The organism is Rhodococcus huquni (genome assembly GCF_055231055.1).
In genome coordinates this window covers 1-56344 of sequence record NZ_JBUYWE010000012.1, presented here as the reverse complement: position 1 = coordinate 56344, position 56344 = coordinate 1, and the positions used below count along the sequence as shown (strand labels likewise).

Below are 56344 nucleotides of genomic sequence, written 5' to 3'. Positions count from 1 at the left end.
TAGGAGGTGAAGATGCCGGATTTCGCACGCGTGACCGTGGTGGTGGACGCAGCAAATTGTGTTGGGAGCGTCCCCGATGGCTGGTGGCGTGACCGAGTCGGGGCGACGAGAAGGCTGCGTGATGCCATCGTGCCGGACGAACTCCGCCAGGCTTTGCGCTTGGACGACACCCCGGCGGTGGTGCTCGTTGCCGAAGGGCGCGCTCGGGGTATCGAATCGTCGGAGACGGTGCGGGTTGTGGATGCACCCGGGAATGGCGACGACACGATCGTCCATGTCGTGGAAGAACTCGAGGGTCAGGGCCGAGAAATTGTTGTCGTGACGGCGGATCGGGGCCTGCGGTCCCGGGTGACCGAACTGGGCTCTCGCACCGTGGGCCCGCGCGTCGTGCGCCCGAACCGAGGCCAGTCCGAGTCGCGCTAGTCGGGCATCAATGCTCTGGAATACAGCAACAGTTCGGCGCGATGCCCGGACGGGGTTGTGTCCACGTCGCGACCGTGCAAGACGAAGCCTGCGGATTCGAGAACATGTTGTGAGGCAACGTTGTCCGGCAAAGTATTTGCGGTGAACGCCCGGATGCGGCTGCTGCGGGCGAACTCGACAGCGAGGTCGAGTGCCGCCGTAGTCATCCCCGAGCCCCGGGCATTCGGATGCAACCAGAAACCGACCTCGGCGCTTTCGTTGCCGATATCGAACAGTACGAGGCTGCCGACGAACTCGTCCGTCCTTACGTCCGCGATAGCGAGTACTGCGAGATCGCCTCGTTCCAGGCCGGGGCGAGCGTCGCGGTCGATCATCGTGCGGACGGACTCGGGCGTGTAGTCCGGTTCAGGAAGATGTCCGTACGCGCGCACTGCTGGGTCACGGCTGCCTTCGGCGAAGGCAGCCGAGTCGTCGTGGCAGAGGAGGCGAAGGCGCACGCGCTCGCCATCGAGAGGGAGGAGAGCAACGTCGAGCATGTCTAAAGCTAACATAGTTCGGATAGGATGGTCGAGTGAGCTACTGGGATCATCGCCGGCCTGTCCGCCGAACGCGCGCTGTAGATGTCGAGGACGTTGCCAGCACAGGTGTCGAGATCCTCGACGCAGGAGGCCTGCGAGCGCTGACCGTGCGCGCCGTGTCGGGAGCGTTGGGTGTGGCACCGGCGAGTCTGTACTCGCGCATCGAGTCGGTGGACGACCTGTACGACCTCGCCCTCGACTCCGCGCTGGGCAACGACCCCGAGATGATGCGGGCAGTCGTCGAAGACGGACTCGAAGAGTTGCTGCTCGCGTGGTACCGGCACTTGGTTCTGCACCGCTGGGGCAGTCAGGTGATCGCGATGCGCCCGCCTCGTGGACCGAATTACGTGGCGTTGTCCGAACGGGTGACCGTGTTGCTGGTCGACACAGGATCTGCCGACCCGCTGACGGCCGCATACGTGCTGTCCAATTTCGTCATCGGCAGTGCAACAACCGCGACGATCGTCGGACGCGAATTACGGACTCCCGTGGATCAGGAAACCGCACCGACCTACGCAGGACTCCACGAACAACAGCGAGAAGGAGACAGCGAGCGGACCGCAGTTGCGGGGATCGCAGCACTTCTGGAATCGGTCAATCGGAGCGACTGGGGCCGAACGCACTCGTCGTAGCGTGGGGTCGGCCGGCAGACGACGTGTTGCATCTCGCCATCGATGCGATGCTGACCGAGGATGCGAAAAGGCTTCCCCAGCGTGCCGACCGCGATCCGCGGGATGATGCCGTCACCGAGTCGGGCTGACAAGCAGTGTGGGACTCGTCATTCGCGACGTCGACTCGGCGCGGTCGTTCAGGCGTGATGTCGGCGCATATCGATATGATCCGCATCTACGGCGTAGTGATTGCGGTTCGCAACCGCCTGCAGAGGAGTCGTCATGTCCCGTACGCGAGTCCACAACCTATTCGTCTCCTCGGACGGGTACGCCGCTGGCGATCACGTGACCTTCGAGGCGCCGATAGGCGGAGCCGAGGCGCTGTTCGGCAAATTCGATGGACGTGTCATCCATGGTATTCACGGGATCGACGAGCCGGTGACCGTGGATCGCGCCATGTTCAGTATGTGGGGTCAGGGCGTCGGCGCGGAGATCATGGGGCGTCGCAAGTTCGGCCCACAGGCGGGCGAGTGGCCGGATGATGGCTGGAAGGGGTGGTGGGGAGATGCGCCGCCCTTCCTTACCCCGGTATTCGTTCTGACCCATTACCAGCACGAATCTCTCGAGTTCGACAACGGCACCAGTTTCCACTTCGTGGATGCCTCACCGCAGGAGGCGCTCGACTTGGCGAAGGAGGCGGCCGGCGGGTTGGATGTTCGGATCGGCGGCGGCCCGTCCACCGTGAGCGAGTTTCTCCGAGCGGATCTCATCGACTTTCTGCACGTGTCGATCATCCCTGTTTTGCTCGGCGGTGGTGTTCGGATCTGGGATCACCTCGCCGGCTTGGAGGAGCGATTCAGTGTCGAGTCCATCAGCACGTCCAGCGGCCTGACTCACCAGCTATGGAACAGGAACCGCAGCGAGTGAGAGTTCGTCGGCCGGATCGGCACACCTGCACGTCTCGGGGATCGTTCCGTTCGCAACTGGTCCTGGAGGCCATCACCTCGGCTGGCTGATGTCGAGCGCCGCAATCTCTTCGAGACTTCCGGTGACGACGAGGCGCAAGTCGCCCTGGCTGTCATCGATTCTCCAGTCCACGAATGAGCAGCAAATGCTCTCGGCCGCGACAAGATCGCGCAGACGCTGTATCGAGTCGTCACTCTTCTTGTAGTGCACCACCAGTCGGGTTTCGGTGCGATCGATATCGAGGATGTAGTTGTCGTCGAACGCTTTCCACCTGCCGATCTGATCCTTGCCGGCATCGGGCGTCAACGCGCAGGCGATCGGCAGGACATTCAGCGGCCCGGTGCCTTCTCGGGCGAGGGTCGTGACAGGGGGCGCGCAGCAGGCGTCGCCCTTCCATGCTTCGATGCCCTCTCGAACGGCGAAGGCGGCGATGGCAAGTGCGGCAACGGAGTCGGCCCACGCCCATCCGAGCAGACTGTTGAGCAGTAATCCAACCAGCAAAGCCGCACTCAGATACGTGCAGATGAGTGTCTGTTTGGAGTCCGCGACGGCAGATGTCGAGCCGAGTTCGCGGCCCGTGCGGCGTTCGAACCAACTGAGGAAGGGCATGACGGCGAGGCTCAGTGCGGCGATGGCGATTCCGACGGGGGAGTGCTCCGGCTCGCGCAAACCGCTCAGAGACAGGATTGCATCGACCGAGACGTAGGCGGCAAGGCCGAAGAACGACACCGCGATGAGCCGCAGCGCGACCTTCTCCCGCCGTTCGGGGTTTGGTGCGGCGAACTGCCAGGCCACTGCGGCCGCGGAGAGGACCTCGACGATGGAGTCCAGTCCGAAACCGATGAGGGCTGCCGACGAGGCCGCCCGTCCCGCGGTCAGGGCCACGATCGCCTCGACGACGTTCCAGGCGATCGTGATCGCGACCACTATCCGGATTCTTTTACGCAGCAGTATGATTCGTGCCGGAGTCGGGACTGGAGTCGTCACTGCGACTCCTCGCAGCAGCCCGGCACTGCGCAAGCCGGGTCCATGCACGGCACGCTCTCGTCGACGGCGAGCGTCACGTCCACCAGCGCCGTCAAAGCTGCGCCTAGGTGCGGGTCGGAGATTTCGTAGCGCGTCTGCCGTCCTTCGGGCTCGGCGACCACGATGCCGCAGCCGCGCAGGCAGGCCAGGTGGTTCGATACGTTCGTGCGGGTCAATTCGAGATCGCGCGCAAGCTGAGCTGGGTATCCGGGCCCGCCCAAGAGTGCAAGCAGAATCCGGGAGCGGGTCGGGTCCGCCATCGCACGGCCGAGCCGGTTCATGACATCCACCTGCGAAGCAATGGTCAGCATGTAATGACCATACAGCGTGTGATGACCTATTCGTCAACGGCGACGAGGACCTGGTCGAGTCGGCTGTGCGACAACTCGATCCCCAGGTCCTCGCCGACGCAGTGCGTCCTACGCCGGGACGACCTCCATGCCCACCATTGCGTTCCACGAATCGCAGCTTGCCCAGGACTGGTTCTGTCCGTACTGCGCCGGCCCGTACTTCCAGTAGGTGAACGGGACGGGCCAAGCCACACACGTGAGCTTCAGCTGATGCCAGGTCGGCAGTTCGCAATTGGCCATGCCGCCGGTATTGAAGATGTTGTACGTGTGGCAGTTGGCCTCCCACACCGGAACATCGGCCTGGGCCACGCCGGTGCCGGCAAGCACAGCACCCGTCGTCGCCGCGGCAACGACAGCACCGGTGGCGACTCGCTTCACAGAGAACATTTCGAACCTCCTGATTTGATGTTGTGTGGAACACATCGCTGGTGGTTCGGCTTTGTTACGCGAGGTCGTCGACGCGCGACCATTCAACCTTCGATTACCTGGCCGATTTCTCACGGCACGAAGAACGTGGCGAAGCCGGGGGTGACGACGCCTCCGCCCACCGTATTGAGCATCAGAGCCACCTGTCCGGAACCGGTCTGCATCGTCGTTTCGGGCGGATGTCCGTTCAGGCCGTCGGACAGTTGGGCAGATCCGTTGACGCCGGTCGACAGGTTGACCCACTGGATCATCGAGTGGATCGGGCAACCCCACCCTCCGGGGTCGCCGCCGGTGATCCGTGTGGTGCCTGGCTGGTCGCCCACGACGGCGGCACAGTGCATGGGAGGCACGTCGAGACTTCCGTTGGGGTTCCCGAACGATGCAGGATCGATCTGAAACGGAACGGTGACGGGTTCGGCGGATGCGACACCGGCGAGCGAGAGAGCAGATGCGGCGACAGCTGCCGCAACCAGGCCGAGCTTTCGAACTGTATTCACAACAGACCTCCCGGTTCGGACCCGACTAGGACGTCACGAGAGTATCGCTCGATGCTTTCTGTCGGTGGGAGACTGCGGATTTCGGCAGTGCCGAGAAGGCGGATCCCCGAATAGCTCTGCATTTGCGGACCGAAAGGTATTTTATTCGCTTAATGATCTTGTTATAGAAAACGGCTGGTAATCGCGTACTCCTGCATGTTTTGTATTGATACAAAAATGGCCCGTACGCGATGCGTACGGGCTATTCTCGTCAGGCCGCGAGGGCCTTGGTGAAGCTACTTATGCGATGCTCGCAGCAGCCTCGGTGCCCTCGGACAGGGCGTCTGCCGAGCCGGAGAAGAAGTCGAGTGCGCCGGCGAGATCAGCGGCGGCGGAAAGGAAGTCGGCGAAGAATGCGAGGTCCATGGTGTTGTTCTCCTTGCTCGGGTCGGATGTATTGGGGCGCTGAGCGGGCGCCGATACATTCCTACCGGCCGTCATGTCGAATGGCAATTCTCCGACCTGAACGATTTGTAAACAGGGCGTGAACTACGGTAACGGTTACGTTCATTCCGCTTCAATCACGTATTGATCACAGCGGAAACGCTTTCATCGAATCTGCTATCGACCAGCGTAATTCGTGGCGACCGGGTTGTGTCGCGGTCGATCTCGGCGATTGGACTCCAGGAGTGCCTCGTCCGCGCAAATGTGACCAACCGCACAGGACTGTTGCTGCATTGGCGCGTCGTATGCCTCGCCGGCACCCGGTAACGGGGCTGCCGCCCAGAGGGATGTTCTGGGTATATGTCCGTCTACCTGCGGAGTGAGACATGCGAAATGGATACTTGGCAGCGGTCGCTGCAGTCACGCTGGGAGCATCGATCGGACTGGCGTCACCCGTGGGTGCAGAGGAACCGCGCTACGCCTACCGCGACATTCCGCGGGCCCCCACGGTCGCGCACGGACTCATGTGTGCCGGTGACGTGCTGGCGCAGTTCGCCACGACGGAGAAGTTACCGGGACGGATAATGGCCTCCATGGCAGGCCGATTCATCGGGGTCTCGGCGCAACCTGGTGAGCATTGCTTCGTGACGTCGACCCTGTCGTGGCGCAACCGCACCACCGGCACGTCCGGCTCGTGGTCCGCGGTGGTATCCGGTTCGATTCCGCCGTTCTCGGACCGCACCGAGCGCCTACCTCGAGACTGGGGCGGGGCAGGTCGAGTTCTGGTTGGGAACCGACCTGCCCCACGTCGCGAGCACGGCCACGTACGACGTCTACTGAGCTACTGCGACCGTTTCCGCAGGCTTGCGTACGAAGCAGCACACCGCGATCAGTACGAACGACAGCACGCCGGCAACGAGGAACACCGTCCGTACGCCGTCGGTGATCGCCTCCGGTGATTCGGCCGGGCTGCTGGAGTTCGACGACACCACGGTCATCACGGTGATGAACAGCGCGGTGCCGGCTGCGCCGGCGACCTGCTGAAACGTTCCGACCACGGCCGATCCGTGCGAATACAGGTGAGCGTCGATCGAGCCCAGCCCCGAGGTCATCAACGGAGTGAAGGTGGCCGCGAGGCCGAGGCACAACGCCATGTTCGACAGCAGCAGCCACCAGATCGTGGTGGACGTGTTCACCGTCGTCAGCATCCACACCCCGATGCTGACCAGGATCGATCCCGGAATGCACAGCACGAGCGGGCCACGTTTGTCGTAGATTCGGCCGACGATCGGGCCGGCCACACCCATCAGGAGGCCGCCGGGCAGGGTGATGAGGCCCGTCTGGAAGGAGTCGAGCAGGATCACGGACTGCGCGAAGTAGGGGACCACGATGAACGTCCCCATCATGGTCGCCATTCCGAGGAGCATCGCCACGACGGAGATGCTGAACTGCCGCGAGCCGAACACCCGTAGATCCAGGAGGGCGCGGTCGTCCTGCTGTAGCTGGAGCTGCCGGACGACGAACCCGATCATCGCGGCGCCGCCGAGGACGAACGGAATCCACACGGGCACAGCCGTGCCTTCCTGAGCTGATTCACCGATTCCGACCAATCCGTAGACGAGACCACCGAAGCCGAGAACGGCGAGCGGAATGGACAGAAGGTCGATACTCGCCTTGGACGTCTCGGACACCGACTCCACGAATCGGGTGCCGATCACGAGTGCAGCCAGTGCGATCGGAGCCACGAAGCCGAAGATCCAGCGCCAACCGAAGTGATCGAGGATGAACCCCGAGACAGTGGGGCCGAGTGCGGGCGCAACCGCGATCACGATGGCGATGTTGCCCATCATCGCGCCGCGACGGGCCGCCGGGACCAACGTCATGATCGTCGTCATCAGCAGCGGCAGCATGATCGCGGTACCCGACGCTTGAACGATGCGGGCGATCAGCAGCACCCCGAACCCGGGTGCGACGAAGGCGAGCAGCGTTCCCGCCGTGAACAGGGACATCGCGAGAACGAACAGTGTGCGGGTGGGAATGCGCTGAATGAGGAACCCGGTAAGCGGGATGATCACGGCCATCGTGAGCATGAACGCCGTGGTCAACCATTGGCCGACGCTGGGCGCGACGCCCAGTTCCACTTGCAGGACCGGGATGGCGATGCTCATGACGGTTTCGTTGAGGATCACCACGAAGGTCGCGACGAGGAGGACGCCGATGACCTGCAGGTGTCTGCGTTCCAGTCGGTCGTCGGTGACGGCCTCGGCATTGTCGAGGCGGGTGGACTCGGTCACGATGGACCCTTCGAATAGGAGTGTGCGGGAGATTTGCCCGGCCGAACAACGGTCGGACCAGGGCAGATCTCGAATCTACTGATCGCTTCGCGCATCGGCCAACGAATTTCTGCGTGGCGCACCGCATACCCAGAAAGTCTCAACCTATGGTTGAGACCGAATTGTGAGCTATTGCAACATCACAGTCGTGATGTTGCCTGCGACCACCCCTGCTACCCTCCTTGAAGCAAATCGGTTAAGAGAAACCTGAGAACCGAGAAACCTGAGAACACTGAGGGGACATGGAAATGGCAGTGCGGCGTGGGCGAGGTTTGGTTCTCGCGATCGTGACAATGCTGACTGCCGCCTTCGCGGCGGTCTTCGTCGGTAACGGAGTGGCTCAAGCAGACTCCACTCTCATCTACGTCCACTCGGACTCGATGAACAAGGACATCCCGGTCAAGGTCCTGACGGCGGCCGGTGGTGGACCGGCGCCCACCCTGTATCTCCTCGACGGTCTGCGCGCCCCCAACGACAACAACGGGTGGCTCATCGAGACCGATGTCGAGCAGTTCTTCGCCGACAAGCACGTCAACGTCGCCATTCCGTTCGGCGGCGGCGGCTCGTTCTACTCCGACTGGGCAGCCGACGACCCGAATCTCGGTCACCAGCGCTGGGAGACCTTCCTGACCAAGGAGCTGCCGCCGGCCATGGCGCAGTTCGGCAGTGACGGCGTCAACAACGCCGTCGCGGGCCTGTCGATGAGCGGAACTTCCGCCCTCAACCTGGCAATCCACAACCCCGACTTCTACAAGGCAGTCGGCTCCTACAGTGGCTACCCCGTGGTGAGCGCGCCCGGCTTCGCCCAGGGCATCCAGGTTTCCGTCGCTCAGATGGGCGGCAACGCGACCAACATGTGGGGCCCGTGGCCCGCAGGCCAGTGGGGCGCCAACGACCCGATCCTCAACGCGGGTGCGCTTCGCGGCAAGGCCGTCTACATCTCCTCGGGCAGCGGCGCGCCGTCCAGCGATCCGTCGGTGAACCCGGTCAGCGGACAGTTCGACCCCGTGAAGTTCGCCCAGATGGTGCCGCTCGAGACCGCTGCGAGCATCGCCAGCCGCATGTTCGTCGGAGTTCTGCAGGCCAACGGCGTGAACCCCACGGTTCACATCACCTCGCAGGGCACTCACTGGTGGACCTACTGGCAGGAACGTCTCCACGAGTCCTGGTTCCAGACGTTCGCCCCGGCTCTCGGAGTCTGAGCAACCAGCTGATCAACCCGAGATGACACTCTCGAAATGACGCTCGATCTGCGCGAGGTCCCATTTGTGGGCCTCGCGCAGTCCGTTTGTCAGCATGTCCAGGTATGCCTTCGTGGGCCGGGTGTGCGGGACCGCATCGAATCCGTGGGGCGCCGTGAAGGTCAACATGGGTAGCCCTTCTCGCCGCCCCACCTCGATCAACGTTTCGTAGTGCCCCGGGCCGGCAGTGTGGCGGCCGTTCTCCAATCCGCCCATCACCACTCGCTCGAGCGGATCACCTTCTTCCGGGATCCGGTGCATCTCCTGGGCCGCGATGTCCACGAACTGCTGCGCCGTGATGCGGTAGGCCCGGGCAGGTGTGGGGCCGGGAACTTCGTGGTCGTAGAACGCCACACCGCCGCCCCAGATGGGTGATTCACCGGCGAAGTAGATCCGTCCGGGGAGTTGGACCGCGGCGTCCTCTCGGGGCATCCGCGGATCACGCGCCCCCACGTAGGTGACGGCAGCGCCCGGCGGGCGTCCGCCGTCGATGTAGCACGCCAGCCTCGTCAGGCTCATGTTCGAGCCGTAGCTGACGTACCAGACTTCGGTGTCGATCATTCGATCCATTATGCCGAGGCGATGGCGGACTAGGCGGCGAGAGGGGCCTCGGGCCGGCGGTAGGTCGCCTGCACCTGCATCCATTCCGCAAGAACCTGGCAGCCCGTTCGTCCACCGGAATCGAGCGGTTCGGTGGCGTATGAGATGTGCCGGCCACCGATCGGATTGCGCACGCGGACGTTGCGCCACCTCAGTTCGGGCGGCAGGTACCCGCGAATTTCGTGAAGCGCCGTGCGCAGTCGGCCGACGTCCTTGCGCCACTGTCTCGGGCTAAGTCGAGTCTTGGCAGAGTTCTGGAAACTGTTGCTACGGAGTAGTTTCCACAACTCGCGAAGCCAGGTACGCCGGGTTCGCAGCGACATCCATCTCGTGAGGTCCGCTATGTCGCGAACGTAGCTGTCGTCGCTGGCATTGCAGATCATGTCGCGCGGATCGGCGATCCAGTGCATCGGAACGGCGGACGGCACGGCAGGACCGATTCCCGCCACGCCGCGTCCGTGACATCCGCGCACGACATCCTCGGGCTGCTCGGGGTCGGAGATCAGACCGACGGCGATCAGATCGGGGAGTTGTATCCGAGACTCGGCCACGCGGCCCAGGACTTCGCGTATCACGGTGCAACCCTGGGAATAGCCGATCAGCATCAGAGGGCCGTCGGTGGCTTCGATCTCCGTGACGAGTCGGCGTACCCCCACTTCGGTGCTGTGCCGATAGCTGAGACCACCAGCCGCCACCGGCCCGTAGGACGCGGGATACCCGACCCAGCGGCATGTGAATCGCTCGTCCAGCGCCGCGGTCACGCCACGCAGTAGTCCCGTGACACGGGTTCGGTGGTCGTCGGGGTGGGACTCACCCGTTCCCCCGACGGCAAGCACGGTCACGGACTGCATGCTCTCGATGATGCCGGTCGAGAATGAGACGAACCTGAGAATCGCCGGGTGGAACGGAGCTCAGCCGAGACGTGCAGCGACGTCCGCGGGAAAACCGCCGGTTGCGATGGGTCCCCACCGGGTGATGGTGATACGTATCAAGGACTTGTCCTGGGTGCGCATCGCGTCACGATATTCGTCCCAATCGGAGTGTTCTCCGGAGATGCAGCGGAAGTAGTCGACGAGCGCATCCTCGGCCTCGGGCATGTGGAGCACCTCCGCGTCGCCGTCGATCTGGACCCAGGCGCCGTTGAAGTCGTCCGACAGTACGAGGACGGACGCGTGCGCGTCTCGCTCGGCATTGCGGATCTTGGCCCGCCGCGGGTAACTGGCAATCACGATCCTGCCCTCCTGGTCCACGCCTCCGGTGACGGGCGACATCTGCGGCCGGCCGTCGGATCGGGTGGTCGCAAGCAGCATGTGGTGGCGTGGGCGGACGAAATCGAGGAGTTCTTCCGTCGAGATCTTCGTGTTGGTGGCAATGGTGCGTGGCATACCTCGAAGCTACCCCGGGGGATGTGGTCGGTATCATTCTCGAACCGAACTTGCAGGTTCTGCTGCCGAAGGGAATCGAATTGAACACGCATGTAGGAGAACCGGGCGCCGGGCCGGAGCAGCGAGAGTTCCAAGCGGAAACTCGACAACTGCTCGACCTGATGGTCCACTCCATCTACTCCAACAAGGACTCGTTCTTGCGCGAGCTCGTGTCGAACGCGTCGGACGCGCTCGACAAGCTGCGCCTCGAGGCCTACCGCGACAAGGATCTGGAGGCCGACACGTCGGACCTTCACATCGAACTCGAGGTCGACAAGGACGCGCGCACTCTCACCGTCCGCGACAACGGCATCGGCATGACGCGAGACGAGGTCGTCGAGCTGATCGGAACGCTCGCCAAGTCCGGCACGGCGGAGGTACGCCGCAAGCTCGAGGAAGCGAAGGACTCGGCCGCGTCGGAGGAGCTGATCGGCCAGTTCGGTATCGGCTTCTATTCGACGTTCATGGTCGCCGACAAGGTGACGCTCACGACGCGCCGCGCGGGCGAGGATGACGCGACCCGGTGGGAGTCGAGCGGTGAGGGCACCTACACGATCGAGACGCTCGAAGGCGGGTCGGCCGGAACGTCCGTGCAGCTTCATCTCAAGCCGGCGGACACCGACGATCACCTGCACGACTACACGTCGGAGTCGAAGCTACGCCAGCTCGTGAAGCACTACTCGGACTTCATCGCGTGGCCGATCCGCATGGAGATCGAGAAGACGAAACCTGCCACCGAAGAGGGCGGCGAGGACGAGGTCACGGTGGAGACCGAGACCCTCAACTCCATGAAGGCGCTCTGGGCCAAGTCCAAGGACGAGGTGTCCGAGGACGAGTACAAGGAGTTCTACAAGCACGTCGCGCACGCATGGGACGATCCGCTGGAGATCATCCCGATGAAGGCAGAAGGCACGTTCGAGTATCAGGCGTTGCTGTTCGTTCCCAGCCAAGCGCCTTTCGACCTGTTCATGCGCGAGCGGCAGTCGGGTGTTCACCTGTACGTCAAGCGGGTGTTCATCATGGACGACTGCGATCAGCTGATGCCGGAGTACCTGCGGTTCGTCAAGGGTGTCGTCGATGCCCAGGACCTGTCGCTCAACGTGTCTCGCGAGATCTTGCAGCAGGATCGGCAGATCCGCGCGATTCGGCGTCGGTTGACGAAGAAGGTGCTCTCGACGATCAAGGACATGAAGTCGCAGCGTCCCGACGACTACCGCACCTTCTGGGGCGAGTTCGGCACGGCCATGAAGGAAGGTCTGTTGTCCGACTCGGACAACCGTGACACTCTGCTCGAGATCTCGTCGTTCCCCTCCACTCACAGTGACGACGAGCAGACGAGCCTCGCCGACTACGTAGAGCGGATGAAGGACGGTCAGGACCAGATCTACTACGCCACCGGTGAATCTCGGCAACTCGTCGAGAGTTCCCCGCACATGGAGGCGTTCAAGGCGAAGGGTATCGAGGTTCTCCTGCTCACCGACCCGGTGGACGAGATGTGGGTCGGTTCCATCCCCGAATTCGAGGGCAAGACCTTCCAGTCGATTTCCAAGGGTGAAGTCGACCTCGACTCGGAAGAGGAGAAGGCGGATGCCGACACCGAGAGGAGCGAAAAGGAGAAGGACTTCGAGGGTCTCCTGACCTGGATGTCGGAGTCGTTGCAGGAGGAGGTCAAGGAGGTTCGACTGTCGAGCCGTCTGACCACCTCGGCCGCCTGCCTCGTCGGTGATGCATTCAGCATGTCGCCCACTCTCGAACGGATGTACCGTGCTTCGGGCCAGCCGGTACCGAAGACGAAGCGAATTCTCGAGCTGAATCCCGATCACCCGATGGTCACGGCATTGCGGACGGCGCAGGGGGAGCGGGACGACGACCCACGCCTCGCCGAGACCGCCGAGATTCTCTACGACATCGCGCTTCTCGCTGAGGGTGGACATCTGGAGGATCCGGCACGATTCGCCGCACTCCTCGGCGATCGGCTCGCAGGAACCGTGTGACGGACTGCCCCCGATGACTTCCAAGCGACGGTTCGGTAGGGCCGAGTTGGAGTCGTATCGAGACACCGAAGTCCCGGACCTCATCGGTCCGGGACTTCGGTTGCTTTTCGTGGGCATCAATCCGGGACTGTGGACGGCGGCCACGGGCGCACACTTCGCGCGACCCGGAAACCGCTTCTTTCCGGCACTGGCTGCCGCTGGAATCATCGAGCGACCGATAGATCCCTCGTCGGGGCTCTCGACCCGAGACCGTGACCACCTGATCAGCCGTGGCGTCGGCATAACGAACCTCGTCGGCCGCGCCACCGCGAAGGCGGACGAACTGTCCGCGGACGAACTTGTCGCCGGCGCGCATCGGTTGCGGGAGACCGTTCGTGCGCATTCACCTCGAGTGGTGGCAATCGCCGGAATCACCGCTTATCGAACAGGTTTCGGAGTACGGAAAGCGAAACCTGGTCCTCAGCAAGGCGGGCTCGAAGGAGCGAAGTTGTGGGTGGTGCCGAATCCCAGCGGCCTGAATGCCCACGAGACCGTAGCGTCGCTGGCCGATTCCTATACGGCCGCCGCCGAGGCCGGTGGCATAGTCGTTCAACGCGGCCCCTGACGCAACCTGGACGGTCGTTCGGGTGGTGCGTGTCACCGCCGATTTGCGCGGTGGTGATTGTCACGGGTTTCAATTTCAGGGTTGGTGTAACGCCCGAATTATCCCATTGTGATCGTTTCCGGATCGAAACCTCATTGTGATCGAAGATTGTGTCTGCCAACGAATCACGAACGAAAACCGCAGGTAGATGGGGGCGAGAACACGTTTCGATTTCTTCGGGCAAAGAGGTTGAATATTCGAAATCGAGTCTCCCCCCGTTAACTTTGGATTGCTTACCTTTGCTCGCAGCGCATCGTGAACACAATTCACGGCGCACCACGAGAGAGGGAGTAATGACGGCAACGACCGAACTGCTGAACGCCGACGGAAACTTCGACACCGACATCATTCCGGCCGTCGGTTCGCGCCGTCCCGAAGGCGCCCGCTCTTCCAGCGGCTCCATCGACCCGTTCTGCGAATCGCTTGTGCGAGTGGCCGCCTCCGCTCTGGAAGCGCCCGTCGCCTATGTGGCGATCGTGGACTCCGGGTACGAGGTCTTGGCCGGCGCGGTGGACCGCGAGGGCACTCGACCCTTCTCCAGTGCCGAGATCCCCGGACTGATCTCGCGTGCCGAGCAGGAGATCCGTACCGAGGACGGCGTGCTCGTCGGAACCCTGTCCGTTGCGGATCGTTGCGAACGCAATTGGGCCCGAGAGGATTTCGCGCAGTTGGCCGAGCTCGTCGACCTTCTGGTTCCGCAGCTCGATCCGCGGACGGTGCGCGCTCCGGCGTCCCCGCTGCCGCGTGAGCTCGCCGCGCTGGCCGACTCCGTGTCGGCGCTGTTCGACCTGGCCGAGTTGCACGACGACCCGAAACTTCAGCGGCACGCCGCGACTTCGCGTCGGCGACTGGCCTCGGTGCTCGAGTCGGCCGAGACGGGGGCCGTCTCACGCGCGTCCGATTCGCCGACGTTCGACCTCCGTCAGGCAGTGAACCGTGCCCTACGCGAGTCGGTCTTCGTGACCGGTCGCGATCGTGTCGTATCGGATCTGGGCGCTCACTTCCTCTCGGTGGGCGGCGACCAGTTCGGCGTCGAGCGCGCCGTGACTCATCTCGTCTGCGCGGTGCTCGATCACGCCGGACACAGTGACGCCGGAGTGTCGCTCGAATCGGACACCGAGAACGCATTTCTCACCGTCTCGGCGCAGGACTGCGCACTGCCCACGGCGGAGGTGGCCCGCATTGCGGCGAACTTCGCGTCGACTACGGCCGAAGCCGGAACGTCGAGTATCCGTCTCGTCGCGGGCGAGGTCGTGGTGTCGAGTGCCGGGGTGCACGCAACCTCCGGCCCGTTCGGTACGACTTTCGTCGTCAGGTGGGCGCTCGCACGTGGATGAGGTTTCGTGGGTCGATCCCGCTGTTCGAGGACTGATTGCAAGCGTGGTTTTCGGTGTGGCCTTCGCCGCAGCGCGCCTCCGCTGGAAGCGAGGTGATCGTGATGAGCAAAGCCAAGCAGGTGACTCGGGGCTGGACTGACGTCCACACCGGCGTCGCATTGTGCTTCGTTCTCGCGGCAGTGGCAGGTTTACTCGGTGGTCTGGAATCCGGGCCGATTCGCCTCGTGGTCCTCGGGGTTGCCGTGGTGTGTGTCCTGGTCGGAATGTTCTTCGACGGCGTGACCGGCCTGGTGGTCGGACTCGTCGCAGCTACGGCAGCTGTGGTGGCGAAACGCTTCTTCGGTGTGTGGAATCGCGAGCAGTTCGTCTTGGCAGTGGCCATCGCGGTGTGCTTCCTGGTTCTCGGTTGGGCCGCCGGCCTCGTCGGTACGCGCATTCGCCAGAGTGCACGCACGGCAGAGCCCGCGGACACGGAGGTGCGGCCTGTCTACGGATCGTTGGGGCTGTTGTCCGAGGATCGTGCCCGTCCGAGGCTCGAAGACGAAATCAGCCGTGCGCACATGCATCGGCGTGCACTCGGGCTAGTGATCCTGCACGTTCGGATCACCGAACCGCACCTGGACGAGCCGGCGCGACAGGCGGTACGGCGGGCCGTAGCCCGGCTGGTCGAGAGCCTTCTTCGCGACACCGATGTGCCGTTCGCGCTGTCGCCCGACGAGTTCGGCGCGATCCTGCCGGAGACCGATTCGGTGGAGGGTTGGCGAGTGGTCGGCCCACTCGTGGACGCTGCCGGCCGGTCGACCTTCACCGACCGCGAGGGCGGTCGGCGCCGCAGCGTGGGGGAGTGCGCCGAGGTGTACGCGGGTCTGTCCTTCCTGACTCCCGACGTGGCCGATGCCGATTCGATGATCGAGCAGGCTCGGGTTGCGCACGGCGCCGAGGTGATGGCATGACACGCGCAGCCGTCGGACTGTTGGTATTGCTCGTGATCGGCGCGGCGCTCCTGTTCTACTGGCGGATCTCCATTCGGGGACATCAACGGCGCCTGCGCCAGTTGGATGTTCGTGTCCACGTCAACGGAATCCGCGGCAAGTCCACCGTTACGCGACTCGTCGGCGGGGTGCTCCGCGAGGGCGGCTATGTCACGGTCGCGAAGACGACCGGAAGTGCTGCCCGAGTGATCGGCCCACACGGCGAGGAGACGCCGATCTTTCGGCGTGGTGCCGCCAACATCAACGAGCAGATCGACATCGTCGCCGAGCACATCAAGCCCGACGTGGAAGCTCTCATCATCGAGTGCATGGCGGTTCGTCCTCTGTACCAACAGTATTCGCAGGACTACATGGTGCGGTCCGACATCACCGTGATCACCAACGTGCGTGAGGACCATCAGGAAGAGATGGGCGAGACTCTCGAGGAGATCGCGGACTCGATGTCCGTCACCATTCCTCGGGGCGGTGTGGTGATCACCGCCGAAGATCGCCCGCACCTGCGGCAGCGTCTGGCCATGCGGGCCGAGGAACGCGGCAGCACCCTCGTCTATGCAGACGCCGAGAGTGTCGACGACGAGGACATGCGCGGATTCGACTACCTGCAGTTCAAGGCCAACGTCGCCATCGGACTCGCAATTGCGCGGCTGTCCGGCGTCAGCAGGCAGGCCGCCCTCGAGGGGATGTGGAAGTCTGTTCCCGATGTCGGTGTGGTGCGTCTGCGTTCGTACGACATCCGCGGAAAATCCGTGCTGTGGGTCCCGATGTTCGCAGCCAACGACCGCGAGAGCGTGGCACTGACGTTCGCCACGTTGCAGGCACAGTTCCCGCCGGACGCCACGGTGATCGGAATTCTGAACAATCGCCGCGATCGCGGTCGACGGGCAGAGCTGTTCTCCCACATGGTTCCCGACGACCTCTCCGGCTACCTCGATCATGTGGTGACGTTCGGTGCATACGAGGACACCGTCACCAAGACGATGGTCGAGCGCGGGTACGGGCGTGAGCGGATCCACCAGATGGGGGAGACCGTACAGCCGACACTCGATCAGATCCTGGACAAGGTCGCCGACCTGATCGAAGGCCCGACCGGGGTTCTGGTGGGCATGATCAACATTCACACCGATCAGGCCGAGCTGTTGATCGACCACTTCCAGGAACTGCAGGGCGCGGACCACCGCAACGAGATGGACGAGTCGCGTGATCCGCGTCGGGCAGCGATCGGGGTGTCCCGCCTGCGCCGCGCGGGCGCGCACCACCCGAGGACTTCCACACAGGTAGAGGCTGGGCCTCTGCATGTTTGAGTACGACTTCGCGCCGGAGGTCGTTCGTGTTGCCCTGGTGATGGGCGTCGTTCTGAGCATGCTCTTCTACGAGCGCGTGCAGTTGACGACCGGTGGGGCAATCGTTCCGGCTTACCTGGCCTTGAGCGTGACACAACCGTTGGCCATCGCGGTGACCGTGGGCGTCGGCTATCTCACCTATGTGCTGGTGAGTGTGGTCCTCGCGAAGAAGCTGATCCTGTACGGGCGCAGGAAGTTCGAATGGGAGATGCTGGTCGGCCTCGCGCTGATCCTGATCTGCACGATCGCGGCCGGCGCCCTCGGCCACTTCGACCCGACGTTCTTCGCCCTCGCCGGTATCGGCTTCCTCGTACCGGGAATCATCGCGCACGACATGTCCCGGCAGAAGCCGCTGCGTACGGTCCTTGCCATCGGGGCGACGACGCTGATTCTCGTCGTCTTCCTCGTGCTCTTCTCGTCGCTGATGTCGATCGCCCCCGGAACTTCCAGCGACGACACGGTGCGACTGGCCGCCGTGCTCGGCTATCCACGCGAACTGTTGCTGCTCGCGGTGGCGATCAGCGTGGGCGTGGGCATGTTCGTGTTCGCGAAACTGGGCCTGCGTTCGGGTGGCTTCATCACCGGCGCATACCTCGCGCTCGTCAGCCCGCGCTGGGCGGACATCGTGTTCGCCGCGGTGGTTGCGCTGATCACCTGGTTCGTGGTGGTCAAGCTTCTGATGCCGCGTCTGCTGATATTCGGTCGCCGCAAGCTGTCCACGATGGTGCTGGTGGGCGCGATCGTCAGCTGGGGTGCCGAACTGTTGGTCACCCACTTCACCGGCGGCGACTACATCCCGTGGCGCGGCCTGACGGTGGCGACCCTGATGGTTCCGGCGCTGCTGGCCAACGATGCGCAGCGACAGGGCTGGGAACGCACGGTGTGGGGCTCCGTCCTGACCGCGGTCGGCGTCTACGCCGGAACGAATCTACTTGCCGCAGCGGGCATTGCCCTCGGCCTGCTGTGATGGCGAAGACAGGAAGGCTCTTGTGAAGACTCGAGAACAACCACGACGGGGTTGGCGTCGCTGGGCGTTGCCGACCCTTGCGACCGGAGTCGTTCTGGGCGTCGCAGTGACGGCCGCGGTCCAGATGCCGGACCACGTGATCGAGGTCGAGGCGGGTAATGCGAACGCGGTGCGCGGAACCGTGGTGGACGAGACCGGTGAGCCGGTGTCCGGCGCCTCGGTTCGTGTCGCCGGTGAACTGGTCCGCAGCGGAGACGACGGCGGCTTCGAGTTGCCGCTGGACTCGCCCGCACTTGCGGTATCCGAGTCGAGTGGGCATCTTCCGCGAACGCAGGCGGTGGCTCCGGGCGAGGAGGCACGCATCGAGTTGACCTCCCGCGCAGACTCGTCGACGGCGCTGCGCTTCGGCGGCGACGTCATGTTCGGTCGGCACTACTACGAGAAGACCGACGACGGACCGGCCCTCCTCGGAAAGAACGCGGATGCTGCTCAGCATGCCGACCTCCTTTCCGGAGTCGCTCCGTTGCTACAGGACGCAGACCTCTCTGTGGTGAACCTCGAGTCGCCGTTGACAGACGATCCGTACTTCCCGGAAGACGGGCCGCGTCCCCCGCAGATGCACCCCACCAAGAAAAGTGCGTATGCGTCGGCGACGGAGTCCGCGGAGGCTTTGCGGATGTCGGGTGTGGACGTGGTGTCGATGGCGAACGATCACGCTTTCGATGCCCTGGACGCGGGCGTGGACAGCACAGTCGGCGCCCTGGACAAGGCCGGTGTCGCCCACTTCGGGGCAGGTCGAAACGAGGACGAGGCGTGGGCGCCGGCGATCGTGCCGCGTGACAACGGCACCGTCGCGTTCGTGGGATGCACGACGGTGGACGGGGAGCAGAACCCGGTTCCGTACGTGGCCGACGACGATCGCGGCGGCGCCGCAGAGTGCTCGACCAAGAAGATCGAGCGCGCCGTGCGCGACGCGCAGAAGAAGGCGGACACCGTCGTCTTCATGATCCACGGTGGCACCCAGAACGAGCGCGAGCAGTCCCCGACGGTTCGGCGGATGTCCGATGCCGCCGCCAAGGCAGGTGCCGCGATCGTCGTCGGCGGACACCCGCACGTGAGCGGCGGAATACGTACGGTCGGCGATTCGGTGATCGCCGAGTCGACCGGAAACCTCCTGTACGACCAGTCGCTGTGGGCGTCGGCGCCTTCGCAACTGCTCAGGGTGGACGTGCGCGGGGGCAGGCCGGTGCACACGAGTGCCGATCCGATCGTGCTCGAAGAGTCTCGTCCGGTCCCCGTCGTCGGCGCCCTGGCCGACTCGGCCTCGCGCATCGTCGCCGGGTCCGTCCCAGGGCCGGCCCGACTCGGCGGTTCGGGTGCCGAGATCACGGCAGGCCCGTCGGCGCGGCCGGAGACGACAGACGTGTCGTTGCAGCCGGGTGTGCCACGGCGTCTGGCGCCCGGTCGGTTCGTCGGTGAAGCTGCGCCCGGGCAGCAACTCGGTAGCGACTTGTTGTGGGGTTCGGGAAGATTCGAGGATCAGGACACGGACCCCGCGTCGAAGGGCGTCAACCTGTGGGACCTCGGTCAGGCTGCCCGCACGACGACGTCGGCCGCGTGTGCAGACTCCCGAGACCGTGACCCGGAAGACGACGGAACTTCGAACGGCAAGGGACTCGAGCTGGTTCGCAGCCCGAAGAGCACCGAGGATGTGTACGCCACTCCGGGACGCCGCGTGAGTGTGACGGAGGGGCAGCACGTCTCACTGCTCGCGGACGTACGGTCGGCGTCGCCCGGGTCACAGCTCGAGCTGCGTTGGTACAACGGCCTCAGCGGCAAGAGCGTCGGTGCGGACGAGATCGTCGTCCCGGAAGGCGACCGGTCCAGTGGTGACTGCACTCAGGTTCGAGTGGATGCGGTGGTCCCGCCCGGTGCAGTCGCGGCCCAGCCGTTCGTGCGGCTCAGCCCGCCGGACGATTCGCTCAGCGGACCACGCCTCGCAGTGGACGACGTCCGCCTCGTCGCGTGGGCGCCGGAGGGCGCGGCCGGCCGCGAGTTCGATACCGTGGAGACGACCCGACCGGGATCCATCCGTGTGAGCAGTGACAGGGCGGACGGTTCCGGTCCCCTCGTCGGAAACGGAGCCGGTACCGAATGACACGCGTCCCCCGAATCGTTCGATACGGAGGCGCAGCGGTTCTCGCGGGAGTGGTGATGATGTCGACAGCTACGGCGTGTTCGAACGATCCGGTTCCCGAGCCGCCTGAGAAGCTGTCCTCGTTGGTGTCTCGAGTGGTGAAGGTCTCGCCCAATCGTGAATCGACCGCGTACGCCCCGCCGTCGCGCGGTACTGCCCAGTCGGTGGCGGCCGGTGTGTCGGAGTTGCTGAGCACGGGGGACACCCAGCTCGACTCGTACGACTTGGAGCCGGTGTCGGTCGAACGATCAGGGAAGGACGACGAGGGTACTCGGCAGCCGGCGATCTCTGCGCTCGTCGAGCGTGGCGACCCCACGGCGGGGAACGGCCTGTACGTCGTTCGCGACAATCCCGAGGTGACGTCGCCGCTCGTCGTTCAGATTCCGCATCCGGTGGCGGACAAGTACTCGGAGCACATGGGTACCCAGCTCTTCTCCGAGTCGAACGCACGGCTGTTCATGATGGCCGGTGCGCATCGAAAGGCCGGTGACGACAGCGCCGACGTGGCGCACCGTAGCGACACCACGTTCGCTGCGGTGAACGATGCCGTGGTGCAGAAGGGAACGACGGTGGTCCAGATCCACGGGTTCTCCTCCGACAACCACGACGACTTCGGCGACGTCGTGCTCTCGAGCACCGTCGACGAGCCCAGTCCGGCGGTTCGGCAGCTCGAGGACGACCTCGACGACAACGGCTTCGACACGTGCACCTACGACGGCAAGAAGTGCAAGGCACTTGCGGCGACCACCAACGTGCAGGCGATCGCCGCTCGTGAACGGGGTGCCGAGTTCATCCACATCGAGGTGAACCAGGATGTCCGCCGCGACAAGTCCGAGCGCAGAGAACTCGTGCGGGTGATCACCGAATCGCTCCGTTCGTCGGGAATCGGATAGGGCGGCGCACGATCGTGCAACGGATGAATCCGCGGGACGCCCTCATGTACTGGATCTCCGAGAAGATCCCGAACGACCAGTTCCTCTTGTACGCGTTCGACACGGACGAGGTGGACGCGGACGTCCTTCGCTCGTGGGTGAAAGAGCGAGCCGAGTGTGTGGCCGACCTCGGTCTGGTGGTGCGCGACGTTCCGAGGACCGTGGACTATCCGGTGTGGGAGCCGCGCGCGGTCGGTGACGATCAGATCGTCGTGCATCCCCTGCCCGACTCGACATGGGCGGAGTGCACCGACGCCGTCGCAGATCTGCTCGGCACCGGCGTGGACGCTCGCGTGAGCCCGTGGACCCTGCATCTGTTCCCCGGTGTTCGTGGGGTTCCGGAAAGCAGGTCGTCCACGGCCCTGGTCGCGGTGTTGCAGCTCTCGCATGCTCTCGCAGACGGGCAGCGGGCTGCCGGAATCGCACGGGAACTCTTCGGTCCGGACGTGCCACCGCGCACCCACGCCTCGTCTGCGCCACCACCGACCCCACTGTTGGTCGCCTGGGGGCTGGCCCGCATGCCGCTGCAGATCGGACGGATGGTCGTGGCGAGCGTTCGCTCCTACCGGGCGTATCGGGAATCGGAGGCGTTGACGGCCGACGGCACGTTGCCACCGAAGCTCGACGGCCGCGAACTGACGGCGCTGAATGCAGACCCGCACGGCTGCCACGGCATTCGGCTGATCACCCTGCCGCTGGCAGCGTTGCGCGGTGGGTCGGCGACGGTCACCGTGGTCGTCCTGGCCGCGATCTCCGTGGCAGTCGCGGAGTATCTCGAGAGTCGGGGGAGTGCGGCGCCGGACCGTCTCGGAGCAGAAGTGACGGTCGCTCTTCCTGGTGAGGCGAAGTCACGCAATCACTTTCGAAACGTAGGTGTCGACCTGTATCCGAGCGAAACGGATCTGGCGGTACGAGCCGAAAAGATCGGTCGCGCGTTGGACCAGCGGAAGGCGCGCTCTCTGCATCCCTCGGTCGCGTCACAGGGGGACCCGATGGCGGTCACCCCGGCACCGATGATTCGGGCGGGGGTGCGCAGCTATTCGCCGGACGAGCTGCCCGACAGCGTATCCGGCAACACGGTTCTGACCAGTGTGAACCGCGGCCCGGCCGACCTCTCGTTCTGCGGGGGTCCGGTGTTGTTCACGGCCGGATTCCCTGCGCTCTCTCCGGTCATGGGTGTCACGCACGGCGTGTACAGCATCGGTGAGACCGTCACTGTGAGTGTCCATTTCGGTCCCGGCGTGATGGCCGACCCGGACGCGTACGAAGAACTACTGCGGCGCGCTCTCGACGACGTTCGGGTCGCTACCGGCTGAGAACCATTCCAGCAGCTTCTCGTACACACCTTCGTGATTGAGCAGTGTGAAGTGGTTTGCGCGTGGCACGTGCAGACCGTCTTCCTCGCGAAAACCGATTCGCCGGGTGCGATTCACGCCGCTTGCGCTCGGACGCAACACCATGCCGTCGCCGATCACTCGGCCGGCCGGATGATTCGGGCTCGTGGTGATCACCGCGGACACGAAATAGTGTGCTGCGTCCGGGAGGAGCGGGATCTCACTGTAGATCGCGGCTCGCAGTGCGTCGCGATCGCGTCCGCGCCAGTCCTCGTCCACGAGCGAACCTTGATGCAGGTCACGGATACCCGAACTTCGTCGGCGAAGAAGACGGCCGAACGCCCGGGTTTCGGGCACCGCCACCAACGCGGCGCTGGCGCGGTGAACGAATTGTTCGAGTGGCGCGCCGAGGTGCGGCGTACCGAGCGACACGGTGTGGCGGACCGAACGCACCCATTCGGAATTCTCGATCGTCGCCAGGTGGCACGCGCTGCGAGCGACAAGACCGCCCATCGAATGCCCGACGAGCGTGATCTCTTCCACCGGAACCGGCCAGGAAGCACTCAACTTCTCGAGCAATTCGTGCAGTGAGCGTCCGTTGTCGGAGATGTGGCGTCCGGTGTTGAACCGGATCTGTACCTCCGTGCAGCCCAAGTCCGTCTCGAGTCGTTCGCCGTAGGTGGGCCTACCGCCGAGCCGCCAGGCGTTCTCGGTCTCGACCAGCCCGTGCAGAAAGACGACGATCCGGGAGGACGCGGCAGGGAAGGCCGCCGCGAGTGCTTCGGGTTCCGTGGGGATCGGTCTGCCCTCGCGCCGCACCGACATGTCCGTGGCCAAGGGGGAGTGGTCGTTCTCCAGCACGTCCCCGATGAAGCCCTGGAGAACACCTATCAGCACCGCGCCGCGCACGGTCTCGGATGGAGGAGTGCTCTCCTGCGTCGGCAGGTCGAGCGTCTTGCCCGCCACGTATCCGCCGGCTCGCGCCGATTCGGTGATCGTCGAGTACACGATGTCCGTGATCGTGTCGTGGATCGTTTTCGCCGGTCGAACGGTGGAACCGAGCCCCAACCGGAGGCCGGCGAAAACGCGATCCGACACTGCTCGGTGCACCCCGCCTATCCCTTGGGCTGCGGTCCCGATCTCGTCGAGGGCGAGATGCGCCAGGGCACGCACCTCGGCACGCCTCTGGGTATTGGTGGTCGCCACGTCATTGAGTGTACACGTGTGCACTCAATGTTTGTGGCTATGTGATCAGGAGACTGTTTCCGGGCGCTTCCCGATCGTCAACGTCACCTCACCGGTGTGGGCGAAGAAGTCGTTGCCCTTGTCGTCCACCACGATGAAGGCGGGGAAGTCCTCGACGTCGATTTTCCAGACGGCTTCCATGCCCAGTTCCTCGTACTCGACGACCTCGACGTTCTTGATGCAGTCGAGCGCCAGCCGCGCGGCCGGGCCGCCGATCGAACCGAGGTAGAAGCCGCCGTGCGTGTCGCACGCGTCGGTGACCTGCTTGGATCGGTTGCCCTTCGCGAGCATCACCATCGAACCGCCCGCGGCCTGGAACTGCTCCACGTAAGAGTCCATCCGGCCCGCGGTGGTGGGGCCGAACGATCCCGAGGCCATGCCGTCCGGGGTCTTCGCCGGTCCGGCGTAGTAGACGGGGTGATCCTTGAGGTACTGGGGCATTTCCTCGCCCGCGTCGAGGCGTTCCTTGATCTTGGAATGCGCGATGTCGCGGGCAACCACGAGGGGTCCCGTCAGCGACAGTCTGGTCTTGACAGGGTGCTTCGAGAGTTCCTCGAGGATCTCCGGCATCGGCTTGGTGAGGTCGATCTTGACCGCGGCGCCCTTGCCGGTGCCCGAGACGCCCGACGTCTCGGCGTCGAGTTGCTTGTCGGTGACCTCGGGCAGGAAGCGGCCCGGTTCGAACTCGAGCTTTTCGAGGAACACACCTTCGGGGGTGATCTTCGCCTTGGCCTGGCGGTCCGCCGAGCACGACACCGCGATGGCGACGGGCAGCGAAGCGCCGTGCCGGGGGAGACGGACCACGCGAACGTCGTGGCAGAAGTACTTGCCGCCGAACTGTGCGCCGATGCCGATCTTCTGGGTGAGCTCGAAGACCTTCTGCTCGAGGTCCAGGTCGCGGAATCCGCGGCCGGTGATGGCACCTTCGGTGGGCAGTTCGTCGAGGTAGTGCGCCGAGGCGTACTTGGCCGTCTTGAGTGCGAACTCCGCCGAGGTGCCGCCCACGACGATCGCCAGGTGGTACGGCGGGCAGGCCGCCGTACCGATGCCACGGATCTTGGCCTCGAGGAACTGCATCATCGAGTCCGGGTTCAGGATCGCCTTGGTTTCCTGGAAGAGGTAGGACTTGTTGGCGCTGCCACCACCCTTGGCCATGAACAGGAACTTGTAGGAATTCTCGTGCCCGGCGGCGGTGTCGGCGTACAGCTCGATCTGCGCAGGCAGGTTGCTGCCGGTGTTCTTCTCGTCCCACATCGTGAGGGGCGCGTTCTGCGAGTAGCGCAGGTTCAGTCGGGTGTACGCGTCGTACACGCCGCGAGCGATGGCCTCTTCGTCGGCGCCGGGGGTGAGGACCTGCTGACCGCGCTTGCCCATGACGATCGCGGTGCCGGTGTCCTGGCACATGGGCAGTACTCCGGCCGCTGCGATGTTCGCGTTCTTCAGGAGGTCGAGTGCCACGAACTTGTCGTTGTTCGAGGCTTCGGGATCGTCCTGGATGCTCGCGAGCTGGGTGAGGTGATCGGTGCGGAGGTAATGAGAGATGTCGTGCAGTGCCGTCTCGGTGAGGAGCCGCATCGCTTCCGGCTCCACCTGGAGAAACGTGCGTCCGCCCGGACCTTCGACCGTGGAAACCCCTTCTGTGGTCAACAGCCGATACTCGGTGGGATCTTCACCTGTCGGCAGCAGGTCCTCGTAGAGGAAGTCGGCCATTGTATCTCCTGAACAGAAGGGATTGGGGGCTACGTTCTCCAGGCTATCGGGGCCGGAACCGTCGTTTTACGTGGGGTTGGACGCTCAGGTGAGGCGGTGTGGCCTACGTAACACGGGCCTGTCGACTCGGGTGCCCGATCCGTACACTGGTATGGATGTCTTCGCCCAGCATGACTGCCGTTGCCCGACCCGTCGCTGGTGTTCGCCCGGCGTTCCACGCCTGGTTCGACGTCGCACTCGTGGTCGCGGTCCTCGTCGGCACCAATCTGATCGCCCACTTCACGACGGCGTGGGCGAGTATCGCCACCGTGCCCATCGCGGCGGTGATCCTGCTCGTGCTGTCGCGTCGACGTGGCCTCGGCTGGGGCGAGCTCGGGCTGTCTCCGCGTCACTGGCGCAAAGGTGCGTTGTACTCGCTCGGGGCCGTAGGGCTCGTTCTCGCGGTCGTCGCCATCGGGGCGGCCCTCCCGCTCACGCGGCCCTTCTTTCTCTCGGACCGTTACGCCACGGTGTCCGGTGCGCTGATCGCGTCCATGATCGTCATTCCGCTGCAGACCGTGATTCCCGAGGAACTGGCATTCCGTGGCGTACTCCACGGCACCCTCGAACGCGTCTACGGTGCGCGCGGGGTGTTCGCTGCCGGCTCGCTGATGTTCGGGCTGTGGCACATCGCGTCCTCACTCGGACTCACGACGGGCAATGCCGGCCTGACCGGCTTCCTCGGCGGTGGGACGGCGGGCAAGATCGTCGGCATCCTCGGCGCGGTCGTCGCGACGGCTGCGGCCGGCGTGGTCTTCACGTGGTTGCGTCGCAGGAGTGGGAGCCTCCTTGCGCCGATCGCGCTGCACTGGTCATTGAACGGCCTCGGCGCACTCGCTGCTGCCCTCGTGTGGCACATGACCCTCGCCTGAAAGTTCTCTCCCGAGAACGCTGCCTGGCCCTCGGCCGCGAACGCGGCTCGGCAATACTGTCCACGAACTTTCGTCGACAGAGGAGAACCGTGCGCGTACTGGTGACTGGTGGGACCGGATTCGTCGGGGCGTGGAGTGCTGCCGCCGCCGTCCAGGCAGGACACGAGGTGAGGTTCCTCGTCCGAGATCCCGCGCGGCTACCGGGCAGCGCAGGTGCGCTGGGACTCGACACCTCCGATTTCGCGGTAGGGGACATCACCGATCTGGACTCGGTGCGTGCGGCACTCGAAGGTTGCGACGCGGTGATTCATGCGGCGGCCGTCGTCGCGACGGATCCGAGACGCACCGACGAGATGCTGCAGACCAACCTTCGTGGTGCCGAGAACGTTCTCGGCACTGCCGCCGAAATGGGGCTCGACCCGATCGTGCACGTCTCGAGCATCGCGGCGCTGTTCGAACCCGGCCGCGACCTGTTGACCGCGGAGCTTCCCGTGCACGGCGCCGCCGATGCATACGGGCAGTCCAAGGCTCGTGTCGAGATCTTCGCGCGCGGACTGCAGGCGGCAGGCGCTCCCGTGGTCATCACCTACCCGGGAATGGTGCTCGGCCCGCCCGCGGGGAACCAGTTCGGTGAGGCGGCCCAGGCCGTCGAGGTCGCGGCGAGGATCAGGGGCCTTCCCGGCCGCGGCGCGGCGTGGACTCTGGTGGACGTTCGCGACCTCGCCGCGCTGCACGCCGCGCTTCTCGAACCGGGCAAGGGTCCGCGCAGGTTCACCGCAGGCGGACACACGTTGTCCGTCGGCGAGACGGTGGCGATGCTGGGCCGCATTACCGGCGACCGCATGTCGACCTATCCGATCCCGGACGTCGCACTTCGACTGACCGGCAGAGTGCTCGACGTCCTCGTCGGCGTGGTCCCGTTCCGGACGCCGATCTCGGAAGCCGCCATGGAGTACTACACACGTATGCCCCGAACCGACGACACCCCCAGCGAGAGCCAGCTGGGGGTGTCGTATCGAGATCCACGAGAGACGTTGTCCGACACAGTGGTCGGATTGCGCAACGTCGGACGCATCGGCAGGACGTGACCTGCCGACAGGTGGAAGGTCAGTAGAGAACTTCGCGGTGCTCGTTGGCGTAGGCGATCTGCTTGTCCGTGTCACCCGAACGCAGCTTGTTCACCCATTCCGGGTCCGCTAGCAGTGCGCGCCCGACCGCGACCAGATCGAACTCGCCGTCCTCGTACTGCTGAAGCAAGCGATCGACGCCGGTGCTCTCGGCGGCTCCTTCGGCGGTGAACGCCGTGGTGAACACCTTGTTCAGTCCGACGGAGCCCACCGTGATCGTCGGAACGCCGGTGAGCCGCTTCGTCCAGCCCGCAAGTCCCAGCTGTCCGTCGTTGCCCTCGAGTTCGGGGAACGCTGCGTCCCAGTGCCGACGCGTGGACACGTGGAGGACGTCCACGCCGGCATCGACGAGCGGTGACAGCATCTCTTCGAGTTCGGTGGGGGTCTGCGCGAGACGGGCGTCGTAGTGGTTGGACTTCCACTGCGAGTACCGGTAGACGATTGCGAAATCCTCGCCGACTGCCTCCCTGATCGACGCGACGATCTCGGCAGGGAAGCGGGTGCGGGCTCGCAACGAACCGCCGTATCCGTCGGTCCGCAGGTTGGTCTTCTCCCACAGGAACTGGTCGAGAAGGTAGCCGTGCGCGCCGTGGAGTTCGATGCCGTCGAATCCGGTCTCCTTTGCGCTCACCGCTGCGGCGACCCAGGCGTTGCGAAGATCGTCGAGGTCCGCGGTGCTGAACTCGCGACCGAGTGGCACTCCGTCGAGCGTGAGACCGGACGGGCTCGTCGACTCCACCTCCGGGTTGAGCCGCGGCTTCGCACCGCGCTCGACGCCGAGATGCCACAGCTGCGGAATGATCGAACCGCCGGCTTCGTGCACCGAATCGACGACACGCTTCCAGCCTGCGAGGCTGTCGTCGCCGTAGAAGCGCGGAACTGTCGTGAAGGGCCCAGACGAGGGGTCTGGAACGTAGGTGCCTTCGGTGATGATCAGACCCGTTCCGCCGGCGACGCGGCGGGTGTAGTAGTCGGCGACATCCTGACCGGGTATGCCGTCCGGTGAGAAGGCCCGCGTCATCGGGGCCATCGCGAAGCGATTCTTCAGCTCGAGGGATTTGACGGTGAAAGGCTCGAACAATCCGTCCACGGGAAGCGGAGTCTGTTCGGTGGCTTCGGAGATCTCGGTCATGGTGTTGTGCAACCCCTTCGCCCATGCTGCTTATTCCGAGATATGGCACTTGCGGGGTCTGTAATCTGAGACACAGCATCGGGAGGTGCCCCGCATGAGTCGAGTCGGTCAGGATCGAATCGGTGTCGATCGGATCGGGGGATGGGTCCGAAACCTCGGTTACGTTCGCAAATGGCTCGTGCTCGGAGTGGTCATCGGGATCGTGGCGGGTCTCGGCGCCGTCGTGTTCTATGCCGCCCTCACAGAGGCCACTCATCTCCTTCTCGGCAGCATCGGCGGGTACACCCCGCCCTCGGCGGCCGGTGACGGTGGCGGCAGCGGGAGCGGATCGTTCAGTCGGGCGTGGGCCGTGCCCGTAGTGGTGTGTCTCGGCGGACTCGTCTCCGGAATCCTCGTGTTCACACTTGCCCCGGAGGCAGAAGGGCACGGAACCGACGCGGCCATCGAGGCGTTCCACGAAGACCCCAAGATGATTCGGATTCGTGCGGTGCTGGTGAAGCTCGTAGCGTCCGCGATCACCATCGGGTCGGGTGGGTCGGGCGGTCGAGAGGGACCCACCGCGCAGATCTCTGCCGGTTTCGGTTCGCTGCTCGCCCGACTGGTGGATCTCTCGCCTCGCGATGGGCGCATCGCAGTCGCCGTGGGAATCGGATCCGGAATCGGTGCGATCTTCGGTGCACCCCTCGGTGGTGCCTTGCTGTGTGGGGCGATCGTCTTTCGGGACGACTTCGAGTTCGACGTGCTCGTGCCCGGACTGATCACCTCGATCGTGAGCTACTGCGTTTTCGGATCCTTCATGGGATTCGGCCCCCTGTTCGGTTACGCCGCAGCGGATTACCGTTTCGACAACCCGGTCCAGCTGGTGTGGTTCGCCGTCATCGGAGTGCTGGCCGGTGTGATCGGACTGGCCTACGCGCGCTGGTTCTACCTTGCGGTCGACCTGTTCGGACGCCTGCACGTCGCGCGGGTTCTGAAGCCGGCCATCGGAGGACTGGCGGTAGGCCTGATCGCGTTGGCGATTCCGCAGGTTCTCGGTAGCGGTTACGGCTGGGTCCAGGAAGCGCTCGATCGTGACGCGCTCACGGCCCTCCCGCTGTGGGTCGTGCTGATTCTTCCGGTGGCCAAGATCGTTGCAACCTCCCTCTCGATCGGATCGGGCGGCTCCGGCGGCATCTTCGGACCGGGAATGGTGATCGGCGCGTTCACGGGGGCCGCCGTGTGGCGGTTGCTCGAACCGATCGCTCCTGCCGTACCGGACAGCCCGGCGCCCTTCGTGATCGCCGGGATGATGGCGTGCTTCGGGAGTATCGCGCGGGCGCCGCTCGCAGTGATGGTGATGGTTGCCGAAATGACCGGCAGCATCACACTTCTGGCGCCGGCGATGGTGTCCGTCGGTCTCGGGTATCTGGTGGTGCGGACCTCGGGCGAGACCATCTACCGTGCACAGCTGTCCAATCGTGACGAAGGACGACTGCGGCGGAGCCTCGCCGCGACTTCGGTCACGGAAGTGTCGGACGATTCCGTGCGGCCGGCCGCCGGCGGAGCGCAAGTGGGCGAATCGGCTTCCGTCGCGGATGCGGTGGCGCTGTTGGGGCCCGCCGGTGCAGGTGTGAGCGTCGTCGATTCGGAGGGTGTGACGCGCGGAATCGTCACTCGCGACGGTGTCGAGCAGTGGTGCCGAGGTGTGGTGGGATCGGCGTCTTCGGACACGGTGGAGCGCGTACTCGGGACCGTGTGAGTACGGGGGAGGCGCATTCCGGCATGCTGTTCGGCATGACTGCTCTCGTTCCCCGCTACATCGATCTGCTCTGGCCCGCTCTTCAGGCGGCTATCGCCCTCGGTGGATCGGCGTCGAACGAGGAGCTCGACGGGGCGGTCGTCGAACGAGAGAGCCTGTCCACCGAGGTGCAGGGAGTCCTGCACGGCGACGGGCCGAGCACCGAGATCGAATACCGACTCGCGTGGGCACGGACGTACCTCAAGGGGATGGGACTGCTCACCAACAGCCGTCGCGGAGTCTGGAGCGTCACCGCGAAGGGACGTGAGGTCACCGAAGACGACATCCGTCCGCTGCACACCGAGTTCTCCGCCGAGAACCGCAAGAAGAATGCCGCCCGCAAGTCGGCACAGGCAGCTTCGCGCCGAGCGGACGAACCCGATACGAACATTGCGGAGGCCGAGAACCGGACCGATTGGAAGGACGCGCTGCTCGACACCCTGCTGGGTATCTCGCCCGACGCGTTCGAACGCTTGACCCAACGACTGCTGCGCGAGGCCGGGTTCTCCAGCGCCTCCATCACCAGGCGAACTCCCGGGGGCGACATGGAAGGATTGGGCGTCTACCAACTGTCGCTGCTGAGCTTCCCGGTGTTCTTCCAGTGCACGCGATACAGCGGCAGCGTCGGCGCCGGTGCGGTACGCGACTTTCGTGGCGCGATGTCCGGGCGGGGAGAGAAGGGTCTTCTCGTCACGACCGGCACCTTCACCGGCGATGCGCGTGCCGAGTCCAAGCGTGACGGTGCGCCGCCCATCGATCTGGTGGACGGGGACCGTTTGTGCGAACTGCTCAAGGAACACGGGCTCGGCGTGCAGACGACCACCCGGGTCGTCGAGGACGTCGAGATTCGGCCGGACTACTTCCAGTCGCTCGAGCCGGCCAGGTCCCGGGCATCGGCGTAGCACCTGCTCCCCACATTGCGGATCGGCTACGAACGAACGCTGATCGACCGAAAGCTCCGCGGCCGAACTCGGAATGTGTGTAAAGAGAGAAGTAGCCCTGTGTGAGAGGAGTGTTCGAATGTCGATCCCGTCCGCGCTGCCGCCCCCCGCATCTTCCGACGGTTCGACCGACGAAATGTCCGTCGATTCCGACTTCTCACCTCTTGCCGATCAGTTCTTCGCCATGTTCCGCTCTCGCGCGAGCGGAGGAGGTGCGCTCACCGTCTATCACCGGGGCCAGAAGGTCGTGGACGTGTGGGCGGGATGGGAGAACCGACATCAGCGCTGGCAGCACGACACCGTTGCGCTTTCCTTCTCCACCGGAAAAGGTGTGGCCAGTACGGTCGTCCACCGGCTCGCCGAACGCGGCGTACTCGACTACGACGCTCGTGTCGCCGACTATTGGCCGGAGTTCGGTGCCGCCGGTAAAGAGGCCATAACCGTACGAGAGCTGTTGTCCCACAGAGCCGGACTCCACCGGATTCGCGGCCTGGTTCCCCAGGGGGGCCAACTCATGGATCATGCCCTCGTCACGTCGCGGCTGGCAGCTTCTCCCGCGTCTCCGAAGCGGCTTTTCGGCCCGGGTTACCACGCGATCACTTACGGGGCACTGGTCGCGGAGTTGACGTCCCGCGCGTCGGGACGGGGCTTCACGGAACTCGTGCGCACCGAAGTCGCAGAGCCACTGGGGGTGGACGAGTTGTGGTTCGAGGTTCCGCGTGCTGAGCGATACCGGATCGCCAGTACATTTCCGAGGATCACTCCGCTCATGTTGCCGTGGGGGCCGACCGCATCGGCATTGTCCGTGGTGCCGGGCATCAAGAACTTGGCGGACGCCGGCATGCCCGCCGGATTCGATGCGCTGGTTCGCAACCCGGAACTGCACGACACCGCGATGCCCGGATGGAACGGCGTGTTCGGTTCGCGTGCCCTCGCCAAGATGTATGCGGCACTCGCCGGGCAGGGCAGCGTGGACGGTCGTACGTTGCTCCGCGCCGATACCGTGGCACAGCTGTCCGAGGTTCAGACGACGGCTCGCGATTACGTTCTCGGCATTCCGATGAACTGGCGGTTGGGATATCACGCAGGCATGGTTTCCGCCAGACGTCAGCCGCAGCATTCGTTCGGTCATTACGGGCTCGGTGGATCGGGAGCATTCGCCGATCCGGAGTCGGAACTGGCCGTCGCGTTCGTATCGAACCGTCTGGGCAACAGGGCGAATCCCATCGCCGACCTCAGACTCCCGCGTCTGGGGGCCACGGCCCAGGCGCTCGCGCGCTCCTGACAACAGCTACCCGTCAGCCACCTGGCACACTCGAGGCCTGTGTTTGCCGAGTGGCTAGCGTGACTCGTGTGAGTGTGGTGAAATCAAACGACCGAACTTACCGAAGTAGCTGTCGTCGGTGTTGCAGACACGCCGCAGCGTGACCAATGAGGTATGGGGGCTTTCCGTGCAGGTGAATCGACGACAGCTGTTCAAATACGCGGCAGCAGGCACCGCTGCGGTCGGGTTGGCGGGCCTGGCATCCACCACCCGGATCGCCGCCGCCGACGATCTGGGCATTCTCATCGACTACTCGGCCGGAGTTCCGTCCGCAGACTCGATCGCGGGAGCTGGTTACGCGGGAGCGATTCGGTACGTCTCCGATCGACGGCCGGGTGCCGAGTGGATGGAAGGCAAGCCGATGGCGGCCTCCGAGGCAGAAGCGCTCGTCGCGGCAGGGCTGTCGGTCGTCTCCTGCTACCAGTACGGCAAGTCCGACACGGCGGACTGGCGCGGCGGCCTCGAAGCCGGCAAGCGTCATGCCGAGCGCGGCCTCGAACTACACCTCGCCGCGGGCGGCCCCGAGAACAAGCCGATCTATGCCTCGATCGACGACAACCCCTCACCCGTCGAGTTCGCGACGATGATCGCTCCGTACCTGCTCGGATGGCAGTCGGTGGTGGGTAACGCGAACCTCGGGGTGTACGCCAACTCCGGGACCATCGAGCTCGCGTCGGTCGCCGGTCTGGGAACGTGGTTCTGGCAGCACGACTGGGGCACACCCGAGGGGTACGTCCACCCCGCCGCGCACCTGCATCAGTACGAGATCGACGCGCGAGATCTCGACGGCATCGGAATCGACCTCAACGCCATTTTGAAGCCCGACTACGGGCAGTGGTGACCGGCGCTCACTTCACGCCGGTTTTCGTCATCCACTCCCGCGCGACCTCGGGCAGGGTCCCGGCGGCTTCGGCTGCGCGACACCAGTTCTTGGCGGTCTTGAAGAAGTTCATCGGGTTGTACGCGTCCTCTTCGTACTTCCAGAGGTTGTCGCCCGCGTAGTGGAGGATCGTGATGTTGGCGGCCTCGTGAACGCTGCCGTCGCCGGGGTCGTTCATGGGGTTGTTGATCTCGCAGACGACCCAGCCGCGTTCCTCGTCCACGATGTACCAGGTGGGCGGAAACTTGGTCATGTGGCTGCCGGGAAAGCTGGTCATCGTGCGAACGACCCAGCGGCGAACCTCTTCGCGTCCGTGCAGGGTGCCGAACGCGTGCTCGACGTAATGAACGTCTTCCGTGAACATGTCGGCGAAGCCGGACCAGTCTCCCGTCGCAACGCACTCGGACACGGTCTTCTGAAAGTTCGCGAAAGCTTCTTCGAGCTCGTTACGGCTCCACGGCACGCTGTTCTCCCTCTGTAGTGGCTTGCGATCGCCGCGTGGCGACGCCGACCACAATGAGAACACGTTTCAGTTTTGCCGGGAAGGGTTCACCGGGAACTGTGAACCTCGAATCCTGCCGGCGCCAGGTAGTCTCGTCGGAAATCTAGTCTCGTCGGAAATCGGTATCGGATCTGGAGGATCGAATGGATATTCTCGTAGAGGTCGTCTACGCAGTCGTCGGGTTCGTCTATCAGACGTTCATCGTCGAAGGCTCGTAGCAACCGACGGTGGCTCAGGACTGGCTGTGCGACGTCAGGTCCGGGAGATCGTGTTCATCGGCGATCACGACGAGATTGGGACGCTCGTCCTCCGGCCCTTGGTGAACGCCCCGCCACGACAGCAGTGACCACCTGGACAGGCCGGACAAGGCCGATCCGAGGCTGCCGAACGACGCGGTACTGAGGGCGGAGGCGCTCGACCCGACCGAACCCACCGACAGGATCGAGCCGACACTACCGATCGACAGGATCGAGTAGGCCGAGCCGATCGAAAGAATCGAGCCCTCGGAGCGGATCGACAGGATCGATCGGTGCGAGTGCCGGGCGCGGCCGTGCTCGGCTGAACCGCAGTTGCGGGCTGAACGGCGGCTGAGCGAGTTCGACTTTCTGCGCATTCCTCGGTCTACCACCTGCGCTGCGCGGGCAAACCAGAACGGTGAACACGCCCCGCACAAAAATGGGGCCCACCGAATGAACGGTGGGCCCCATCTTCGGGTGCTTCGTCAGGCGACGTGGAACATGCCAACAGTCGGCAGGAATCCGCAGCTGATCGGCGCGGCGCCCTCGGCCTGGGTGGTGATTCCACCGGAGACCACGGCGACGACGCGGCCGGGGCCGGTCTTTGCGATGGTCGAAAGGGTGGCGGGACCGTCCGGGTTGATCTTCGCGTCGCCCGTGAGGTTCTGGGTGGCGCGCTGACCGTTGTCGATGTTGAGCCAGGTGACCGTCATCGGGGTCTGCTGTTCTGCCGCGACCGGCGAGGTGCCGAGCGCGGTGAACACGAAGCCGGCCTCGCCGGGCTTGGGTCCGGGCGGGGGAAGCTCCGAGGGGCCGGGAACTGCCAGCGCAGTGCCGACCGAATCGGCGCCGTCGCCGATGCAGTTCTTGCCGATGGTCGGGTAGAGGAACTGCGCGATGACCGGCGCGTTGTCCTTCGGAATCTCCGGGCCGCCGCCGCCACTGCCGTCGAGGAAGGTGATGACCCGCTCGAGGGTGGACTTGAGTTCCGGCGGGATGCCGGGCGCCTCGAGAAGAGTGCGAGCCTGGGCGAGAAGGTCGGCCTGAGGGTCGCCCGCGATGTCCGCGGGGCCGATTGCGGCGCCGATGATCGCCGGAGCGAACGAGGCGAGCAGGTCGACCGGAACGCCTTCGGGAACAGGCGGCGGCGTCGGCTGCGCGACGGCCTGTGCGGGCACGGCCAGTGCGGCAGCAGAAGCGATTGCGAGAGCGCCGAACGCCCTTCGCATACCTCGGGTTCGAAGCACGGTCTCCCCATCCTTGTCATAGCAGCGCGGAAACACGATTGATCCACGTCTGACGGTTCGGGGGGTCACTCTATGTACAGCGCCCCCGGGTTGTACAGCCGTACCCGATTCGAGAATGTCCGGCTGCGACTTCCGGTGGGAGTGTATGGCATACAGACCCCGGTCGTGATCTCTCGGTGACGATAGCCTGTGACAGTAGTTAATGGTGTGAATGGTGATGTAACTGTTACGGACATCCCCCCACCTGTCAGGGTCTCCGGTCACGACCTGGATACGCTGTGCGAGATCGAGAAAACCGCCACCACACCTCACAGGAGAACGCCGCACTGTGTCCGACCTGTCAGAAACGTCTGTGCAGCCGCCGGCGCCCACCTCGTCGATCATTCGGTGGTTGATGCGCTACGCGCCGATTCTCCTGGCGATCTCGGTGGCACTTCGGCTCGCGTGGACGCTGCTGAGTCCGAACGGCATGAACTTCGTGGACCTGCACGTATACGTCGATGGATCGGCGGCCTTGCTCGGTGGCGACCTGTACGACTTCACGTACTCCGTGGTCACCCCGGACTTCCCGCTGCCGTTCACCTATCCGCCGTTCGCCGCTCTGGTGTTCTTTCCGCTCCACTACATCCCGTTTCCCGTCCTCGGCGTCGCCTGGCAGGTCCTGACGATCCTGGCCTTGTACGGGCTGGTGCGAATGAGCCTGACGCTGCTGTTCGGTGATGCGGCCCGTCGACCGGGGTGGCGTCCGATCGCGCTGCTCTGGACCACGGTGGGGGTGTGGTCCGAGCCGGTGCGCACCACCCTCGACTACGGGCAGGTCAACGTCTTTCTCGCGCTGGTGACGATGGCCGCGGTCACGAGTTCGCGGTGGTGGTTGTCCGGTGGGCTGGTGGGATTCGCGGCGGGCATCAAGCTGACGCCTGCCATCACCGGGCTCTACTTCTTGGCGCAGCGGCGCTGGAAGGCGGCGGCCTTCTCGGCTGTGGCGTTCGCCGGCACCGTCGCCATGAGCTTTCTGCTCATCGGCTCGGAGGCAAAGGAGTACTTCACGACGCTCCTCGGCGATGCGGACCGGATCGGGCCGGTCGGGTCCGTCTGGAATCAATCCTTGCGGGGCGCCCTGAGTCGGATCGTGGGCTACGACGTGGGTAGCGGTGTCATCTGGCTGGTCGCGGTTGCTCTCGCGACGGTCGCCGCTGTTGCCGCCTGGCGTTCCCTGAACCGTGGAGACAGGCTCGGCACCCTCGTTCTCGTCCAGCTGCTGGGCCTTCTGTTGTCGCCGATCTCCTGGTCGCACCATTGGGTGTGGGTGGTGCCGATGCTGATCTGGTTGCTGCACGGGCCGCTCGGCGGGCTTCGCGGCACCAAGGTGATCGCCGGCTACTGGATCGTCACGACCCTCGTCGGTGTGCCCTGGGTGCTCAGCTTCTTCCAGGATTCGATCTGGCTGATCTCGCGACCCGCGATTCTCTCGTGGGCGGGGACCGTCGACGTGGTCGGCGCATTCGCCGTCTTCGTGTGGGTGGCCCGGCATGGCCGGGCGCACTCCGAACCGGTCAGCGCTGGGGACTCCGAGGAGTCGCCTCGTCGATCTGTGCAGCAAGATCCAGATCCAGCTGCGTGATGCCGCCCGAAGAATGGGTGGAGAGCGTGTAGGTGACCTTGCGCCATCGGATGTCGATATCCGGATGATGGCCCGCCGCCTCCGCCAGTTCTGCGATCTTCGCGACGAGCGAGATCGCCTCCGGGAAGCTAGGTGACTCCACGGTTCTGATGATCGAATCGCCCGATCGATGCCAACTCGGCAGTTCGGCAAGGGCGGTGTCGATGAGTCCGTCCGACAGTAACTCGGCCATACCTCATGATGGTTCAGTGCGAACCGAACCCGCAATACCGAAAGATCGCGAAGTCGTCGCTGCCGCGATCGTGGTGGACGGTCGAATCCTGCTCGCGCAGCGCACCCGCCCGCCGGAGTTGGCAGGAAAGTGGGAACTGCCAGGCGGAAAGGTCGAGCCGGGGGAGACCGCGGCGCGGGCGCTGACTCGGGAGATTCGTGAGGAACTCGAACTCGAGGTGTCCGGCGCGCAGCGTATCGGGGACGACGTACAGCTTTCCGGCGGACTGGTGCTGCGGGCCTACCTGGTGAACGTGGTGTCCGGGACACCACGGGCGGTCGAGCACTCGGCACTGAGATGGGTCGATGCGGACGAACTGGAAACGATCGACCTGGTTGCGAACGATCGAGTGTGGTTGCCCGACCTGGTGGCTAGGCTGCGCGAGCCTTCTTCAGGCCGTGCTTGAGTTCTTTCTTGGAGGCGCCCTGCGCTTCGAGCTTCTTCATACGCATCACCACGACCGGGCATTTCAAGCACCGAGTCTTCTTACGGCAGCACTTCTTCTTGGGCTTGAGCCCCGACACCTTGCTGGCTTTGACCTTGCCCATCGCCTCGGCTCGGCCTTTCTGTTCACGCGTCTTTCGCACCGGTCCGGGATGCCCCGGGGTGACACTCAGGTCAGCCTACCCTGTGCGCTCGGGGGTGTTTCGCATCACTCTCTGCTGGTGGGTGACGGTCTGCGATGCGCGGTATATGGTCGATTGCAGGTAGTATCTACGTGGCCGCGATGCCCGTAACGGGCGATCCGCCCCTCGTTCAGAGGGTATTTCGGGATACCAATCCACATAGCGGCCTACCGGAGCCGTGCGATGCATCTTTCGCGTGGCCGAAATTCGATTCAGCCAGGAGAGCCATCGCGTGACCATCACCAGCTTCCGTAACGTGGCCATCGTCGCACACGTCGACCATGGCAAGACCACCCTCGTCGATGCAATGCTTCGCCAGTCCGGGGCATTCGAGGAACGCGCCGAGCTGGTCGATCGCGTCATGGACTCGGGGGACCTCGAACGCGAGAAGGGCATCACGATCCTCGCGAAGAACACCGCGGTCCACAAGCATCACGAGGACGGCTCGGTCACCGTGATCAACGTGATCGACACCCCCGGCCACGCCGACTTCGGTGGCGAGGTCGAGCGCGGCCTGTCCATGGTCGACGGTGTCGTTCTTCTCGTCGATGCCTCCGAAGGACCGCTTCCTCAGACGCGATTCGTGCTGCGTAAGGCCCTCGCCGCATCGCTGCCCGTCATTCTCGTCGTCAACAAGACCGACCGCCCCGACGCCCGTATCGAAGAGGTCGTCACCGAAGCGCAGGATCTGCTGCTCGATCTGGCTTCGGATCTTTCCGACGAAGCCGCCGAGGCTGCCGAGCTCGCTCTGGACCTGCCCGTTCTGTACGCCTCCGGGCGTGAGGGCAAGGCATCGACCCAGCAGCCCGAGAACGGTCATGCCCCGGACGCCGAGAATCTGCAGGCTCTCTTCGACGTCCTGCTCGAGAACGTCCCCGCGCCGAAGGGCAACGTCGACGCGCCGCTGCAGGCCCACGTCACCAACCTCGACGCCTCTGCCTTCCTCGGTCGTCTCGCACTCGTTCGCATTCACAACGGTGAGCTGCGCAAGGGTGAGACCGTGTCGTGGTGCCGCGAGGTCGACGGCGAGCCGGTCGTTCAGAGGGCGAAGATCACCGAGCTCCTCACCACGGTCGGCGTCGAGCGCGTGCCGGGCGAGAAGGGCGTCGCGGGAGACATCGTCGCCGTCGCCGGGTTCCCGGACATCATGATCGGTGACACGCTCGCAGACCTGGAGAACCCGGTTCCGCTGCCGCGTATCACCGTCGATCAGCCGGCCATCTCGGTCACCATCGGTACCAACACGTCGCCGCTCGTCGGCCGGGTGCAGGGTCACAAGCTGACCGCTCGCATGGTGAAGACCCGCCTCGATACCGAGCTCATCGGCAACGTGTCGCTGAAGGTTCTGGACATCGGACGCCCCGATGCCTGGGAGGTTCAGGGCCGTGGCGAACTCGCGCTCGCGATCCTCGTCGAGCAGATGCGTCGTGAAGGCTTCGAACTGACCGTCGGTAAGCCGCAGGTCGTCACCAGGCAGGTCGACGGCAAGGTGCACGAGCCCTTCGAAGAGCTCACCATCGACAGCCCCGAGGAGTACCTCGGCGCCATCACGCAGCTCCTCGCGGCTCGCAAGGGCAAGATGGTCCAGATGGCGAACCACGGCGCGGGCTGGGTTCGTATGGAGTTCGTCGTTCCCTCGCGTGGCCTCATCGGCTTCCGCACCGACTTCCTGACCGAAACGCGCGGCACGGGCATCGCCAACGCCGTGTTCGACGGTTACGGCCCGTGGGCCGGCGAGATTCGGGCGCGCCACACCGGCTCGCTCGTGTCGGACCGCACCGGATCGGTCACCCCGTTCGCCATGATCCAGTTGGCCGACCGCGGCATCTTCTTCGTCGAGCCGGGTGCCGACACCTACGAGGGCATGGTCGTGGGAATCAACCCGCGTGCCGAGGACCTCGACATCAACGTCACCCGTGAGAAGAAGCTGACCAACATGCGTCAGTCCTCGGCCGACGTCATGGAGACCCTCGCCAAGCCGAAGAAGCTCGACCTCGAAGCCGCCATGGAGTTCTGCGCGGTCGACGAATGTGTCGAGGTCACCCCCGAGGCGGTTCGTGTGCGCAAGGTGCACCTCTCGTCGACGGACCGGGCTCGTGAGCGTTCGCGTTCCAAGGCGCGTGACAAGGCAGCGCTCTAGTAGTAACCGGCACAGTGCCCCAGCGGATGTACCTTCCGGTCGATCTGTTCGACCGGAAGGTACATTCGTTTTTGCGATTGAGGATGGTGCCGTGGTTGGGATGACGCAGTGGTTGGGATGTCGGTTGTGATGGCACGGTGAACACGTTTCGAAGGGTGCGTTCGACTGCCCTGGCACTGACGGCGATCACGTCGGCGCTGCTGCTCGCGGCGTGTACGGCAGATCCGCCGCCGCCGGTGGAGAGCACGGAGACCACCACCTCGACGCCGCCCGTGTCACCGTCCGTGAAGTTGCCCGTAGTGGTTGCCATCGACGACGTCGGTGTCGGCTTCAATCCGCACCTTCTCACCGATCAGTCACCCGCCAATGCGGCCGTGAGTTCACTCGTGCTTCCGAGTCCGTTTCGGCCCGTCGCCAGTGCGGACCGCCCCGGTCGCAGTGACTGGGCACCGGACCCTGCCCTGATCGTCTCGGCCGAGATGACGTCCCAGGACCCGCCTGTCATCACGTACCAGCTTCGTAACGAGGCGCAATGGTCGGACGGGGCACCGATTGCGGCAGAAGACTTCCGGTACCTCTGGCAGCAGATGATCTCGGAGCCCGGTGTCGTCGATCCGGCGGGATATCAGCTCATCGAGGACGTCACCTCTTCCGGTGGCGGCAAGACGGTGACGGTCACCCTGCGTGATCGGTATCCGGCGTGGCGCGAACTCTTCACCGATCTTTTGCCTGCGCATCTGATCAAGGACTCGCCTGGCGGGTTCACCACGGGCCTTGCCGAGAACCTGCCGGTGTCGGGTGGGCAGTTCCACATCAAGTCGATCGACCGTGGGCGTGACGAGATTCTGCTGGAACGAAACGACCGATTCTGGGGCACCCCGGCTACTCCGGACCAGATTCTGATGCGGCGCGGTGGATCGCCGTCGCAGCTCGCGGATTCCATGCGCACCGGTGACACTCAGCTCGCGGAGGTGCACGGCGGGTCCGCCACGCTGGCTCAGCTGGCGGCCATCCCCGGTATACGTACCGGCAGCGCCTTCCAGCCGCGGTCGCTGGATCTCACATTGAACTCTCGGGTTTCCGTACTGGGCGATGTCGAAGTGCGCAGGGGTCTGCTCGATCTGCTCGATCCAGTCCTGTTGGCGACGGTCGGGGCCGGGAACGAAGCTGCAGTGGAAGTGGCAGGTTCGCTCGTCGTGCCGCCCTCCGATCCGGAATACATTGCGACCGCCCCGCCACGCCCCGTGCGTGACCAGGCGCTGGATCGTTTGGGGCAGGCCGGGTTCACGCCCGACCCGGACAACGAAGGTCTGTTGACCCGGGACGGGGAAACGCTCACACTTCCGATCGGCGTACCGGAGGGTGACCCCACCGCAGCGGCCGTGGCCAATACGGCATCCGATCAACTCCGGAGCGCTGGAGTCGATGCGACCGTCGAGCCGGTTCCGGCCGACGAAATCTACGGCGAAGCCCTGGTTTCCGGTGAGATCGCTGCTGTCGTCGGTTGGACTCGGGCGGGTTCGGATCCCGCGACCGCGCTCGTCTCGCGGTACGGCTGCCCGCCGGATCCGGGCGCCGTCCTGCCCCCGGGCGCGACCGATGCCGAGGCACGGGCCGAGGCGCCGACCAATCACTCCGGGGTGTGTGACCCCGCGCTGCAACCGGAGATCGACGCGGCGTTGCGCGGATTCGGCGATGTGGGCGCGACCCTGGCCGACGCGGACCGTCGGCTGTGGGACCTCGCCGGGGTTCTACCGATCATGCAGGACCGCACACTGGTAGCCGGCGGTCCCGGTGTCGAGGGCGCATCACTGGGTGGACCGCTGTCGGTCGGCCTGTTCTCGGACGCCGCAACCTGGTCTCGGACGCCGAAGTGACCGAGCGGCGCATTCTTCTCGTTCATGCGCACCCGGACGACGAGACGATCACGACGGGCGGAACCATCGCGCACTATGTGGCGCAAGGTGATTCGGTCACGGTGCTGACGTGCACGCTGGGTGAAGAAGGCGAAGTGATCGGTGACGACTGGGCTCACCTCGTGTCCGATCAGGCGGATCAGCTCGGCGGTTACCGCATCCTCGAACTGACTTCGGCGCTGGCGGCGCTCGGGGTCGACCGGCCTCGTTTCCTGTTGGGCGCAGGACGTTTCCGTGATTCCGGTATGGCCGGCACGCCCGCGGCGCGCAATCCTCGCGCGTTCGTGAACGCCGAGATCGAGTCCACGGTCGCTGCCTTCGTCGAGGTGATCCGGAGCCTGCGTCCTCACGTGGTGGTCACCTATGACGAGGTGGGGGGCTACGGCCACCCGGATCACATTCAGGCCCATGTGCTCGTGACCGCTGCGGTGGAAGCTGCTGGTACCGAGGCATACCCGCAGACCGGTCCTGCGTGGGACGTGCCGAAGACCTACTGGACCGTGACCGAGGCGTCCGCACTCGAAGCCGGCCTGGAACGAATCGGTGCGATCCCGGACGGCTGGCGCCTACCCGACCCCGGCGAGTTGCCGAGTGTGCCGGATTCGGTGGTTACGACCGCAGTGGACGTCGGCGACGCGATGGACGCGAAGCGAGCGGCCCTGCGGGCGCACGCCACGCAGGTGAGCGTGGCTCCCAGCGGGCGCGAGTACGCGTTGTCCAACAACATCGCGCAACCCGTGCTGGATGTCGAGCACTTCGTTCTCGTGCGAGGTGAGGCCGTAATCAGCGGTCGATCCGGCCGCGAAGACGACCTTTTCGCCGGCATTTCCTTCACCTGACAGGTCCCGAGTTCGACACGGGGCAGCGTTGCGCCGGGGGCGATGTGTGTTGTGAGTCACCACAGTGACTAATGTGGGATGTGCATCACATATTGCGAAGGGAACGAGATGTACAACTGGGATGTTCAGAACGCCATCGTCGCGTTCGTCGACATGTTTCGGCCCACCTGGCCGCAGCAGCACGAGCTGTACTACAACGCGCTGTACGGATTCGCGGACATGCAGAGTCATCTCTTGACCCTGATGGGATATCCACCGGTCTCCTGATCCAGAATTGAGGGTATGACCGCAGCGACAGACATCACGCACACCCAGCTGACGGCGCTCGATCGCGTCGTCCTGGGTGTGCTGATCTTCGACGGCTTTCTGTGCGCAGTCCTGTCGGTTCTGTTTCTTCCGCTGTACCTCGGTGGTACGCCGTTCCCCGTCACGATCCTCATCGCTGCCGTGGTCAACCTCGTGTTGGTGTGGACCGCTCGATCGGTGACGGGCCGGACCGGTTCGGCCTTTGCGCCTCTCGCGGCGTGGTTGTTCGGGTTCCTGGTGTGCATGTTCGGTGGGCCCGGCGGCGACGTCATGCTGATGCAGTCGGTGTGGACTCTGCTCCTTCTGATCGGTGCGTTGGCACCTTCCGCCGTCTTCCTGTGGAAGGTGGCCGTGACCGCCGCATTCGCGCCGGGTACCGGTTCACCCGGCGCGACGAGCAGGTAGCAGGGTCGGGCCGATCAGCTCGTTTCGTTGCGCCGGAGTTCGGGTACGTGGAGGCTTACGGGTACGGGGAGGCCTACTGCATCCGACCGAGGAGCTCTCATGGCAGAACCGAATTTCACGACGGACGACGCGGGAATCCCGGTCGTCAGCGACGAACATTCGCTCACGATCGGCCCCGACGGGCCGATACTCCTACAGGACCACTATCTGATCGAGAAGATGGCCCAGTTCAACCGGGAGCGCGTGGCAGAACGTCAGCCGCACGCCAAAGGTGGTGGAGCGTTCGGCCACTTCGAGGTCACGAACGACGTGAGTGCCTACACGAAGGCCGACCTTTTCCAGCCCGGTAAGAAGACCGACATGCTGATCCGGTTCAGCACGGTCGCGGGGGAGCGTGGCAGCCCGGACACGTGGCGTGACCCCCGTGGTTTCGCGATCAAGTTCTACACCGACCAGGGAAATTACGACATGGTCGGCAATAACACCCCCGTCTTCTTCATGCGGGACCCGATGAAGTTCCAGGACTTCATCCGGTCCCAGAAGCGGCGAGCCGACAACAACCTCCGCGACCACGACATGCAGTGGGATTTCTGGACACTGTCACCCGAATCTGCCCACCAGGTGACGTGGCTGATGGGTGATCGGGGTATTCCACGGACCTGGCGTCACATGAACGGGTATTCGAGTCATACCTACATGTGGGTGAATGCGAAAGGTGAGAAGTTCTGGGTCAAGTATCACTTCGTCACCGACCAGGGCGTCGAGTACTTCACACAGCACGAGGCGGATCAGATGGCGTCCATGGACACGGATTACCACACCCGTGATCTCTGGGAACACATCGAGGCGGGGAAGTATCCGAGCTGGACGCTGAAGATGCAGATCATGCCGTTCGCCGACGCCGACAACTATCGCTTCAATCCCTTCGATCTCACGAAGGTGTGGCCGCACGGCGACTACCCGCTGATCGAGGTGGGCAGGATGACTCTCGACCGCAATCCGGCCGACTACCACTGCGACATCGAACAGGCCGCCTTCGAGCCGAGCAACCTCGTCCCGGGCATCGGCACCAGCCCGGACAAGATGTTGGTGGGACGACTGTTCTCGTACCCGGATGCGCATCGCTACCGAATCGGCGCGAATTACAAGGAACTGCCGGTCAACGCTCCGCACGTCCCGGTTCGGTCCTATTCGAAGGACGGCAATCTGCGTCACCGCAATCCCGGCGACCCGGTGTACGTACCGAACTCGAAGGGCGGTCCGCATGCCGATCCGAGTCAGGTCGGTGCCACCGCCACCTGGCAGCCGACCGGTGACATGGTCCGCACTGCCAACACCCTGCACGCCGAGGACGACGACTGGGGTCAGGCCGGAACCATGGTTCGAGAGGTCCTCGACGATGCTGCGCGTGATCGGCTCGTCGACAACATCGTCGGCCACCTGCTGAACGGAGTCACCGATTCGGTCCTGGGCCGTGCTTTCGAGTACTGGCACAACGTGGATGCGGATCTCGGCAAGCGGGTGAAGGACGGCGTACACGCGAAACAGAACGAGAAGGATCCGAAGGCGGACAGTCAGTCCAATCCGGCGCGCAGCAGTGCACAGGAGAAGGCCTGAGCGTTCGGCCACGGCCGGGCGATACCGCACACTGTAGAAATGTCGAACGACGAGCTGGCCGGGTATCGGATAGCGGTGACCGCGGAGCGCCGTGCCGAGGAGTTCATCACGCTTCTGGAGCGGCACGGCGCCGACGTGGGTCATACCCCCGCGATCCACGTTCTGCCGCTCGCCGACGACTCACAGCTGCGTGAGACCACCGACGCGGTGCTCGCAGCGCCACCGGAACTGACGATCATCTCGACGGCACTCGGCTTTCGTGGCTGGATCGATGCTGCGTCCGACCGGGGTAAGGGCGACGCTCTGCTGGAGGCGCTGGGCAGAGGGAAGATCATCACCCGCGGGCCGAAGGCGAAGGGCGCGGTTCGCGGCGCCGGCCTTCGTGAGGATTGGTCGCCGGACACGGAGTCCTCGGAGGGGGTGCTCGATCATCTGAAGGAGGAAGGCGTCGCGGGTCGGCGAATCCTGGTGCAGCGGCACGGCACGATCACCGAGTGGGAGCCGATCGTCGACCTCGGCGAGTCCCTGTCGGCGCTGGGGGCGCTCGTTACCGCGATCTCCGTGTATCGGTGGGAGAGGCCGGGCGACCAGCAGCCGATGCGTGCGCTCGTCGAGTCCATCGTGTCGGGTGACGTGGATGCGGTCACGTTCACGAGTGCCCCTGCCGTGTCCTCCCTGCTGAGCACGGCACAGGACCTGGATGCGGTGGATCGCGTGGTCGCCGAGTTCCGAGAGCGGGTGGTTCCGGTATGTGTCGGCTCGGTGACGGCCTCGCCGTTCGATGCGCTCGGAGTGCCGACGATGCAACCTGCCAGGCCGCGGCTGGGAAGTCTTGCCAAATACATCATCGAGGAGTTGCCGCAGCGCCGACCACCCCGAGCCCGGGACTCAGGGCAATAGCCCGGCAGTTCGGGCCGCAGTGGTGAGAACGGATTCGAGCATCGGAGGCGTGAGGCGTCCGGTGAACGTGTTCTGTTGGCTCACGTGAAAACACCCGTACAGATCGAGGGGTATGTCACCGGAGAGTTCGACGTGCGCGCCGTGCCCGAATATAGGCCGCGGCTTCGGAATTTCCCAACCCGACTCGGCGAGTACGGGAAGTAGTGCCTGCCAGCCGAACCCGCCGAGCACGATCACGGACCGCAGAGTCGGCTTCATCAGTTCGAGTTCGGTGTCGAGCCAATGCCGACAGTTGTCCCGTTCCTCCGTTGTGGGCTTGTTGGCCGGGGGTGCGCAGTGGACCGGTGAGGTGATGCGGACGCCCCTCAATTCGAGACCGTCGTCGATCCGGGTGGCGGTCGGCTGATTCGCCAGTCCGACGGCGTGGAGTGCGGCGTAGAGGAAGTCACCACTTCGGTCGCCGGTGAACATTCGACCTGTCCGGTTCGCCCCGTGGGCCGCAGGTGCGAGTCCGACGATCAGCAGCGACGCGTCTGCCGGTCCGAATCCGGGGACCGGCCTGCCCCAGTAGGTTTCGTTCGCGAATGCAGCACGTTTCTCGTCGGCAACCTTTTCTCGCCATTCGACGAGTCGTGGACATGCCCGGCACTCGGTGAGTTCGGTGTCCATCGCGGCGAGGTCTAGCGGCGTGCCCATACGTCACCTCCGCCCGGAGTGACCGCCTCGACGAGCGCCCAGGCGTCGTCGGCCGGGATGTCGGTGACGACGTATTTTCCGACTCCCGCCGGCGTCGCGGCGATCAGGGTGGCCACCCCTGCGCGGCGCTGAAAGAAGGTCTGGCGAACCGTCCACCCGATGATGCCGTCTGCGGCGAGGCTGTGGCGCGCTCGGTCCAGCGAGCCGCTACGGGTTATCAGCCACCCCGGAAGTACGGTGTGGCCGAGTCCGCGATAGCGATCCCAGGCGAGGCCGAGGGCACAGACCAGCAGGACTGCGGTCGCTGCCCACGCGCTCCAGTGAACGGCACGTCCCCACGCTGTGAGCCCTACGAGAACGGCAGCGAGGACCAGGGGAAAAGCCAGGGCGCGGGTGAATCTACGGCGGCGTGCGACCGGACCGTGCGCTTCGAGTCGTACGGCGGCCTGACGTTCGTCTCCGATCACGGTGGCCATCACGCGTTCGCATTCGCCGCGAGGTGCCTGGGGGAGCAGGAGCGAGGACTCGCCCTTCTCGGCGCTGACGCCGGTCATGATCGCGTCGAGCTTCGCGCCCCCGGCCGCTCGCAGGAGCAGTGGCTCCTTGATCGTCGTGCCGCGCAGTCGAGCTCGGTCCAGGGTCGTCTGCCGAGTCGAGATCAGGCCGTGGCTCACGTGCAGAATGCGGCCGTCGTCGGTGAGTGTCATCGCCCCGAACGTGACCAGATATCGAACACACGCGATCGTGCTCGCCACCGCGAGCAGGACGGCGAGGCCGCCGATGACGAGGAGTGCGATGCCGAAGTGCTCCACCTCTGCGACGCCGTCCGAGATCCGGGACGTGTCGATCGCGTTCGCCGCACCGTACTGGAACGCGATGCCCACCACTGCGGCGATGGTGGCGATGCCCGTTATCGAGAACGGCGCGTAGCGCACCCACGACGGGCGCCAGTGCCCGATTTCGGTGCCGGCCGCAGCGTGTTGCTCCACCTGCCCGGCAGTGTCGGAGATCGCCGTCTCGCGGGCTGGAGCAATGTCCGTATGTGCAGCATGCGTCAGCAAAGTCTCACGGAGGTCGGGCACGACCGACGCGGCGAGTGCATTGAGCTCGAACCGATTCGAATCCGTTCGGCTCCCAGCTTGCTGGCCGGTGCCGATGCGAACCACGGACAGTCCGAGCAGGCGGTGCAGCGGCTTGGCTTCCACATCGACCGACCGGATACGCGACCGCGGAACCGAGAGCAGTCGCTTCTGGAACATGCCGCGCCGAAGCTGTACGTGCACCGGGCCGATTCGGTATGTGGTGGTGAACCATCGCGCCAGGCCGAGCAGAACGGACAGGAGTACGACACCCAAGCCCCACAGGTGATTTCCGCTGCGACTCCCGAGCAGAAAGGACACCAGCAGAACCGGGAGAAACTTGATCACTTCGTCCACCGGGTGGACCAGCAGCATTCGTCGGTCGAGACGCAACCAGGCCTGTTCGTCCTCACGAACGAGGGCGTCGTCCGTGTCGTCTTCGGCCGGAGCCGAACCGAAGGGCTCGGTCATGTGGCGTCGCTCGCGTTCTGCTGCGCGATCTCCGTCAGTCGAGCGACGGTTCTGTCCGCGACAGAAAGGTCGAGGCCGACGATCTGGACGGCACCCGCGGACGAAGCGGTGGTGACGGTGACCGTCGCGAGCCCGAGCATCCGCTCGAGTGGCCCTCGTTCGGTGTCCACGGTCTGGATACGCGAGATCGGCGCAATGCGACGCTCCTGGTCGAACCAGCCGGTACGTGTGTACACCGCTGTGTCGCTGATTTCCCACCGATGCACTCGGAAGCGCCACGGGGGCACGATCGTGACGTGTGCGAGGCCGGCGAGGAGCGCCGCCACCACGATGACCACATGCACCCAGGTCGGCCAGAAACCGATGGCGGCCGCCACGATCGCGACCACGAGGACCGGAACCCAGATCGAGATCGCCTGGATCGCCCACAACTGTTTGGCCTTGGGGCTGGGGCGCCACATGGGGTCGGCCATGGTCACGGTCGGCGGTCTCGTCATGGCTTCACTTTCGCCGAGGCTGGCTGTTCTGTCGACATGGCACATATCGTGGGAGACCCCGAAGTCGAAAGGAGGAGGACTCACGTGACCGAATTCGATGCCACGAACTCTCCGGAGGTGCCGGAGGCGGACAGGCTGGAACAGAGCCTCGACGTCGGTGACGCTGCCACGACCGAGTCGGTGGACGGCGCCCCCTTGGAGGCGAACGAGGCGGATGCCGCCGAGCAGAACATCGCCGTACCGGACGACGAGGACTACCCGCGCAGTTGACCTGCGTCCAGTTGACCAGCACCGTGGGACTGTCGGAACCACCCGGGGTGGCCGGGGGCGGCGATCATGGCGCATGATCGCTGGGTGACCCATTCAGGTGATGATTCCGGCAGCCCCGCGATGCTTCCGATGCCGGGTGTTCCGGTGTCCGCGAACAATGCGAATGCTCAGCTCCCATCGGAGACGCCCCCACCTACCGCGTCGGCCATGCGGCGTGTGTTGCGACGCGCACGTGACGGCGCCACCCTCAACGTGACGGAAGCGACGACGCTCCTTCAGGCGCGCGGCGAAGATCTCGCCGATCTGTGTTCTTCGGCGGCCAAGGTTCGTGACGCCGGACTGCTCGCGGCCGGCCGGCCGAAGGCAGTCACCTATTCGCGCAAAGTGTTCATCCCGCTCACCCGCTTGTGCCGAGACAAGTGCCACTACTGCACCTTCGTGACCGTTCCAGGCAAGCTGCGGTCCGAGGGAAGCGGCATGTACCTGGAGCCCGACGAGATTCTCGAGATAGCCCGGCAGGGTGCCGAGTTGGGTTGCAAGGAAGCGCTGTTCACGCTCGGCGACCGGCCGGAGGACCGGTGGCCCGAGGCGGCCCAGTGGCTCGACGAGCGCGGATACGACTCCACTCTCGACTACCTGCGCGCGATGTCGATTCGTGTACTCGAAGAGACCGGCCTGCTGCCGCACCTCAATCCCGGTGTCATGGGGTGGGAAGAGATTTCGCGTCTCAAGCCCGTTGCGCCGTCGATGGGCATGATGCTCGAGACCACATCCACCCGGTTGTTCACGGACAAGGGGGAGTGCCACTACGGAAGTCCCGACAAGGATCCGGCTGTCAGGTTGCGCACGCTGACCGATGCGGGCCGTCTCAACGTTCCCTTCACGACCGGGATTCTGGTGGGTATCGGCGAGACGTTCGCCGAACGTGCGGAGTCGATCATGGCAATCCGCAAATCTCACAAGGCGTTCGGGCACGTCCAGGAAGTGATAGTGCAGAACTTCCTGGCCAAGCCCGACACAGTCATGCGTGACACCCCCGATGCGGGACTCGAGGAGTTCACCGCTGCAATCGCGGTGTCGCGTCTGCTGCTGGGGCCGGGAATGCGCATCCAATCTCCGCCGAACCTGGTGTCGGCGCAGGAGTGCCGCGCACTCCTCGGTGCGGGTGTGGACGATTGGGGCGGGGTGTCGCCGTTGACTCCGGACCACGTCAACCCCGAACGGCCGTGGCCGAACCTCGACACGCTGGCCGAGATCACCGCGGAAGCCGGTTTCGAGCTGACCGAGAGAACCGCTGCGCAGCCGCAGTACGTCCTTGCCGGTTCGCCCTGGATCGACCCGCGCATCACCGCGCACGTGCAGTCTCTTGCCGATCCCGCGACCGGGCTCGCGAAGGCGGACACCAAGCCGGTCGGTTTGCCCTGGCAGGAGCCGGACGAGTCGTGGGAGTCGACGGGCCGAGTCGACCTCAACACCGAGATCGACACCGACGGCCGTAACACCGACACCCGGAGTGACCTGGGTAGTGCGTTCGGCGACTGGGACACCGTGCGCGAGCAGGTGCTCGAACTCAGTGCCCCTTCACGGGTCGACACCACCGTCGTCGCAGCCTTGCGTGCGGCCGAGCGCGATCCCGCCGCCCTGACCGACGACGAGTACCTCGCGCTGGCCACGGCGGAAGGCCCAGGACTCGAAGCGGTGGTCGCGTTGGCCGATTCACTGCGCAAGGAAGCGGTCGGCGACGACGTCACGTACGTCGTCAACCGGAACATCAACTTCACCAACATCTGCTACACCGGTTGTCGGTTCTGCGCGTTCGCGCAGCGTAAGGGGGATGCGGACGCATTCACCCTTTCGACGGACGATGTCGCGGACCGGGCCTGGGAAGCGCACGTGGCCGGCGCCTCGGAGGTCTGCATGCAGGGCGGGATCGACCCCGAACTGCCGGTGACGGGCTACGCAGACCTCGTGCGGGCGGTGAAGAAGCGGGTGCCGTCGATGCACGTTCACGCGTTCAGCCCGATGGAGATCGTCAACGGCGCTTCGCGAGGCGGCCAGAGCGTGCGGGACTGGCTGACCGAACTGCGTGAAGCCGGGCTGGACACCATCCCGGGCACTGCGGCCGAGATTCTGGACGACGAGGTCCGCTGGGTGCTCACGAAGGGCAAGCTGCCGACCGCGACCTGGATCGACGTCGTCACCACCGCGCACGAAGTGGGTCTGCGATCCAGTTCGACCATGATGTACGGCCACGTCGACAGTCCACGGCATTGGGTCGGCCACTTGCGGGTGCTGCGCGGGATTCAGGACCGGACGGGCGGATTCACCGAGTTCGTGCCGCTCCCGTTCGTGCATCAGAGTGCGCCCCTCTACCTCGCGGGAGCCTCGCGACCTGGGCCGACGAACCGAGACAACCGCGCAGTGCACGCTCTGGCCCGTATCATGTTGCACGGCAGCATCGACAATATTCAGACCAGTTGGGTCAAGCTCGGGATCACCGGAACCCAGGTGATGCTGCAGGGCGGTGCGAACGATCTCGGTGGAACATTGATGGAGGAAACGATCTCCAGAATGGCCGGTTCCGAGCACGGGTCGGAGAAGACTGTCGAGGAACTCCGCGAGATCGCGGAGGGCATCGGACGGCCTGCCCGTGAGCGCACCACCACGCATGCGAGGCGCACAGGAAAGGATTCGGCAGCATGAGTTCGAAGGACGTACTCGGAGATCGACGCGTTGTCAGTGTTCTCGACCGGGCCGTGTGGGGCATCAACCCCGTGCTCGACCTCGCCTACACCGACCCACTCGGACTGAAGGCCCGCACGTTCGTCCCCACCGAAGCGGAACGGGGCGTTGCCGAGGTCGTTCTCGACGGCGCTGCTCGGGTGCTCGACGCGATTCGCTTTCCTGGCACGGACGCGTGGGGCAAGGCGACCGCGGACGAGCGTGCTCGGTGGTGGGTGAGTCGACTCGGTGCCGTCAACACCATCGCGGTGGCGTTTCCCGGCATGTTCGGTGTGCTGCTCAACCGGCTTCCCATCCAGGAACTGCTCGGATTCGCCAATCAGGCCGTGGTCCTCGTCGCCGTGGCCCGTGAGCACGGGGTGACCGACCGCTCGGACCAGGTGGATCTGCTCGCGGCCGTGTTGTGTCGCCGAGAGGTCGACGCGCACGTCCTTCCCAATCCACAGTCGCAGGACGATTCGGATGCCGGAGCGCGATCCTGGCAGCCCTTCGCGGTGGTCGGGAACCTGATCGGGACGGCTCGCATCTTCAGGGCGATCAGTGGCGAACTCGAGAAGCGGCCACAGCCCGGCAAGGTCTACTCGCTCCTCGGAAACCTGCCCATCGTCGGCGCAGTGGCTGGTTACCTCGGTGAACGCGGTGCTCTGGTTCGCGCGGCGGACAAGGGTGAGAAATGGATCTCGGGCCGAAAGGCTCGCGGATTGTCCGGCCGTGGTGCACAGAGCCAGGCGGAAACCGCGGCCCCTCGCCTCTGATCAGGTAACCCTTAGCGGATTCGGGCGTGGGGAGCAGAGCATACTAATGTTTCCCTCGGAATCCTGGCGGTTTGTCTCGATTCCCCCGAGTCGACTAGCCGATTAGTCGATCAGTCAGGCCAGAAAGGTAGGAGTGCAGCGGTGACCTACATAATTGCGGAACCGTGCGTGGATGTGTTGGACAAGGCATGTATCGAAGAGTGCCCTGTCGACTGCATCTACGAGGGCGGACGGATGTTGTACATCCATCCCGACGAATGTGTGGATTGCGGCGCCTGCGAACCTGTATGTCCCGTCGAGGCGATCTTCTACGAGGACGACACGCCGGACCAGTGGAACGGCTACATCAGCGCCAACGTCGACTTCTTCGACGATCTCGGTTCGCCGGGTGGCGCGGCGAAGCTCGGCAAGGTCGACTTCGATCCGCCGCTGATCAAGGCTCTGCCACCGATGGGCGAGGAATAGCGGTTGTCTCGAACTCCAGTTGCCAGGGCTCTACCCGACTTTCCCTGGGACTCGTTGGAGGGCGCCAAGTCCAAGGCTGCGGCGCATCCGGAGGGCATCGTCAATCTCTCGGTGGGGACACCCGTCGACCCGGTGGCGCCTGTCATTCGGGAGGCGCTCAGCGCTGTCGCGGAGAAGCCCGGTTACCCCACGACGCACGGCACGGATGCGCTGCGTGGCGCCGCGGTGGGTGCGTTGGCACGGCGGTACGGCATCAGCGGGCTCGAGAGCGACGCCATCCTGCCGGCAATCGGTACCAAGGAACTGATCGCGTGGCTGCCCAGGCTTCTCGGTCTCGGAGCCGACGATCTCGTCGTCATCCCCGAGTTGGCCTACCCGACCTACGAAGTGGGTGCACTGCTGGCGGGTGCGCGCATCATTCGGGCAGACGGCCTCAACCGATTGGGTCCCGAGCGGGCTTCGTTGATCTTCGTCAATTCGCCGTCGAACCCGACGGGCAAGGTGCTGGGCCTCGACCATCTGCGCAAGGTGGTCGGATGGGCGCGCGAACGTGACGCCATCGTCGTCTCCGACGAGTGCTATCTGGGGCTTACCTGGGAAGGCGAAGCCCTCTCGATTCTCGACGAGCGGGTCAACGATGGTGATCTCACCAACCTTCTCGCCGTCCACTCGCTGTCCAAGACATCCAATCTCGCGAGCTACCGGGCGGGCTTCGTCACCGGCGACCCGGCCCTGGTTGCCGAGTTGCTCGAGGTCCGCAAGCATGCGGGCATGATGGTGCCGCTGCCGATTCAGTCGGCGATGACGGCGGCCCTGAACGACGACGAGCACGAGAACGAGCAGCGCGAGCGGTACCGGCACCGACGCGACGTTCTGCTCACGGCCGTGCGTAAGGCCGGTTTCACGGTTGACGACTCCGAAGCCGGCCTGTACCTGTGGGCCACCCGCGACGAGGCCTGCCGTGACACGGTCGAGTGGTTCGCCGAACGCGGCATTCTCGTGGCGCCCGGCGAGTTCTACGGACCTCGTGGCGGGAAGCATGTCCGGATCGCATTGACTGCGAGCGACGAGCGAATTGCCACTGCCGCCGAGCGACTCCTGGCCTGACGACGCATGTCCGGAAACTTCTCGATCGATCAGGCCCTGGCGGAACTCGACGCACTCGAGGACCCCAAGGTTCGTGCGGCCAACGAGAAGCGCGGCGACGACCACGGCATGAATCTCGGCAAGCTACGAGCCCTTGCGAAGAAGATTCGGACCGACCACGACCTGGCAACCGAGTTGTGGGACCACGGTACGTCGGCGCGGCTGCTGGCATTGCTGATCTGCCGTCCGCGGCAGTACTCCGCAGCAGACATCGATGCGATGGTGCGTTCGGAACACGCACCGAAGGTGCACGATTGGCTCGTCAACTACGTCGCGAAGAAGTCGCCGCACGCCGAGGAACTGCGGGTTGCGTGGTTCGATGATCCGAACCCTGTGGTGGCCTCGGTCGGCTGGGCACTCACCACCGAACGGGTGGTGAAGAAACCCGAGGGCATCGATCTCGCCGGGCTGCTCGATCTGATCGAACGTGACATGCGTGAGGCGCCCGCGAACCTTCAGTGGTCGATGAACGAGACCCTCGCGCAGATCGGGATTCATCACCCACAGCTTCGGACTCGGGCCCTCGAGATCGGCGAATCGCTGCAGGTGCTCGCTGACTACCCGACGTCGCCGGGATGCACGTCGCCCTTCGCGCCGATCTGGATCAACGAAATGGTTCGTCGTCAGGAAGCGTGACTGCACACCAGCATTTGATTGGCGTCACGCTGAAACTCGTAGTCGACCTTGACGATTCGCGTCTCGATATCACGGCTTCTCAGTTCTTTGCACAGTGAGTCCATCTCGGGGTAGGTCTCCGCTGATGCTGTTGACACCAGCGGGAAAATTCGGAATTCACCGCGAGAGATCCGCGCCAGCTCTGTAATCGCATCGACATGAAACGCATGATCGAGTCTGTCGGTGTAGCTGAACAACAGATGCGAGCTGAGAACGAGGTCGAAGCTTCTGTCGGCGAAGGGAAGTGACGGCAGGCGGCCCGCCACATAGCGTTCCGGGTGCTCGCGAACATCGGTGGCGAAGCTGCGGGCAGCTCGCTGTCGGGAGACTTGGTGCTCGGCCGGATCGGCAAAGAACTTCCAGACGTAGTCGTTCGCGTTCTCGCTAACGTACGTATTGCCGCGATCTGCCTCGGACTGTGCCAAAGCGGCCAGCTCGTCGGGTGTTCGACCGGAGTACACGAGGTCACACGCAGTCGCGTGGCCACCCAGAGAATTCACCTCACTCACGAAACCTGCTGCGCCGGCAGGGCAATCGAGAATTTGGGCGGACAGGTCCTCGCGCGAGAGCGAGAACATCGCCCGGTACTCCTCGAAGGACCGAGAACTGACGAGAGTTTCGCCGATGGATGACATTGGTGGTGGATCCTTACGGGGGAGAGTCTCAGCGATCCCGAACTTCCGGACCACTGAAGTCAGAGGACTGCGGCCGCGCGAAGCGCCGGCCGTGAATACGCAGGTTATGGCCACTAGAAGTGGTGCCACCAGAACTGCGTAACAGTCGTCATGGTCGAAGTGAATCACACGAGTCGGGCACCGAGCGACCGAAATAGCTCTTGACTCGAACGGGTGTTCGAACTAAGATTTTGTGTATGGGGTCGGGGGACGCTTTTACAGGGGTGGATGATCAGTTGGCCGATGATGCGTGGCGGTTGGCGGATCGGGTGTTGTGCGATTCGGTGCTCGAGTTGTCATCGCAGATTGCGGTGTTGGAGGCGCGGCGGGTCCGTTTGGTGGCGGAGGTCGATTCCCGTTGCCGGGTGGAGGTGCTCGGGTATCGGAATGCGAAGTTGTGGTTGGCGCATTCGACGTTGTTGGAGGTCGGTGCTGCAGGCCGGTTGATCGCCTTGGGTGCCGGGTTGGTGCGGTTTCCCGCGATCGGGGCGGCATTGGATGCCGGGCAGATGTCCATTGCGCTTGCGGGGTTGATCGTGGGGTTCTGCGAGAACCCACCGGCAG

The 56344-nt window shown here is 64.7% G+C and carries 55 protein-coding genes and 2 pseudogenes; 35 read left to right on the top strand and 22 right to left on the bottom strand.

From position 1 onward, the window contains the following. Nucleotides 1–12 precede the first annotated feature (12 nt). A complete protein-coding gene (locus tag ACZI8R_RS18740) occupies nt 13–423 on the top strand; it encodes a hypothetical protein (protein ID WP_463381162.1) in 411 nt (136 codons plus the stop codon). Here ACZI8R_RS18740 and ACZI8R_RS18735 read toward each other — a convergent pair. Further along, entirely contained in the window at nt 420–959 is a 540-nt protein-coding gene (locus ACZI8R_RS18735; RefSeq protein ID WP_463381161.1) for a GNAT family N-acetyltransferase, read from the bottom strand. The genes ACZI8R_RS18740 and ACZI8R_RS18735 overlap by 4 nt on opposite strands. Before the next feature lie 35 nt (nt 960–994). On the opposite strand from ACZI8R_RS18735, the gene ACZI8R_RS18730 reads away from it, so the two are divergent. After that, nucleotides 995–1633, top strand: coding sequence for a TetR/AcrR family transcriptional regulator (locus ACZI8R_RS18730; protein ID WP_463381160.1), 639 nt, complete (start codon nt 995–997; stop codon nt 1631–1633). A 261-nt stretch (nt 1634–1894) separates the two neighbouring features. Beyond that, complete coding sequence (locus ACZI8R_RS18725; RefSeq protein ID WP_463381159.1) at nt 1895–2539, top strand: dihydrofolate reductase family protein; 645 nt, start codon at nt 1895–1897, stop codon at nt 2537–2539. A 402-nt stretch (nt 2540–2941) separates the two neighbouring features. Here ACZI8R_RS18725 and ACZI8R_RS18720 read toward each other — a convergent pair. The 6 genes and pseudogenes from ACZI8R_RS18720 to ACZI8R_RS18695 form a co-directional block, all read right to left on the bottom strand. Further along, nucleotides 2942–3580, bottom strand: a pseudogene (locus ACZI8R_RS18720) (cation efflux transmembrane domain-containing protein); the annotation flags it as partial. Beyond that, nucleotides 3562–3915, bottom strand: a complete 354-nt coding sequence (gene cmtR, locus ACZI8R_RS18715) for a Cd(II)/Pb(II)-sensing metalloregulatory transcriptional regulator CmtR (protein ID WP_463381158.1) — start codon at nt 3913–3915, stop codon at nt 3562–3564. The gene cmtR and the pseudogene ACZI8R_RS18720, both read right to left, overlap by 19 nt. 108 nt (nt 3916–4023) lie before the next feature. After that, nucleotides 4024–4341, bottom strand: coding sequence for a hypothetical protein (locus ACZI8R_RS18710; RefSeq protein WP_463381157.1), 318 nt, complete (start codon nt 4339–4341; stop codon nt 4024–4026). Between the two features lie 110 nt (nt 4342–4451). Then, the gene (locus ACZI8R_RS18705; RefSeq protein ID WP_463381156.1) at nt 4452–4877 is read right to left on the bottom strand and encodes a hypothetical protein; all 426 of its coding nucleotides are present in this window, start codon (nt 4875–4877) and stop codon (nt 4452–4454) included. A gap of 279 nt (nt 4878–5156) precedes the next feature. Beyond that, nucleotides 5157–5282 carry a hypothetical protein gene (locus ACZI8R_RS18700; protein ID WP_463381155.1) on the bottom strand — a complete coding sequence of 42 codons (126 nt, stop codon included), beginning with the start codon at nt 5280–5282 and terminating at the stop codon, nt 5157–5159. 851 nt (nt 5283–6133) lie between these two features. Then, complete coding sequence (locus tag ACZI8R_RS18695) at nt 6134–7594, bottom strand: MDR family MFS transporter (RefSeq protein WP_463381154.1); 1461 nt, start codon at nt 7592–7594, stop codon at nt 6134–6136. 287 nt (nt 7595–7881) lie between these two features. Between ACZI8R_RS18695 and ACZI8R_RS18690 the strand changes: the two genes are divergently transcribed. Beyond that, entirely contained in the window at nt 7882–8835 is a 954-nt protein-coding gene (locus ACZI8R_RS18690) for an alpha/beta hydrolase (RefSeq protein ID WP_463381153.1), read from the top strand. Nucleotides 8836–8847: 12 nt separating this feature from the next. Here ACZI8R_RS18690 and ACZI8R_RS18685 read toward each other — a convergent pair whose 3' ends face one another. Genes ACZI8R_RS18685 through ACZI8R_RS18675 form a run of 3 tightly spaced genes read right to left on the bottom strand, consistent with a single transcriptional unit; the run spans nt 8848 to nt 10859 of the window. Beyond that, nucleotides 8848–9435: a histone deacetylase gene (locus ACZI8R_RS18685; RefSeq protein WP_463381152.1), complete on the bottom strand. Its 588-nt coding sequence runs from the start codon at nt 9433–9435 to the stop codon at nt 8848–8850. 29 nt (nt 9436–9464) lie between these two features. Next, a complete protein-coding gene (locus ACZI8R_RS18680; protein WP_463381151.1) occupies nt 9465–10325 on the bottom strand; it encodes a PE-PPE domain-containing protein in 861 nt (286 codons plus the stop codon). A 60-nt stretch (nt 10326–10385) separates the two neighbouring features. Next, nucleotides 10386–10859: a PPOX class F420-dependent oxidoreductase gene (locus ACZI8R_RS18675; protein WP_463381150.1), complete on the bottom strand. Its 474-nt coding sequence runs from the start codon at nt 10857–10859 to the stop codon at nt 10386–10388. Nucleotides 10860–10939: 80 nt separating this feature from the next. Here ACZI8R_RS18675 and htpG point away from each other — a divergent pair, with 80 nt between their 5' ends. From htpG to ACZI8R_RS18630, 9 genes are all read left to right on the top strand, one after another. Beyond that, a complete protein-coding gene (htpG, locus tag ACZI8R_RS18670; protein ID WP_463381226.1) occupies nt 10940–12892 on the top strand; it encodes a molecular chaperone HtpG in 1953 nt (650 codons plus the stop codon). A gap of 13 nt (nt 12893–12905) precedes the next feature. Continuing rightward, on the top strand, nt 12906–13496 hold the full coding sequence (locus tag ACZI8R_RS18665) for a mismatch-specific DNA-glycosylase (RefSeq protein WP_463381149.1): 591 nt from the start codon (nt 12906–12908) through the stop codon (nt 13494–13496). A gap of 332 nt (nt 13497–13828) precedes the next feature. Continuing rightward, nucleotides 13829–14872 carry a hypothetical protein gene (locus tag ACZI8R_RS18660; protein WP_463381148.1) on the top strand — a complete coding sequence of 348 codons (1044 nt, stop codon included), beginning with the start codon at nt 13829–13831 and terminating at the stop codon, nt 14870–14872. A gap of 101 nt (nt 14873–14973) precedes the next feature. Further along, complete coding sequence (locus tag ACZI8R_RS18655; protein WP_463381147.1) at nt 14974–15825, top strand: nucleotidyl cyclase domain-containing protein; 852 nt, start codon at nt 14974–14976, stop codon at nt 15823–15825. Then, nucleotides 15822–17165, top strand: a complete 1344-nt coding sequence (pgsB, locus tag ACZI8R_RS18650; RefSeq protein WP_463381146.1) for a poly-gamma-glutamate synthase PgsB — start codon at nt 15822–15824, stop codon at nt 17163–17165. Before ACZI8R_RS18655 ends, pgsB begins: the two co-directional genes overlap by 4 nt. Next, nucleotides 17158–18171, top strand: a complete 1014-nt coding sequence (locus ACZI8R_RS18645; protein ID WP_463381145.1) for a poly-gamma-glutamate biosynthesis protein PgsC/CapC — start codon at nt 17158–17160, stop codon at nt 18169–18171. Before pgsB ends, ACZI8R_RS18645 begins: the two co-directional genes overlap by 8 nt. 22 nt (nt 18172–18193) lie before the next feature. Next, nucleotides 18194–20329, top strand: a complete 2136-nt coding sequence (locus tag ACZI8R_RS18640) for a CapA family protein (RefSeq protein ID WP_463381144.1) — start codon at nt 18194–18196, stop codon at nt 20327–20329. After that, nucleotides 20326–21261: a hypothetical protein gene (locus ACZI8R_RS18635; RefSeq protein WP_463381143.1), complete on the top strand. Its 936-nt coding sequence runs from the start codon at nt 20326–20328 to the stop codon at nt 21259–21261. Before ACZI8R_RS18640 ends, ACZI8R_RS18635 begins: the two co-directional genes overlap by 4 nt. A 23-nt stretch (nt 21262–21284) precedes the next feature. Further along, the gene (locus ACZI8R_RS18630) at nt 21285–22616 is read left to right on the top strand and encodes a WS/DGAT domain-containing protein (protein WP_463381142.1); all 1332 of its coding nucleotides are present in this window, start codon (nt 21285–21287) and stop codon (nt 22614–22616) included. Here ACZI8R_RS18630 and ACZI8R_RS18625 read toward each other — a convergent pair. Both ACZI8R_RS18625 and ACZI8R_RS18620 read right to left on the bottom strand, forming a co-directional pair. Then, a complete protein-coding gene (locus ACZI8R_RS18625; protein ID WP_463381141.1) occupies nt 22572–23840 on the bottom strand; it encodes an alpha/beta hydrolase in 1269 nt (422 codons plus the stop codon). The genes ACZI8R_RS18630 and ACZI8R_RS18625 overlap by 45 nt on opposite strands. Nucleotides 23841–23885: 45 nt before the next feature. Next, nucleotides 23886–25589 (bottom strand): fumarate hydratase, encoded by a 1704-nt coding sequence (locus ACZI8R_RS18620; RefSeq protein WP_463381140.1) that lies wholly within the window; start codon nt 25587–25589, stop codon nt 23886–23888. 155 nt (nt 25590–25744) lie between these two features. Between ACZI8R_RS18620 and ACZI8R_RS18615 the strand changes: the two genes are divergently transcribed. Next, complete coding sequence (locus ACZI8R_RS18615) at nt 25745–26500, top strand: CPBP family intramembrane glutamic endopeptidase (RefSeq protein WP_463381139.1); 756 nt, start codon at nt 25745–25747, stop codon at nt 26498–26500. An 89-nt stretch (nt 26501–26589) separates the two neighbouring features. Then, nucleotides 26590–27588 (top strand): NAD-dependent epimerase/dehydratase family protein, encoded by a 999-nt coding sequence (locus ACZI8R_RS18610; RefSeq protein WP_463381138.1) that lies wholly within the window; start codon nt 26590–26592, stop codon nt 27586–27588. A gap of 19 nt (nt 27589–27607) precedes the next feature. Here ACZI8R_RS18610 and ACZI8R_RS18605 read toward each other — a convergent pair whose 3' ends face one another. After that, nucleotides 27608–28759, bottom strand: a complete 1152-nt coding sequence (locus tag ACZI8R_RS18605; RefSeq protein ID WP_463381137.1) for an NADH:flavin oxidoreductase — start codon at nt 28757–28759, stop codon at nt 27608–27610. A 94-nt stretch (nt 28760–28853) separates the two neighbouring features. On the opposite strand from ACZI8R_RS18605, the pseudogene ACZI8R_RS18600 reads away from it, so the two are divergent. From ACZI8R_RS18600 to ACZI8R_RS18585, 4 genes and pseudogenes are all read left to right on the top strand, one after another. Next, a pseudogene (locus ACZI8R_RS18600) lies at nt 28854–30233 on the top strand (chloride channel protein); the annotation flags it as partial. Between the two features lie 287 nt (nt 30234–30520). Next, nucleotides 30521–31438 (top strand): restriction endonuclease, encoded by a 918-nt coding sequence (locus ACZI8R_RS18595; protein ID WP_463381225.1) that lies wholly within the window; start codon nt 30521–30523, stop codon nt 31436–31438. Nucleotides 31439–31556: 118 nt separating this feature from the next. Beyond that, a complete protein-coding gene (locus tag ACZI8R_RS18590; protein ID WP_463381136.1) occupies nt 31557–32762 on the top strand; it encodes a serine hydrolase domain-containing protein in 1206 nt (401 codons plus the stop codon). Between the two features lie 166 nt (nt 32763–32928). Further along, nucleotides 32929–33642 (top strand): DUF1906 domain-containing protein, encoded by a 714-nt coding sequence (locus tag ACZI8R_RS18585; RefSeq protein ID WP_463381224.1) that lies wholly within the window; start codon nt 32929–32931, stop codon nt 33640–33642. A gap of 7 nt (nt 33643–33649) precedes the next feature. Here the strand turns inward: ACZI8R_RS18585 and ACZI8R_RS18580 are convergent, their stop codons facing one another. The 3 genes from ACZI8R_RS18580 to ACZI8R_RS18570 form a co-directional block, all read right to left on the bottom strand. Continuing rightward, nucleotides 33650–34144, bottom strand: coding sequence for a nuclear transport factor 2 family protein (locus ACZI8R_RS18580; protein WP_463381135.1), 495 nt, complete (start codon nt 34142–34144; stop codon nt 33650–33652). Nucleotides 34145–34415: 271 nt separating this feature from the next. Continuing rightward, complete coding sequence (locus ACZI8R_RS18575) at nt 34416–34796, bottom strand: hypothetical protein (RefSeq protein WP_463381134.1); 381 nt, start codon at nt 34794–34796, stop codon at nt 34416–34418. Between the two features lie 108 nt (nt 34797–34904). After that, nucleotides 34905–35648, bottom strand: coding sequence for an Rv1157c family protein (locus ACZI8R_RS18570; RefSeq protein WP_463381223.1), 744 nt, complete (start codon nt 35646–35648; stop codon nt 34905–34907). A 412-nt stretch (nt 35649–36060) separates the two neighbouring features. Between ACZI8R_RS18570 and ACZI8R_RS18565 the strand changes: the two genes are divergently transcribed. Continuing rightward, nucleotides 36061–37290: a mannosyltransferase gene (locus ACZI8R_RS18565; RefSeq protein WP_463381222.1), complete on the top strand. Its 1230-nt coding sequence runs from the start codon at nt 36061–36063 to the stop codon at nt 37288–37290. On the opposite strand, the gene ACZI8R_RS18560 is transcribed toward ACZI8R_RS18565, so the two are convergent. Further along, entirely contained in the window at nt 37223–37522 is a 300-nt protein-coding gene (locus ACZI8R_RS18560) for a 4a-hydroxytetrahydrobiopterin dehydratase (RefSeq protein WP_463381133.1), read from the bottom strand. The two genes, ACZI8R_RS18565 and ACZI8R_RS18560, sit on opposite strands and share 68 nt — an antisense overlap. A gap of 16 nt (nt 37523–37538) precedes the next feature. On the opposite strand from ACZI8R_RS18560, the gene ACZI8R_RS18555 reads away from it, so the two are divergent. Continuing rightward, entirely contained in the window at nt 37539–37967 is a 429-nt protein-coding gene (locus ACZI8R_RS18555; protein WP_463381132.1) for an NUDIX domain-containing protein, read from the top strand. Here the strand turns inward: ACZI8R_RS18555 and ACZI8R_RS18550 are convergent. Beyond that, nucleotides 37933–38148 carry a hypothetical protein gene (locus ACZI8R_RS18550; RefSeq protein ID WP_463381231.1) on the bottom strand — a complete coding sequence of 72 codons (216 nt, stop codon included), beginning with the start codon at nt 38146–38148 and terminating at the stop codon, nt 37933–37935. The two genes, ACZI8R_RS18555 and ACZI8R_RS18550, sit on opposite strands and share 35 nt — an antisense overlap. A gap of 271 nt (nt 38149–38419) precedes the next feature. On the opposite strand from ACZI8R_RS18550, the gene typA reads away from it, so the two are divergent. The 7 genes from typA to ACZI8R_RS18515 all read left to right on the top strand — a co-directional run bounded on the left by typA (nt 38420) and on the right by ACZI8R_RS18515 (nt 46310). Next, on the top strand, nt 38420–40327 hold the full coding sequence (gene typA, locus ACZI8R_RS18545) for a translational GTPase TypA (RefSeq protein ID WP_463381131.1): 1908 nt from the start codon (nt 38420–38422) through the stop codon (nt 40325–40327). A gap of 155 nt (nt 40328–40482) precedes the next feature. Continuing rightward, nucleotides 40483–42204 (top strand): ABC transporter family substrate-binding protein, encoded by a 1722-nt coding sequence (locus tag ACZI8R_RS18540; RefSeq protein WP_463381130.1) that lies wholly within the window; start codon nt 40483–40485, stop codon nt 42202–42204. After that, a complete protein-coding gene (gene mshB, locus ACZI8R_RS18535) occupies nt 42201–43082 on the top strand; it encodes an N-acetyl-1-D-myo-inositol-2-amino-2-deoxy-alpha-D-glucopyranoside deacetylase (protein WP_463381129.1) in 882 nt (293 codons plus the stop codon). Before ACZI8R_RS18540 ends, mshB begins: the two co-directional genes overlap by 4 nt. Nucleotides 43083–43190: 108 nt before the next feature. Further along, nucleotides 43191–43349, top strand: a complete 159-nt coding sequence (locus ACZI8R_RS18530) for a hypothetical protein (RefSeq protein ID WP_463381128.1) — start codon at nt 43191–43193, stop codon at nt 43347–43349. 15 nt (nt 43350–43364) lie between these two features. Beyond that, on the top strand, nt 43365–43793 hold the full coding sequence (locus tag ACZI8R_RS18525) for a hypothetical protein (RefSeq protein WP_463381127.1): 429 nt from the start codon (nt 43365–43367) through the stop codon (nt 43791–43793). Between the two features lie 99 nt (nt 43794–43892). After that, nucleotides 43893–45410, top strand: a complete 1518-nt coding sequence (locus tag ACZI8R_RS18520) for a catalase (RefSeq protein WP_463381126.1) — start codon at nt 43893–43895, stop codon at nt 45408–45410. Nucleotides 45411–45449: 39 nt separating this feature from the next. Continuing rightward, entirely contained in the window at nt 45450–46310 is an 861-nt protein-coding gene (locus ACZI8R_RS18515) for a uroporphyrinogen-III synthase (protein WP_463381125.1), read from the top strand. Here the strand turns inward: ACZI8R_RS18515 and ACZI8R_RS18510 are convergent. The 3 genes from ACZI8R_RS18510 to ACZI8R_RS18500 are packed head-to-tail and all read right to left on the bottom strand — an operon-like array spanning nt 46299 to nt 49053. Further along, on the bottom strand, nt 46299–47006 hold the full coding sequence (locus ACZI8R_RS18510) for a uracil-DNA glycosylase (RefSeq protein ID WP_463381124.1): 708 nt from the start codon (nt 47004–47006) through the stop codon (nt 46299–46301). The genes ACZI8R_RS18515 and ACZI8R_RS18510 overlap by 12 nt on opposite strands. Beyond that, on the bottom strand, nt 46991–48556 hold the full coding sequence (locus ACZI8R_RS18505; protein ID WP_463381123.1) for a PH domain-containing protein: 1566 nt from the start codon (nt 48554–48556) through the stop codon (nt 46991–46993). The genes ACZI8R_RS18510 and ACZI8R_RS18505 overlap by 16 nt, the downstream gene beginning before the upstream one ends. Further along, complete coding sequence (locus ACZI8R_RS18500; RefSeq protein ID WP_463381122.1) at nt 48553–49053, bottom strand: PH domain-containing protein; 501 nt, start codon at nt 49051–49053, stop codon at nt 48553–48555. Before ACZI8R_RS18500 ends, ACZI8R_RS18505 begins: the two co-directional genes overlap by 4 nt. 84 nt (nt 49054–49137) lie before the next feature. Between ACZI8R_RS18500 and ACZI8R_RS18495 the strand changes: the two genes are divergently transcribed. From ACZI8R_RS18495 to ACZI8R_RS18470, 6 genes are all read left to right on the top strand, one after another. Further along, nucleotides 49138–49323, top strand: a complete 186-nt coding sequence (locus ACZI8R_RS18495) for a hypothetical protein (RefSeq protein ID WP_463381121.1) — start codon at nt 49138–49140, stop codon at nt 49321–49323. 66 nt (nt 49324–49389) lie between these two features. Next, a complete protein-coding gene (locus ACZI8R_RS18490; RefSeq protein ID WP_463381120.1) occupies nt 49390–52026 on the top strand; it encodes a bifunctional FO biosynthesis protein CofGH in 2637 nt (878 codons plus the stop codon). Beyond that, nucleotides 52023–52820, top strand: a complete 798-nt coding sequence (locus ACZI8R_RS18485; protein ID WP_463381119.1) for a hypothetical protein — start codon at nt 52023–52025, stop codon at nt 52818–52820. Before ACZI8R_RS18490 ends, ACZI8R_RS18485 begins: the two co-directional genes overlap by 4 nt. Before the next feature lie 141 nt (nt 52821–52961). Beyond that, nucleotides 52962–53285, top strand: a complete 324-nt coding sequence (fdxA, locus tag ACZI8R_RS18480; RefSeq protein WP_463381118.1) for a ferredoxin — start codon at nt 52962–52964, stop codon at nt 53283–53285. A 3-nt stretch (nt 53286–53288) separates the two neighbouring features. Continuing rightward, nucleotides 53289–54392, top strand: coding sequence for a succinyldiaminopimelate transaminase (gene dapC / locus ACZI8R_RS18475; RefSeq protein ID WP_463381117.1), 1104 nt, complete (start codon nt 53289–53291; stop codon nt 54390–54392). Nucleotides 54393–54398: 6 nt separating this feature from the next. Then, entirely contained in the window at nt 54399–55067 is a 669-nt protein-coding gene (locus ACZI8R_RS18470; RefSeq protein ID WP_463381116.1) for a DNA alkylation repair protein, read from the top strand. Here ACZI8R_RS18470 and ACZI8R_RS18465 read toward each other — a convergent pair. Further along, nucleotides 55055–55531, bottom strand: a complete 477-nt coding sequence (locus ACZI8R_RS18465; protein ID WP_463381115.1) for a methyltransferase domain-containing protein — start codon at nt 55529–55531, stop codon at nt 55055–55057. The genes ACZI8R_RS18470 and ACZI8R_RS18465 overlap by 13 nt on opposite strands. A gap of 446 nt (nt 55532–55977) precedes the next feature. Between ACZI8R_RS18465 and ACZI8R_RS18460 the strand changes: the two genes are divergently transcribed. After that, nucleotides 55978–56344, top strand: a 367-nt coding sequence (locus ACZI8R_RS18460) for a DUF222 domain-containing protein (protein WP_463381114.1), incomplete at its 3' end; no start/stop codon positions are given.

Bases quoted from the DNA above. Each gene is read 5' to 3' on its own strand.
- ACZI8R_RS18740 (WP_463381162.1), top strand. From the start codon at position 13: ATGCCGGATTTCGCACGCGTGACCGTGGTGGTGGACGCAGCAAATTGT.
- ACZI8R_RS18735 (WP_463381161.1), bottom strand. From the start codon at position 959: ATGCTCGACGTTGCTCTCCTCCCTCTCGATGGCGAGCGCGTGCGCCTT.
- ACZI8R_RS18725 (WP_463381159.1), top strand. From the start codon at position 1,895: ATGTCCCGTACGCGAGTCCACAACCTATTCGTCTCCTCGGACGGGTAC.
- cmtR (WP_463381158.1), bottom strand. From the start codon at position 3,915: ATGCTGACCATTGCTTCGCAGGTGGATGTCATGAACCGGCTCGGCCGT.
- ACZI8R_RS18710 (WP_463381157.1), bottom strand. From the start codon at position 4,341: ATGTTCTCTGTGAAGCGAGTCGCCACCGGTGCTGTCGTTGCCGCGGCG.
- ACZI8R_RS18700 (WP_463381155.1), bottom strand. From the start codon at position 5,282: ATGGACCTCGCATTCTTCGCCGACTTCCTTTCCGCCGCCGCTGATCTC.
- ACZI8R_RS18690 (WP_463381153.1), top strand. From the start codon at position 7,882: ATGGCAGTGCGGCGTGGGCGAGGTTTGGTTCTCGCGATCGTGACAATG.
- ACZI8R_RS18685 (WP_463381152.1), bottom strand. From the start codon at position 9,435: ATGATCGACACCGAAGTCTGGTACGTCAGCTACGGCTCGAACATGAGC.
- ACZI8R_RS18680 (WP_463381151.1), bottom strand. From the start codon at position 10,325: ATGCAGTCCGTGACCGTGCTTGCCGTCGGGGGAACGGGTGAGTCCCAC.
- ACZI8R_RS18675 (WP_463381150.1), bottom strand. From the start codon at position 10,859: ATGCCACGCACCATTGCCACCAACACGAAGATCTCGACGGAAGAACTC.
- ACZI8R_RS18665 (WP_463381149.1), top strand. From the start codon at position 12,906: ATGACTTCCAAGCGACGGTTCGGTAGGGCCGAGTTGGAGTCGTATCGA.
- ACZI8R_RS18660 (WP_463381148.1), top strand. From the start codon at position 13,829: ATGACGGCAACGACCGAACTGCTGAACGCCGACGGAAACTTCGACACC.
- ACZI8R_RS18655 (WP_463381147.1), top strand. From the start codon at position 14,974: ATGAGCAAAGCCAAGCAGGTGACTCGGGGCTGGACTGACGTCCACACC.
- pgsB (WP_463381146.1), top strand. From the start codon at position 15,822: ATGACACGCGCAGCCGTCGGACTGTTGGTATTGCTCGTGATCGGCGCG.
- ACZI8R_RS18645 (WP_463381145.1), top strand. From the start codon at position 17,158: ATGTTTGAGTACGACTTCGCGCCGGAGGTCGTTCGTGTTGCCCTGGTG.
- ACZI8R_RS18635 (WP_463381143.1), top strand. From the start codon at position 20,326: ATGACACGCGTCCCCCGAATCGTTCGATACGGAGGCGCAGCGGTTCTC.
- ACZI8R_RS18630 (WP_463381142.1), top strand. From the start codon at position 21,285: ATGAATCCGCGGGACGCCCTCATGTACTGGATCTCCGAGAAGATCCCG.
- ACZI8R_RS18620 (WP_463381140.1), bottom strand. From the start codon at position 25,589: ATGGCCGACTTCCTCTACGAGGACCTGCTGCCGACAGGTGAAGATCCC.
- ACZI8R_RS18615 (WP_463381139.1), top strand. From the start codon at position 25,745: ATGTCTTCGCCCAGCATGACTGCCGTTGCCCGACCCGTCGCTGGTGTT.
- ACZI8R_RS18605 (WP_463381137.1), bottom strand. From the start codon at position 28,759: ATGACCGAGATCTCCGAAGCCACCGAACAGACTCCGCTTCCCGTGGAC.
- ACZI8R_RS18595 (WP_463381225.1), top strand. From the start codon at position 30,521: ATGCTGTTCGGCATGACTGCTCTCGTTCCCCGCTACATCGATCTGCTC.
- ACZI8R_RS18590 (WP_463381136.1), top strand. From the start codon at position 31,557: ATGTCGATCCCGTCCGCGCTGCCGCCCCCCGCATCTTCCGACGGTTCG.
- ACZI8R_RS18575 (WP_463381134.1), bottom strand. From the start codon at position 34,796: ATGCGCAGAAAGTCGAACTCGCTCAGCCGCCGTTCAGCCCGCAACTGC.
- ACZI8R_RS18570 (WP_463381223.1), bottom strand. From the start codon at position 35,648: ATGCGAAGGGCGTTCGGCGCTCTCGCAATCGCTTCTGCTGCCGCACTG.
- ACZI8R_RS18565 (WP_463381222.1), top strand. From the start codon at position 36,061: ATGCGCTACGCGCCGATTCTCCTGGCGATCTCGGTGGCACTTCGGCTC.
- ACZI8R_RS18560 (WP_463381133.1), bottom strand. From the start codon at position 37,522: ATGGCCGAGTTACTGTCGGACGGACTCATCGACACCGCCCTTGCCGAA.
- ACZI8R_RS18530 (WP_463381128.1), top strand. From the start codon at position 43,191: ATGTACAACTGGGATGTTCAGAACGCCATCGTCGCGTTCGTCGACATG.
- ACZI8R_RS18525 (WP_463381127.1), top strand. From the start codon at position 43,365: ATGACCGCAGCGACAGACATCACGCACACCCAGCTGACGGCGCTCGAT.
- ACZI8R_RS18520 (WP_463381126.1), top strand. From the start codon at position 43,893: ATGGCAGAACCGAATTTCACGACGGACGACGCGGGAATCCCGGTCGTC.
- ACZI8R_RS18515 (WP_463381125.1), top strand. From the start codon at position 45,450: ATGTCGAACGACGAGCTGGCCGGGTATCGGATAGCGGTGACCGCGGAG.
- ACZI8R_RS18510 (WP_463381124.1), bottom strand. From the start codon at position 47,006: ATGGGCACGCCGCTAGACCTCGCCGCGATGGACACCGAACTCACCGAG.
- ACZI8R_RS18505 (WP_463381123.1), bottom strand. From the start codon at position 48,556: ATGACCGAGCCCTTCGGTTCGGCTCCGGCCGAAGACGACACGGACGAC.
- ACZI8R_RS18500 (WP_463381122.1), bottom strand. From the start codon at position 49,053: ATGACGAGACCGCCGACCGTGACCATGGCCGACCCCATGTGGCGCCCC.
- ACZI8R_RS18490 (WP_463381120.1), top strand. From the start codon at position 49,390: ATGGCGCATGATCGCTGGGTGACCCATTCAGGTGATGATTCCGGCAGC.
- ACZI8R_RS18485 (WP_463381119.1), top strand. From the start codon at position 52,023: ATGAGTTCGAAGGACGTACTCGGAGATCGACGCGTTGTCAGTGTTCTC.
- ACZI8R_RS18470 (WP_463381116.1), top strand. From the start codon at position 54,399: ATGTCCGGAAACTTCTCGATCGATCAGGCCCTGGCGGAACTCGACGCA.